Source organism: Roseiflexus sp. RS-1 (assembly GCF_000016665.1).
In the GTDB taxonomy this organism is placed as follows: domain Bacteria; phylum Chloroflexota; class Chloroflexia; order Chloroflexales; family Roseiflexaceae; genus Roseiflexus.
This window is the reverse complement of sequence record NC_009523.1, coordinates 57672-115342: the sequence shown is the minus strand read 5'-3', so window position 1 is coordinate 115342 and position 57671 is coordinate 57672. Positions and strand designations below refer to the sequence as shown.

The 57671-nt window shown below is 60.6% G+C and carries 46 protein-coding genes and 1 riboswitch (2 of these 47 cut by a window edge); of the genes, 24 read left to right on the top strand and 22 right to left on the bottom strand.

Annotation, left to right across the window (positions count from 1 at the left end; all coding sequences use genetic code 11):
- A protein-coding gene (locus ROSERS_RS00475; protein ID WP_011954897.1) for a molybdopterin molybdotransferase MoeA crosses the window boundary here: on the top strand, window positions 1–974 show its 3' portion. The gene continues 280 nt to the left of window position 1, outside the view; only the last 974 of its 1254 coding nucleotides appear in the window; its start codon lies beyond the left edge, outside the window; it ends in the stop codon at window positions 972–974.
- A 123-nt stretch (window positions 975–1097) separates the two neighbouring features.
- Here ROSERS_RS00475 and ROSERS_RS00470 read toward each other — a convergent pair whose 3' ends face one another.
- Both ROSERS_RS00470 and ROSERS_RS00465 read right to left on the bottom strand, forming a co-directional pair.
- On the bottom strand, window positions 1098–2549 hold the full coding sequence (locus tag ROSERS_RS00470) for a protein O-mannosyl-transferase family (RefSeq protein ID WP_232282731.1): 1452 nt from the start codon (window positions 2547–2549) through the stop codon (window positions 1098–1100).
- 89 nt (window positions 2550–2638) lie between these two features.
- A complete protein-coding gene (locus ROSERS_RS00465) occupies window positions 2639–3985 on the bottom strand; it encodes a M20/M25/M40 family metallo-hydrolase (protein ID WP_011954895.1) in 1347 nt (448 codons plus the stop codon).
- 111 nt (window positions 3986–4096) lie between these two features.
- Here ROSERS_RS00465 and ROSERS_RS00460 point away from each other — a divergent pair, with 111 nt between their 5' ends.
- A complete protein-coding gene (locus tag ROSERS_RS00460; protein ID WP_011954894.1) occupies window positions 4097–5911 on the top strand; it encodes a peptide ABC transporter substrate-binding protein in 1815 nt (604 codons plus the stop codon).
- A gap of 16 nt (window positions 5912–5927) precedes the next feature.
- On the opposite strand, the gene ROSERS_RS00455 is transcribed toward ROSERS_RS00460, so the two are convergent.
- The gene (locus tag ROSERS_RS00455) at window positions 5928–6881 is read right to left on the bottom strand and encodes an STAS domain-containing protein (RefSeq protein WP_011954893.1); all 954 of its coding nucleotides are present in this window, start codon (window positions 6879–6881) and stop codon (window positions 5928–5930) included.
- A gap of 388 nt (window positions 6882–7269) precedes the next feature.
- Here ROSERS_RS00455 and dnaE point away from each other — a divergent pair, with 388 nt between their 5' ends.
- From dnaE to ROSERS_RS00430, 5 genes are all read left to right on the top strand, one after another.
- On the top strand, window positions 7270–11109 hold the full coding sequence (gene dnaE, locus ROSERS_RS00450) for a DNA polymerase III subunit alpha (RefSeq protein WP_011954892.1): 3840 nt from the start codon (window positions 7270–7272) through the stop codon (window positions 11107–11109).
- A gap of 373 nt (window positions 11110–11482) precedes the next feature.
- Window positions 11483–12121 (top strand): RNA polymerase sigma factor, encoded by a 639-nt coding sequence (locus tag ROSERS_RS00445; protein WP_011954891.1) that lies wholly within the window; start codon window positions 11483–11485, stop codon window positions 12119–12121.
- 790 nt (window positions 12122–12911) lie between these two features.
- The gene (locus ROSERS_RS00440; protein WP_041334498.1) at window positions 12912–13898 is read left to right on the top strand and encodes a lysylphosphatidylglycerol synthase transmembrane domain-containing protein; all 987 of its coding nucleotides are present in this window, start codon (window positions 12912–12914) and stop codon (window positions 13896–13898) included.
- Entirely contained in the window at window positions 13895–15241 is a 1347-nt protein-coding gene (locus ROSERS_RS00435) for an NAD(P)/FAD-dependent oxidoreductase (RefSeq protein ID WP_011954889.1), read from the top strand. Before ROSERS_RS00440 ends, ROSERS_RS00435 begins: the two co-directional genes overlap by 4 nt.
- Window positions 15242–15246: 5 nt before the next feature.
- Complete coding sequence (locus ROSERS_RS00430) at window positions 15247–15585, top strand: hypothetical protein (protein WP_011954888.1); 339 nt, start codon at window positions 15247–15249, stop codon at window positions 15583–15585.
- 21 nt (window positions 15586–15606) lie between these two features.
- Here the strand turns inward: ROSERS_RS00430 and ROSERS_RS00425 are convergent, their stop codons facing one another.
- From ROSERS_RS00425 to greA, 10 genes are all read right to left on the bottom strand, one after another.
- A complete protein-coding gene (locus ROSERS_RS00425; protein WP_083763237.1) occupies window positions 15607–15966 on the bottom strand; it encodes a nucleotidyltransferase family protein in 360 nt (119 codons plus the stop codon).
- Window positions 15914–16303 (bottom strand): HEPN domain-containing protein, encoded by a 390-nt coding sequence (locus ROSERS_RS00420; RefSeq protein WP_011954886.1) that lies wholly within the window; start codon window positions 16301–16303, stop codon window positions 15914–15916. The genes ROSERS_RS00425 and ROSERS_RS00420 overlap by 53 nt, the downstream gene beginning before the upstream one ends.
- Window positions 16304–16649: 346 nt before the next feature.
- Complete coding sequence (locus ROSERS_RS00415; RefSeq protein WP_011954885.1) at window positions 16650–16973, bottom strand: HEPN domain-containing protein; 324 nt, start codon at window positions 16971–16973, stop codon at window positions 16650–16652.
- Complete coding sequence (locus tag ROSERS_RS00410) at window positions 16960–17295, bottom strand: nucleotidyltransferase domain-containing protein (protein WP_011954884.1); 336 nt, start codon at window positions 17293–17295, stop codon at window positions 16960–16962. The genes ROSERS_RS00415 and ROSERS_RS00410 overlap by 14 nt, the downstream gene beginning before the upstream one ends.
- 427 nt (window positions 17296–17722) lie before the next feature.
- A complete protein-coding gene (locus ROSERS_RS00405) occupies window positions 17723–19018 on the bottom strand; it encodes a lysophospholipid acyltransferase family protein (RefSeq protein WP_011954883.1) in 1296 nt (431 codons plus the stop codon).
- 230 nt (window positions 19019–19248) lie between these two features.
- The gene (locus ROSERS_RS00400; RefSeq protein WP_011954882.1) at window positions 19249–20187 is read right to left on the bottom strand and encodes an NAD-dependent epimerase/dehydratase family protein; all 939 of its coding nucleotides are present in this window, start codon (window positions 20185–20187) and stop codon (window positions 19249–19251) included.
- Window positions 20188–20212: 25 nt separating this feature from the next.
- Window positions 20213–20596 (bottom strand): type II toxin-antitoxin system death-on-curing family toxin, encoded by a 384-nt coding sequence (locus tag ROSERS_RS00395; protein ID WP_011954881.1) that lies wholly within the window; start codon window positions 20594–20596, stop codon window positions 20213–20215.
- A 207-nt stretch (window positions 20597–20803) separates the two neighbouring features.
- Window positions 20804–21019, bottom strand: a complete 216-nt coding sequence (locus ROSERS_RS00390; RefSeq protein WP_041334490.1) for a hypothetical protein — start codon at window positions 21017–21019, stop codon at window positions 20804–20806.
- 67 nt (window positions 21020–21086) lie between these two features.
- Window positions 21087–22556, bottom strand: a complete 1470-nt coding sequence (gene lysS / locus ROSERS_RS00385; RefSeq protein WP_011954879.1) for a lysine--tRNA ligase — start codon at window positions 22554–22556, stop codon at window positions 21087–21089.
- Window positions 22557–22723: 167 nt separating this feature from the next.
- On the bottom strand, window positions 22724–23197 hold the full coding sequence (greA, locus tag ROSERS_RS00380; protein WP_011954878.1) for a transcription elongation factor GreA: 474 nt from the start codon (window positions 23195–23197) through the stop codon (window positions 22724–22726).
- 462 nt (window positions 23198–23659) lie between these two features.
- On the opposite strand from greA, the gene polX reads away from it, so the two are divergent.
- From polX to hepT, 4 genes are all read left to right on the top strand, one after another.
- Window positions 23660–25402, top strand: coding sequence for a DNA polymerase/3'-5' exonuclease PolX (gene polX / locus ROSERS_RS00375; protein WP_011954877.1), 1743 nt, complete (start codon window positions 23660–23662; stop codon window positions 25400–25402).
- A 30-nt stretch (window positions 25403–25432) separates the two neighbouring features.
- Complete coding sequence (locus ROSERS_RS00370) at window positions 25433–25849, top strand: HIT family protein (RefSeq protein ID WP_011954876.1); 417 nt, start codon at window positions 25433–25435, stop codon at window positions 25847–25849.
- A gap of 114 nt (window positions 25850–25963) precedes the next feature.
- On the top strand, window positions 25964–26467 hold the full coding sequence (gene mntA / locus ROSERS_RS00365) for a type VII toxin-antitoxin system MntA family adenylyltransferase antitoxin (protein ID WP_011954875.1): 504 nt from the start codon (window positions 25964–25966) through the stop codon (window positions 26465–26467).
- Window positions 26373–26810, top strand: coding sequence for a type VII toxin-antitoxin system HepT family RNase toxin (gene hepT, locus ROSERS_RS00360; RefSeq protein ID WP_041332611.1), 438 nt, complete (start codon window positions 26373–26375; stop codon window positions 26808–26810). Before mntA ends, hepT begins: the two co-directional genes overlap by 95 nt.
- Window positions 26811–26861: 51 nt before the next feature.
- Here hepT and ROSERS_RS00355 read toward each other — a convergent pair whose 3' ends face one another.
- Window positions 26862–27824, bottom strand: coding sequence for an IS110-like element ISRfsp2 family transposase (locus ROSERS_RS00355; protein WP_011954873.1), 963 nt, complete (start codon window positions 27822–27824; stop codon window positions 26862–26864).
- Window positions 27825–28227: 403 nt separating this feature from the next.
- Between ROSERS_RS00355 and ROSERS_RS00350 the strand changes: the two genes are divergently transcribed.
- Window positions 28228–28425, top strand: a complete 198-nt coding sequence (locus ROSERS_RS00350; protein WP_232282730.1) for a hypothetical protein — start codon at window positions 28228–28230, stop codon at window positions 28423–28425.
- Window positions 28426–28848 carry a hypothetical protein gene (locus ROSERS_RS00345; RefSeq protein WP_011954871.1) on the top strand — a complete coding sequence of 141 codons (423 nt, stop codon included), beginning with the start codon at window positions 28426–28428 and terminating at the stop codon, window positions 28846–28848.
- Between the two features lie 1019 nt (window positions 28849–29867).
- Here ROSERS_RS00345 and ROSERS_RS00340 read toward each other — a convergent pair.
- Window positions 29868–31061, bottom strand: a complete 1194-nt coding sequence (locus ROSERS_RS00340; protein ID WP_011954870.1) for a transposase — start codon at window positions 31059–31061, stop codon at window positions 29868–29870.
- Between the two features lie 176 nt (window positions 31062–31237).
- Here ROSERS_RS00340 and ROSERS_RS25650 point away from each other — a divergent pair, with 176 nt between their 5' ends.
- Window positions 31238–31519 (top strand): hypothetical protein, encoded by a 282-nt coding sequence (locus tag ROSERS_RS25650; RefSeq protein ID WP_157040908.1) that lies wholly within the window; start codon window positions 31238–31240, stop codon window positions 31517–31519.
- Between the two features lie 102 nt (window positions 31520–31621).
- On the opposite strand, the gene ROSERS_RS00335 is transcribed toward ROSERS_RS25650, so the two are convergent.
- The 3 genes from ROSERS_RS00335 to ROSERS_RS00325 form a co-directional block, all read right to left on the bottom strand.
- Window positions 31622–32008, bottom strand: coding sequence for a YbgC/FadM family acyl-CoA thioesterase (locus ROSERS_RS00335; RefSeq protein WP_011954869.1), 387 nt, complete (start codon window positions 32006–32008; stop codon window positions 31622–31624).
- 288 nt (window positions 32009–32296) lie between these two features.
- Complete coding sequence (locus ROSERS_RS00330) at window positions 32297–33427, bottom strand: lipocalin-like domain-containing protein (protein ID WP_011954868.1); 1131 nt, start codon at window positions 33425–33427, stop codon at window positions 32297–32299.
- Between the two features lie 10 nt (window positions 33428–33437).
- Window positions 33438–37070, bottom strand: a complete 3633-nt coding sequence (locus ROSERS_RS00325) for a homocysteine S-methyltransferase family protein (RefSeq protein ID WP_041334485.1) — start codon at window positions 37068–37070, stop codon at window positions 33438–33440.
- A gap of 135 nt (window positions 37071–37205) precedes the next feature.
- Window positions 37206–37354, bottom strand: a riboswitch (SAM riboswitch).
- A gap of 283 nt (window positions 37355–37637) precedes the next feature.
- Between ROSERS_RS00325 and ROSERS_RS00320 the strand changes: the two genes are divergently transcribed.
- The 3 genes from ROSERS_RS00320 (at window position 37638) to ROSERS_RS00310 (ending at window position 42716) form a co-directional block, all read left to right on the top strand.
- Window positions 37638–41210 carry a BTAD domain-containing putative transcriptional regulator gene (locus tag ROSERS_RS00320; protein ID WP_011954866.1) on the top strand — a complete coding sequence of 1191 codons (3573 nt, stop codon included), beginning with the start codon at window positions 37638–37640 and terminating at the stop codon, window positions 41208–41210.
- Window positions 41200–42210, top strand: a complete 1011-nt coding sequence (locus tag ROSERS_RS00315; protein ID WP_011954865.1) for an MBL fold metallo-hydrolase — start codon at window positions 41200–41202, stop codon at window positions 42208–42210. Before ROSERS_RS00320 ends, ROSERS_RS00315 begins: the two co-directional genes overlap by 11 nt.
- A gap of 71 nt (window positions 42211–42281) precedes the next feature.
- Window positions 42282–42716 carry a hypothetical protein gene (locus ROSERS_RS00310; RefSeq protein ID WP_041332606.1) on the top strand — a complete coding sequence of 145 codons (435 nt, stop codon included), beginning with the start codon at window positions 42282–42284 and terminating at the stop codon, window positions 42714–42716.
- A 16-nt stretch (window positions 42717–42732) separates the two neighbouring features.
- Here ROSERS_RS00310 and ROSERS_RS00305 read toward each other — a convergent pair whose 3' ends face one another.
- Genes ROSERS_RS00305 through ROSERS_RS00295 form a run of 3 tightly spaced genes read right to left on the bottom strand, consistent with a single transcriptional unit; the run spans window position 42733 to window position 47512 of the window.
- Complete coding sequence (locus tag ROSERS_RS00305) at window positions 42733–46266, bottom strand: UvrD-helicase domain-containing protein (protein WP_011954863.1); 3534 nt, start codon at window positions 46264–46266, stop codon at window positions 42733–42735.
- Window positions 46263–46868 (bottom strand): helix-turn-helix domain-containing protein, encoded by a 606-nt coding sequence (locus ROSERS_RS00300; RefSeq protein ID WP_011954862.1) that lies wholly within the window; start codon window positions 46866–46868, stop codon window positions 46263–46265. The genes ROSERS_RS00305 and ROSERS_RS00300 overlap by 4 nt, the downstream gene beginning before the upstream one ends.
- Window positions 46865–47512, bottom strand: a complete 648-nt coding sequence (locus tag ROSERS_RS00295) for an RNA polymerase sigma factor (RefSeq protein ID WP_011954861.1) — start codon at window positions 47510–47512, stop codon at window positions 46865–46867. Before ROSERS_RS00295 ends, ROSERS_RS00300 begins: the two co-directional genes overlap by 4 nt.
- Before the next feature lie 246 nt (window positions 47513–47758).
- Between ROSERS_RS00295 and ROSERS_RS00290 the strand changes: the two genes are divergently transcribed.
- From ROSERS_RS00290 to ROSERS_RS00280, 3 genes are all read left to right on the top strand, one after another.
- Window positions 47759–48076 (top strand): DUF4258 domain-containing protein, encoded by a 318-nt coding sequence (locus ROSERS_RS00290; RefSeq protein ID WP_011954860.1) that lies wholly within the window; start codon window positions 47759–47761, stop codon window positions 48074–48076.
- Between the two features lie 634 nt (window positions 48077–48710).
- A complete protein-coding gene (locus ROSERS_RS00285; protein ID WP_011954859.1) occupies window positions 48711–50531 on the top strand; it encodes a DEAD/DEAH box helicase in 1821 nt (606 codons plus the stop codon).
- A gap of 44 nt (window positions 50532–50575) precedes the next feature.
- On the top strand, window positions 50576–52591 hold the full coding sequence (locus ROSERS_RS00280) for a UvrD-helicase domain-containing protein (RefSeq protein WP_011954858.1): 2016 nt from the start codon (window positions 50576–50578) through the stop codon (window positions 52589–52591).
- Here ROSERS_RS00280 and ROSERS_RS00275 read toward each other — a convergent pair.
- Entirely contained in the window at window positions 52554–52772 is a 219-nt protein-coding gene (locus ROSERS_RS00275) for a YgaP family membrane protein (RefSeq protein ID WP_041332603.1), read from the bottom strand. The two genes, ROSERS_RS00280 and ROSERS_RS00275, sit on opposite strands and share 38 nt — an antisense overlap.
- A gap of 352 nt (window positions 52773–53124) precedes the next feature.
- Between ROSERS_RS00275 and ROSERS_RS00270 the strand changes: the two genes are divergently transcribed.
- From ROSERS_RS00270 to ROSERS_RS00255, 4 genes are all read left to right on the top strand, one after another.
- On the top strand, window positions 53125–54246 hold the full coding sequence (locus ROSERS_RS00270) for an STAS domain-containing protein (protein ID WP_157040907.1): 1122 nt from the start codon (window positions 53125–53127) through the stop codon (window positions 54244–54246).
- A 193-nt stretch (window positions 54247–54439) separates the two neighbouring features.
- The gene (locus ROSERS_RS00265) at window positions 54440–55588 is read left to right on the top strand and encodes a M23 family metallopeptidase (protein ID WP_011954855.1); all 1149 of its coding nucleotides are present in this window, start codon (window positions 54440–54442) and stop codon (window positions 55586–55588) included.
- 452 nt (window positions 55589–56040) lie between these two features.
- Window positions 56041–56724: a GntR family transcriptional regulator gene (locus ROSERS_RS00260; protein ID WP_011954854.1), complete on the top strand. Its 684-nt coding sequence runs from the start codon at window positions 56041–56043 to the stop codon at window positions 56722–56724.
- Window positions 56725–56781: 57 nt separating this feature from the next.
- On the top strand, window positions 56782–57671 hold the 5' portion of the coding sequence (locus tag ROSERS_RS00255; RefSeq protein WP_011954853.1) for a CaiB/BaiF CoA transferase family protein. 325 nt of this gene lie beyond the right edge of the window; the window shows 890 of its 1215 coding nt (coding positions 1–890); its start codon is at window positions 56782–56784; its stop codon lies off the right edge, out of view.

Genomic DNA, 57671 nt, shown 5'->3' with positions numbered 1-57671 from the left:
GGACTGCGGTTCGGGTTATGACCGGTGCGCCGGTGCCGGAAGGCGCCGACGCGGTGGTGATGGTAGAGCACACCGAGGAGCAGGATGGTACGCTGACGGTGCGCCATGCGCTCAGTGCTGGCGACAATATTCATACGGTCGGGCAGGATATTGCCGCCGGTCAATGTGTGTTGACGCGCGGCACGACGCTTGGCGCCGCCGAGATCGGGTTGCTGGCGACGGTCGGGCGTGTCCGGGTGCAGGTCTACCGTCGTCCGATTGTTGCGGTACTGGCAACCGGCGATGAGGTATATGAACCCGATGGCGAGGTGTTTCCCGGCGGTGTGCGCGATAGCAATCGCTATGCGCTGATGGCGGCGGCGCGCGAAGCCGGGTGTGTGGCGGTGTCGCTCGGCATCGCGCGTGATGACCTGTCGGTGCAGCGCGCGGCAATCCTCGATGCGGTTGATCGCGCCGATGTGCTGTTGACCAGCGGCGGCGTTTCAATGGGAACGCGCGACCTGATCAAGCCGTTGCTGGCAGAACTCGGTGCGGTGCATTTTGGACGCATTGCTTTCAAGCCCGGCAAGCCGACGACGTTTGCAACCATCGACCGTCCGGGACGCGCCGCTCCGCTCCTCGTCTTTGGGTTGCCCGGATTTCCGGTCTCATCGCTGGTTTCGTTTGAGGTGTTCGTGCGTCCGGCGCTCCGCCGGCTTCAGGGGGACGCGCGCCCTGAACGTCCGCGTGTGCGGGTGACGCTGCGCGATCCCATCTACCCCTCCGCTGATCGCCCGGAGTATCAGCGCGCCATCGTCGGTTGGGCGGAAGGTCGCCTGTTGGCGCGCAGTACGGGTCGCCAGGGAAGCAGTCGCCTGCTGTCAATGCTGGGCGCGAATGCGATGCTCATCGTTCCGCCAGGAACTCAGCCATTCCCGGCTGGCGCCGAACTCGAAGCGCTGCTCACCGGTCCGCTGGCACCGTTCGACGAATAGCCCGGCGTACCTCCGCCAGCGACATTCGCAACCAGGAATGCACCAGACCGGTCGAAGAACTGCGGTCTTTGCGCGTCTCCACGGCGAGCGTCTGGCAGAGTCGCTCACCGGCGCCACTGCTGTTCAGGGCGCCGGTCTGCTCCGTAACCGATACACATTCGCGTATGCTTCGTCGATCACCAGATCGACCGGTATTCCGGCGACGCTGTCTGGTTGCCCGACAAAGTAGACCGGACGATCCGGATACCGTCGTTGCGCCCGCTCGAACCAGGGATCATCGCCTGGCTCGACAACATCGATCCACACATCGGGACGAACGCCTTCCACCAGGCGCAGGTAGAGCAGCGTGGTTCCCTGTTCCCAATGGGTTATGACAACCGCATCCGGCGGCAGCACGGAGAACGTCGCCGTGGCGAACTCGCGGTAGAGCCAGAGATGCTGCTTTGCCGACACCCGATAGCGCGTTGCGCCCCACCCCAGCGTCAATGCAACCAGGATGGCAATCAGCGCCACGGAGCGCCAGGGCGCACGCGGTGACTGCGCCCGGCGGGTGAGCGCATCCGCGCCGACGCCGATCCACAGCGCCCACGGCAGCAGCATCGGCAGGGTAAAAACCGGTGCATCACCAACCGCAGGACCAAGCAGCAAAAGGTACGTCAGCGTCGCAAAGAACACCCAGGCGGAGGCGCGCCAGACCCAGACGGAAGATCGCGCCAGCACAACGCACCCAACGACGCCGGACGCCACGCCGACTGGTCCGAACTCGAACCAGAGCCGCCTTCCGACCATCTGAATGGTGGACAGCGCCGATGCAGCGTCGGGGAACTGAAAGATGCCGCGCCGAACCTCGCCGCCCGTCAGCAGATCCACCACATCCCACCACGACTGTGGCGCTCCCCAGAAATAGTGCCCCGGCAAGCCGTAATCCAGCCCGTCGAACGGACCAAAACGGGCGAACTGCACCAATGGATAGATCAAGGGGGTCGTGCCGATGAGGAACCAGAGCGCGACGGAGACGAGCGTGATCGCCGTCGCGCGTAACGACGGATACGCGCCATCACGACGCATGGCTGCACCACATCCAGCTATGAAGAGCGGAAGCGCAGTCACAACGAATAAGCCGTGGTGCGTACACCCTAACCCGGCGATCAGCGCCGCAGGAGCGAAATATGCCAGCACACGGCGCGCCGGGTTTTCGACCGCGCGATGCAATGCCAGCGCCAGCGCGACGATCAGGAGCGCCAGCAGCGCGTAGATTTCGGCGAGTGTAGCGGCATTCCACAAACCCGGCGCAACCCCCAGCGCCAGCGCTCCGACGCACGCAGGCAACCATTTCCCGATAACACGCCGTGCCAGCAGCGCAAACAGCGCTACCGCCAGCGCAGCGCACAGCGCCGAAACCATGGTGACCCGCCAGGCAGGCGTACCGAACGGAAGGAGACGGGTCGCCAGATGACCCATGATCGTTGCCAGCGGATAGGTCGTCGGATGCGGAACGCCAGACAGCGTGGCGGCAAACTGGAACTCCGCCGAGTCGCCGGAGAGGACGTCGGGTGCTGCGGTGGCGCCATACACGAGAAGAAAAACCACGAACAGGAAGACGGAGAGCGTCGCCGAAAGAACGTGTTCCCGTGGTATCCGAGGGCGTAGACAGGATGGCGCCATCATGTACTGACAGTTGTGGTGGCGCAGGCGTAGAGCACCTCGATCAAATGCTGCCCGTGACGCACCAGGTCGGGGAGGGGGATACATTCGTTCGCGCCGAAGATTGCGCTCGACGGGCGCGCAACGCTAATCGAGGCGACAGGAATACCGAACGCCTCGGCGAAGTAGAACAGGGGCATGGTAAACGGACCGCGTGGCAGGATGGTGAGCGGTTGACCGTGGATATATCTGCCGACATCGCTCACCAGGCGCACGAAGGGATCGTCGATAGGCGATTGGGCGGGCGGGTATCCGCCCGGCAGACGCTCAACCAGGATGTCGGTCAACCCTTTGGCGGCAAGGTGCGCCTGAAGCGCATCGACAACCGCCTGCGGGCGCTGGCGCGGCACCAGTTGAAAGTCCAACCGCGCAACCGCACTGCGCGGGATCACCGGCGGGTCGCTGACCGGCTCGGTGTGCAGCATATTGATATTGCACGTTGGCAGGGTCACTTCCGAACGCACCAGCGGCGCACCTGTCAAGCCGAAGAGAAACTGATCGACCTGCCAGGCGCTGCGACGTCCCGCCTCGTCCGCCAGCACAGTGCGCAGGATGCGATTCTCCTCGGTAGTCGGACCTTCGATGGTATCGTAGAACCCGCCGATCAGAATCTCCTCCTGATCGGTCTTGATCTGATTGAGCGTCCAGATCAGTCGCCAGAGCGGATTGGGCACACTGGCTGCCATACCGGCGGGCAACGCCGTTTGCGCCTCCTGCGACCGCAGCATGATCTGCACCAACCCTTTCACACCACTGTAGCAGAGCGGCAGTCCGCTGGCATCGCGATCCCCCCCGCTCGCCAGGCATGCATCAGCCCTGAACAGTGCACGGCGGTCGGCAAGCAACGGACCAAGGTAAGGACTCCCGGTCAGATAGTCGCCTTCAGCCACCACAACGACGCCGCATGGCAACTCGCCTTCCGCATCGATCAATGCAGCAATTGCGTTAAGATGCGCTGCCAGCGGTCCTTTTCCATCCGCCACGCCGCGCCCGTAAACCATCCCGTCCCGTTCAGCAAGCTGGAATGGATCGTGCAACCAGGCGCGCCATGGACCTGGCGAAGGGGTGTCGTAGTGATGGTAGAGCAAAAGGGTGAACGGTTGACGTCCGCCGCGCCAGCCGATCACGATCGGTGCGCCAGGCGTTGGGCGCACGTCGACTTTCAAGCCGCGATTGCGCATCATTGCTGCAATGCGCGCAGCGACCGTGCGCAACTCATCGGTTTGACCGGTGCTGCCCGCCATGCCAATGAGTTGCTCCAGGTCGCAGATAAGTTGATCGGTTGAGATAACGGCTGGTTCTGTCACAGAAGCGCTCCGTCGATGACGAAACTGTAACCGATTATAGCATGGCGCACAACCTTATTGGTATGCCAGCATTGGACAAATTGGCGCGACCCTGGTACACTCCCAGGGCGTATGATCCGACAACGACTCAGAAGCGCCGCATGGTTGATCGTGCTGCTTGCCGTTGCAGGCATCGCCCTGGCAGGTTGCACAATTGAAGGCGGTGTTCCGACCCCGACCATCGCACCAACACGAGCGCCGATCGGTCCGATCCCCACCAGCGCGGTCATCGCTGAACGCATGGCGGCGCGTAGCGACACATGGATGATCGGGATGGTCGATCTTCCGCCGGACATCTACCCGTATCCCCAATCGGCAGCGACCCAGCGCGCAACGGCGCCGATTACCGAACTGCTGTTTCCGGCGCCGATCCTGACCTACAACTACGGGTACACCGTGACCGGTGTCCTCGAGCGTATTCCGACCCTCGACAATGGTGATGCCGAACTGCGCAAGGTCGATGTGTATCTGGATGCGACCGGCGCGATAACCACGACAGCGACCGATGTTGTTACCCAGGTTGATCAACTGGTCATCACCTTTCGCTGGAACCCGCAATTACGCTGGTCTGACGGCACACCCGTCACCGCTGATGATTCGGTGTTCGCCTACGAACTGGCGAAAGCGGCGCCGCCGGGCGATGCCGCCGCCGAGTTGCTGGCGCGGACAGTTGCATACGAGAAGGTCGATGACCATACGACGCGCGCCGTTCTGCGCCCGGATTACGTTGGTCCAGCGTATTTCATGAGTTACTGGACTCCTCTGCCGCGCCATCTGCTTCGGGGCGTTGATCCAGTGCGGGTGCGCGAGAGTGAGTTCGCGCAACGTCCAGTCGGATACGGTCCTTATGCACTTGTCGAGCGAACTTCCACCGAACTGCGCTTCGAGCGCAATCCGTATTATTTCGGTCCGGCGCCTTCCGCGTCACGCCTGGTGATCCGCGCTTTTGCCGATCTTGAACTGTTGCGCGCCAATCTGCTCAACGGCAATCTTGACCTGGGATTTGCCGATCGCATTCCGCCGGCAATGCTGGATCGTTTCGCCAGCGATGCCAGCGAACAAACCTTGCAGGTAATGACCGTTCCCAACCCTATCTGGGAGCATATTGTGTTCAACCTGGATGTTCCAATCCTTCAGGATATTCGTGTGCGGCGCGCTATCGCATACGGTACGAACCGGCAGGCAATCGCCGATGCGCTGTTCGGCGGGCGGACACCGGTGCTGGACAGTTGGGTGCTGCCGGGGGATCAACTCGCCGCTCCGCCTGACCACTTGACCCGCTACCCCTACGATCCCGATCAGGCGCGACAGTTGCTTGAAGAGGCAGGATATGCCGATCCTGACGGCGATGGCATCCGTGCCACCGCCGAGGGGGTCGCACTGACGCTGCAATTGCTGACCACCCAGGGGAGTGCAGTGCGCAGCGAGATTGCCCGGCGATTCCAGCAGGATATGCACGCCCTCGGTATCGAAATCGAGATCAACGAAGCCCCATCCGAAGAGATGTTCGATGCCGACGGTCCTCTCTACCTGCGACAGTTCGATCTGGCGCTCTTTGGATGGATTGCCGGAGCAGAGCCGGGCGGATTGCAACTCTGGAGTTGCGCTGCGGTTCCCTCTGAGAGCAACGGGTATCGCGGCGAAAACTTCGCCGGTTGGTGCTTCCGCGATGCCGATCGCGCCGTGCGAACCGCCGATACAACCCTTGATCCGGTCGAGCGCGCAGAAGCATATCTGCGTCAGCAGCAACTCTGGACACAGGAACTGCCAGCGCTGCCCCTCTTTCAGCGGTTGAGCATCGTCGCGGCAAACCCCGGCGTCGAGGGGCTTTCGCCCGACGCCCTTGCCCCTGTGACGTGGAATGTATCGGCGTGGAAGCGGAAGTAAACCTTCGTTTCCACGCTCAACCCCCGGCGCTTATCCGTTGCAACGCCTCCTGTGGGCTGCGAACGGTTGCAACATCGCTGATCGCAATGCCCTGCTGCGTCAGAGTGAGCGCCACTTTCGACGAAATACCGCTCAACGTCACGTCGCATCCGAGCAGTTTCAGCGCCTGCGCTGTATCGACGATCGCTTTCGCAACCATCGAATCGACGGTTGTCACCCCCGAAATATCGATGATGATGTGGTGTACACGCTCGCTGTGCGCCGCTTCGAGCAGGCGTTGCATCAGCGCCGACGCGCGCCGACTGTCCACATGCCCGACGATCGGCGCGAACAGGACGCCATCGGCAAGCGCGATGGCGGGTGTTTCGAGCGTGGCGACCAGTGCGAGCAGGCGACGCTGTTCTTCAAGTTGGGTCTGCTGCGCAGCATTGGCTTCCGCCAGCGATTCCACCAGCGTCTCTGCCCGCATCCGGGCTTCTTCCGCCTGCCGCCGCGCTTCTTCCGCCTGCCGCGCGGTTGTGCTCAGAATGGCGCGCGCCAGCAGCATCAGACCGACCACAACCGTGTAGACGATAAGATTGAGCACGTCGAGATACGGTCCGCTCCATCCCGTGCGCATCCCCATCAGAAGAACGCCAGCGATAGCAACCCCAATCACCCAGGGCGGGGAGAGCAGTACCAGCGCCAGCGCTGGCGGAACAAGGAGATTGGGTCGGTACACTGTTTCAACATCGACCGAGCCAACAACGATGAGCAAAACGAACACAATCACCAGCACGTGCCGCGCCTGCTCCCAACCGCGCAGATACGCCGCCAGCAGAAGCACTGTGATCAGCAAACTGATCAGACTGACGACAACCCGTGACCATTCGCCAGCAAACGCCGATAGTGCGCCATAGATCAGCGCGCTCGCGCCGATCAGGGCGCAGATGGCGATGAAACTCTGTCGCTGGGTGATAGTGATAGACATACCACGCTTCCTTTCGGTTGAGGAGGGACGCGGGGCGGATAGCACTATTTTGTTAAGTATCGCAAAAAAGCAACTGTTTCGCAATCATGAAACCACCTCTCTGCGTCCATGGCATCCTGATACTATCCACAATAATCTCTTACACATCCACAGGTTATCCACTTCACCGATCTCGCATGGGTGTGCTATACTTGCACTGTTGACGCCGACAATACCGGCTGTGCATTTGTTGTTATGTTGAGCCGCCGCATTCTGATGCGCTCTGACTGACACCTGCCCGAAACGGGATCGGCATATGCTGCTTTGCAGGGTATTATTTGATTGAATTGTCAATTCCAGGTGTAAAGCATTTCAATCTGTATATCGCCAGGCTTTGCGGAGCACTCCTATGAACGATTTTGTCCATCTGCATGTTCACTCCGAATACAGTCTGCTCGATGGCTACGCTGCCACAAGCGCCATCGCTGCGCGCGCCGTCGAATTGGGGATGGACAGCATCGCCCTGACCGACCATGGCGTGATGTATGGCGTCATGGAGTTCTATGCCAGCGCAAAAAAAGCGGGCATCAAGCCGATCATCGGGCTGGAAGCGTACATGGCGCCCGGATCGCGCCGCGATGCAACGAGCCGTGGCGCGAAGAACTACTACCATCTGCTCCTGCTGGCGAAGGACGAGGTCGGCTACCGCAACCTGGTGCGCCTGACGACGCGCGCCCACCTCGATGGCATGGGGAAGGGAGTCTTTGCCCGACCGCGCATTGACCGGGAACTGCTGGAGCAGTATCACGACGGCTTGATCGTCACATCCGCATGCATCGCTGGCGAAGTCATCCAGCGACTGACCGAAAAGCAAAAGGATCAGGCGCGTGAAATCGCCGCCTGGTACCGCGACCTGCTTGGACCCGACAACTATTTCCTCGAACTGCAACTGCACGAGAACACGCCGGAGCTTGAAGAGATCAACGATGAACTGGTGCGTATCGGGAAGGAACTGGGGATTCCGCTGGTGGTCACCAACGACACGCACTTTGTCCGTCCGGAAGACCTCGAAGCCCACAAGATGATCCTGGCGCTCGGCTACAACATGACCCTCAAGGAGTTGTGTGCGAAGAACTATCAGATGGACGCCACCTACCACATCATGTCGGGCGAAGAGATGTGGCGCCGGTTTAAGAAATACGGTACGACGCCGCTCGAAAATACACGCCGCATTGCCGAGCGCTGCAACCTGACCCTGGAGTTCGGGCGCGTCCAGCTGCCGACGATTGATATCCCCGAAGGACACGATGCCGCCTCCTATCTTCGCCTGGTGTGCGAGGAAGGATTGATGCGCCGCTTCAATGGTCATCCGCCGGAAGAGTACGTCAAACGCCTGGCGTATGAGCTCGATGTGATTAACCAAACCGGCTTCCCCGACTATATGCTGATTGTCTGGGACTACGTCAAGTTTGCGCGGGCGCGTGGCATTCCCTGCCTGCCGCGCGGGTCGGCGGGCGCATCGTTGATCCTCTACTGCCTGGGCATTACCGATGTCGATCCGGTGAAGAACAAACTCCTCTTTGAGCGCTTCCTCAGCCCGGAACGCCTGGAGATGCCGGATATCGACATCGATTTCGCCGATAGCCGCCGCCACGAGGTGCTGGAGTACATCGCGGCGAAGTATGGGCGCGAGAACACGGCGCAGATCATCACCTACGGTACGCTCGGCGCCAAAGCCGCCCTGCGCGACATCGGGCGCGTCCTGGAGATTCCGTTGAATGAGGTGGATCGCGTTGCCAGACTCATCCCGGCGCTGCCGGTCGGAACCACGATTGCGCAGGCGCTTGAACGGGTGCCGGAGTTGAAACAGATCTACACGACGAACCCGGACCTGGCGCGGCTGATCGATTGGGCGCAGAAAGTCGAAGGGCGCATGAAAAGCGTCGGCACGCATGCCTGCGGTGTGGTCGTCAGTCGCACGCCGCTCGAAGACATTGTGCCGCTGCAACGCACCACAAAGGACGAGAACGCGCTCATGGCGGCGTTCGAGGGTCCAACGTTGCAGAAGATGGGTCTGCTGAAGATGGACGTGCTCGGATTGACCAATCTCTCGGTCGTCGCCGAGGCGCTGGAGTATATCGCGCAGACGACCGGCAGAAAAATGGAACTCGCCGATATTCCGCTTGATGACCCGAAGGTGTTCGAGGCGCTCAGCCGCGGTGAAACAACGAACGTGTTCCAGCTCGAAAGTCCGGGCATGACACGCTATCTGATGCAACTCAAGCCGACCCGCGTCGAAGACCTGTACGCGATGGTCGCCCTCTATCGCCCCGGTCCGCTCGAGCAGATCCCGGTCTATATTCATAATAAGAATAACCCGCAGGATATTAAGTACCTCCATCCCATCCTGAAACCGATCCTCGAAGACACCTATGGCGTGATCGTCTACCAGGAACAGATCATGCGCCTGCTCCAGGAGGTCGCCGACTATACCCTCGGTCAGGCGTACATCGTCATCAAAGCCATCAGCAAAAAAGACAAAAAGTTGATGGCGGAGAACGAGGTGAAGTTCAAACAGGGGTGTCTCCGCAAAGGATTGACCCAGGAGCAGGCGGATCAGTTGTGGGACCTGATCCTGCCGTTCGCCGGGTACTCGTTCAATCGACCGCACTCGACTCTCTACGGTCTGCTCAGTTATCAGACCGCCTGGCTCAAGGTGAACTATCCGGTCGAGTACATGGCGGCGGTGTTGAAGGGCGCCGGCGGTGTGACGGAAGATATTGCCAAGGCGGTCAATGAATGCCGTCAGCGCGGCGTTCCGGTGCTCGGTCCCGACATTAATGCCAGCGCACTCGATTTCACCATCCGCGAATTTCGCGATCCGTCCGATGGTCAGATCCGGCGCGGCATCCTGTTCGGGCTGGCAGCGATCAAGAATGTGGGCGCCGGACCGATCGAGGCGATCCTGCGCGAGCGCGACGCGAACGGTCCGTTCCGCTCGCTGGACGATCTGTGCGAACGGGTGGACCGTCACGCCTTGAACAAACGGGTGCTCGAAAGCCTGATCAAAGCCGGTGCGCTCGACCCGCTCCCCGGCACGCGCCGGCAGAAGCTGGCGATCCTCGACACGGCGCTGGAGGCGGGCGCACGCGCTCAGAAGAACCGTGAAACTGGACAGATTGACATGTTCGGCAATATCGTCGCCGATACGGACGCCTCGATCAGTGCGATCCCGCTGCCGACGATCAACGAGACCCCTGATGATCGGAAAGAGCAACTGGCATGGGAAAAAGAATTGCTTGGCGTCGTCTTTTCAAGCGACCCGCGTAAAGTGGCGCTGGCGGATGCCGCCATCGACAATCGCGTGCCGCTTGCCGCGCTCCGCGACCCGGAAGGGTTGCAGGAATATATGGGCAAGGTGCATACCTTTGCTGGCATGCTGACGCGCGTTCGCGCAATTTCGACAAAAAAGGGCGACTCAATGCTGGTTGCGGCGCTCGAAGACGAACATGAAGATGTTGTCGAACTCGTCGCCTTTCCCAAAGCCTGCGAAAAATACCGCGATCTGCTCCGTCAGGACGCGCTGCTCGTTGTGCAGGCAAAAGTCGATGAGCGTAATGGCGTCGTGCAACTGGTGCTCGAACAGGCGGCGCACCTCGACCTGTCAGCAGCTGCGCTGCCGCCAGATGCGCCTGAAATGGATCTCGAAGGACTGGCGGAGGAGGATGACGGCGTTGTTCCCCCGGAGATCGTTCCATATGCGACAGCGCCAGATGAAACGGCGCGCCCTGTCGCGCCATCCGTTCCTGCAACCGCAGCGGCGACACCGCCAGAGTCTCCCTCTGCAGAGGTGGGGTCTACATCCCCATCGCCAACTCCGGCTGCGCCGCCGGTAACCACCCCTATTTCGATCATCAAACCGCATGCTACATCCCGCCCACGACCATCTGCAGCGCCGAACGGGAACGGGCACGACCATCATCCGCCGCAGACCAACGGCGGATCTGCGCAGGGACGTACCATGCGCCTGCGTTTTCGTCGCACCGGCGATCACGACTCAGACATCCGCCTGATGCAGCACATCTACGATCTGCTGCGTGGACGCGACGGCTCGGATCAGGTTGTGATACAACTGGACACTGCCGATCGTCGGGTGCTGCTGCGCATGCGTCGGACGATCACGTGCGATGAGGGATTGATCGGCGCGCTGCGCGATACGCTCGGACCGGAGTGCGTTTCGGTGGAATAGCAGGGGCGTAGCCGCGCTGCGCCCATACAGGCGAAGCGAGCGCGTCCGGCGTCGAGGGGCGCATCAGCGCTGCGGGGGCGCGGTAGGGGCGCTGCGCTGCGCCCGGACAGGCGGCATTGTTCCCCAGATCTGCCCGAAACCTGTGCAGGCACAGTACAAAACTGTGCAACCAAAATACAACCTCCTCAGGTTGGAAGGTTGTTTTATGGCTTTCTTATGCTATAGAACCCTGTCTCGGGAAAAGATGAAAGGAGGATGAGAAATCTTTTCAAAATCTGTTCAAAACATTGACAAAGGGTTGTGAACGATATATAATCATCGTGAAACAAGGGCGAGGTAAACAGCCTCACGGGAAGAGAAAAGAGGTTCTTCCATGGTCAACCAATCCTCTGATGAGTACATTCGCACAACAGCCGCCATCCCCCGCACCGACACTCCAGACGACCATGTTCTGATCGCGGCAATCGCACAGGGAGACAGCAGCGCGCTCGAGACGCTTTACGACCGCTATTCGTCTGTGGTCTACCGCATGGCGCTGCGTATGTTGAAAAATCGCGAACTCGCAGAAGAGGTTGTCCAGGAAGTTTTCTGGCGCGTCTGGCGCCGTAGCGCAAGTTTTGACATCGAGCGCGGGCGTGTGGCGCAGTGGTTGTTCGGCATTGCGCATAACCTGTGCATCGATGAGTTGCGCCGCATGCGCGCCCGCCCGACTCAGGTCTATGAGGATGTTGATCATCCTGTGATCCAGCAACTCGCCGATGATCAGATTGATGTGCCGGAAGCAGCGTGGGCGTTTGAACAGCGGCGCGTTATCCGTGACGCACTCGATCACCTTCCCGATACGCAACGCGAGGCAGTTGAACTGGCATACTTCGGCGGGTTGTCGCACCAGGAAATCGCCACGAAACTGAATCGACCGCTCGGAACGATCAAGACGCGTGTGCGCCTGGGGCTGCAGAAACTCGGTGCGCTGTTAACAGCGCGCGGTCTCCAACCAGGAGATGCGTCGTAAGAGCAACTGGTTCTCTCTCTGACCTGCACCATAGATGACTTCACTGCAAAAACGCACCGCTGAGACGCCGAGCGCACAGAGAACTTCGAAAACGAAGTGTATGCGCGGCGAAGCATGGTGCGCTGGAGTGGCTCGCTCTGGCATCTTCCTCTGCGAACGCTGCGTCTCAGCGGTGAAATAGCCTTTTTGCAATGGACCCATATATGCATAGTCTGGTGTCCTGCACGCAACCAGCCTGGCGGCTAAAGTGGAAGCCAGTATTCGCCCGATAGCCCGGCAGATCATTGAAAGTATGCGGCTCTGTCTGCGAATCTGACGGGCTTTGAAGAAACGTTCCGCTCTTGTAGCTTCCGTTCGCGTCGTGCCTTTCTCGGGAGGGTGTAGCGTCTGTTCGCCGCACCCTTCCGTTGTGTGTGGCAGAACGGCAGTCCCTCGAAGATTTGCGCGATCACGCGCCATCCCCCCGAACCCTCCACTCGCGGGCGGAAAGGAAGGCTTTGACTCCGATTGTGTCCAGGTCGGCGGGGCGGCATGGACGGTGGAACAGGATGGAGCGTCGGATTCAGTCCACGTAAGCGTTTTCGAGGCGAATGGTGTTTGAGGTGCAGCGCATCCCAGACCTGGTCTGACAGTTTCCTGAGTTTTTGGTTCTACTAGTACAGCTCTCTGCCGTTGACAGACCTGCGCACGCGAAGTATCATGCCCCTTCGACGCCGGGTGTGTAGTGCCGCGGCATCGCTGCAAGCAACATTGCGCGCGGCTGACCCGCGCTTCTGGAGAGGCTCCCTTGGTGCGCAATTGGAAGTTGTGGCTGGGAATCGTCGTGAGCGCCGTTTGTCTCTGGATTGCGCTTCGCGGTCTCGATTTCCAGACGTTCTGGCAGGTTATGCGTCAGGCGAACTACTGGTGGCTTGCGCCTGGCGTCGGTGTGTATTTCCTCGCGGTCTGGGCGCGCACCTGGCGCTGGCACTACATGCTGCGTCACCTCGCGCCGATTCCTGTATCCCGCCTGTTCCCCATCGTCGTTATCGGGTATATGGGCAATAATGTGTATCCGGCGCGCGCAGGCGAGGTGTTGCGGTCGTATGTCCTGAGGCGTAAGGAGCGCGTGCCGATCAGTGCATCCCTGGCGACTGTGGTGCTCGAACGCCTCTTCGATGGTCTGGTGATGCTCCTGTTCGTCTTCGTGACGCTGCCGTTCGCCCCTCTACCTCCAGTGTACTCATCGCTGGTCACCGTCCTCAGTGTCGTCTTTCTGGCGGCGCTGGCAGCATTTCTGGTCATCGCCGCGCGCCCAGAACGCATGAGCCGGACGTATGCCTGGATAGTCGAGCGGTTCGTGCCGGTGCGTTTCCGTTCTCTTGTTCACGGGTTGTTCGACCGCTTTGTCGAAGGGTTGCAGTCGCTGCGCAGTCCGCGCGACCTGGCGTTGATCTTTGTGTCATCAACGCTTATCTGGTTGACCGAAACCGGTAAGTATTGGTTCGTGATGCATGCCTTTCCGTTCGAGACATCGTTCCTGGTGCTGATGCTGATGACGGCAGTGGTGAATCTGTTTACGACCCTCCCTTCGACTCCCGGATACATCGGTACGTTCCATGTGCCCGGTATTGCTGTGTTGATGGCGTTCAATGTCGATCAGGCAATCGCAACCAGTTATACCGTCGTGTTGCACGTGGCGCTCTGGCTGCCGATCACTGCGCTTGGCGCCTGGTATATGATCAGTGAGCACCTGGGGTGGGGCGATTTCGGCAGGGCGACGGAGGCGGTGCAGTGAAGGTTGCGATTATTGGCGCGGGGGTTGCAGGATTGACCGCCGCCTACGATCTGGCGCGTCGCGGCCACGCGGTCGTGGTTTATGAAGCAGCGTCGGTTGCGGGCGGACTTGCTTCGGGGTTCCGCGATGAACTCTGGGAATGGCCCCTCGAACGCTTCTACCATCACCTGTTCGAGAGTGATACTGCCATCAGGTCGCTGGTGCAGGAGATAGGGTTCGCCGACCGTCTCTTCTTCCGCCGACCGATCACGGCGCAGTGGTGGAATGGTCGCGCGTATGCGCTCGATGGCGTGCTGCCGGTGCTGCGTTTCCCGGCCGTGCCGTTCATCGACCGCCTCCGTTTTGGAGTGGTCGCTGCGTACCTGAAGTATGTCACCAACGACTGGCAGAATCTTGAAAAGGTGACAGCTGCGGAATGGACGTCGCGCTGGTGCGGGCCGCGTGTGTACCGCGAAATCTGGCGTCCGCTGCTGGAGGGCAAGTTCGGTCCGCATGCCGATGACGTCAACATGGCATGGCTGTGGGCGCGTCTCAAGGCGCGCAGTTTCCGTCTTGGCTACTTCGTCGGGGGGTTCCAGGCGTTCTGTGATGCGCTGCTCGAACAGGTGCGCCGGCTTGGGGCGGTGGTGCATCTCGATGCGCCGGTGGCGGCGCTCACGCCGCTCGACGATGACGTCTGGCAGGTGACTGCTGGCGGCGCTCTGTCCGGTGCGGCAGAGGACGTCGATGCGGTGATTGTCACCGGTTCACCAACGTTGCTGGCGCGTCTGGCGCCACACCTGCCCGCTGCGTATCTCAGCAATTTGCGCACGCTGCGCTCGATGGGGGCGGTGGTGCTGACGATCGCGCTGCGGCAACAGTTGCTGACCGATGGAACATACTGGTTGATGCCACCCAAACGTGAGTTCCCCTTCCTGGCGCTGGTCGAACACACGAATTTCATCGAACCATCGCACTACGGCGGCGATCATCTGATCTACTGCGGCGATTATCTTGACCCTCATCACGAGTATTTCCGCCTGACCGCCGAAGAACTATTGCAACGATTTCTCCCGGCGCTGGCGCGGGTCAACCCGCACTTCGATCCGTCGTGGGTGCGGGGATACTGGCTCCACCGCGAACCCTACGCACAACCGATCGTTCCGGTCAACCATGCGCGGAACATCCCTCCACTGGCGACGCCGCTCCGCGGCCTGTTCTGGGCAAGCATGAGTCAGGTGTACCCCTGGGATCGCGGGACGAATTATGCAGTCGAGTTGGGGCGTCGTGTGGCAGCGGAATGCCACCGGTACGCCGGGATGATCCGGTTGCGCGGCGGCGGTGTGGCGCTGCGCACGCAGTGAACGGCATGGCAGACGCAACCACAGCATGGATTACAGCCGCTGGCGGCGCTTTGATGATCGTGCTGGCGGTTTTGATGCCCCGGCTTCGCCTGCGCCTCGGTGGACGACCGTGGGACGAGACGTTCCGCGATCCGCGCCTGCGCCGCATTGCGCGCATCCAGGAGCGCCTGGCGCAGGGTTCGCTGGGAGCGATGGGCGCAGGGTTCCTGGTGTCCGGCGCCGGTGTTCTGTTGCGCCTTCCCCCTGTGCCGGCGCAACTCGTTGTGTCGATCTGCTACGGACTGGCGCTCGCCGGACTCGTGGCGCAGGTGGCGTTGATCATTCGCTCGCGGCGGATCGAGTGATGCGCGTTCTGGATGCCGGTATCAGAGCGGCAGACTCTCGCGCCAGATGCGGTGCAGGAAGGGGTTCTGCGCTGCAAGTTGCTGTTCCAGTTCTGCCCGGGTATAGACCAGCAGGTCGGTTCCGCGATCGAGATCAAAATAAGGCAGGAAGGAAAGAATCCGTCGTACCATGTCCGGTTCAGCGGAATGCCGCACGATAATCAGCACATCCACATCGCTTGTTCCGGTTGCATCGCCACGCGCAAGCGAGCCAAAAACGCGGATATCTTCCACATCGCGCTCCCGACGGATCTGCGCCGCAATAGCGCGTAACCGCGCCAGCAACGCCTCACGATCGAGGGAGATGATCCTGACAGTACTGGATGATGGCGGTTGCTGCATCGAGCGCCTCTTGCGCTTTGGTCGCGCTGAAATAGTCCGCAGGTTTACCGACGGAAAATCCATTTGGGTAGCGAGTGGGAATGTACAAAACATCGAGCAGTTGAGCGTATTCGATCAGGTGCAGCGGCACATCGAGGTCCTTTAATGCGCGTAGCATTGGGGTTATTGCGTGCCCCCACGCATCCATGCCGCGCGACATCAAGAGCGCCTTTACTGCTTTTTCTGCGGCTTGCTGTGCTGTAAAGCATGCCCACTCCCAGTATTCGTGCTGAAGATCGAGGTGCGCCTTTTCCAGATCACGGAGCGCCTGCGCAAACCAGTCGGCGTAACGACTCATCGCATCACCTCTCTGAGTTTCGCATCATTGTACACCGTTTTGGTCGTTGAAGCGAGACCCGGATACCTGGTTCAGGGCTTTGCGTCAACAGGTAATCCAACATCAGGACGGGCAGCCAGACGGCGCCGGGCATGCGGGATAGAGGGATCATCCCAACCGATGCACCAGATGCAACACTGCACTGCAAATACGAACGCTGATGACGCGAACGAGGGGCAGGAATGGTTGGGCATTACTGTGGGCACAGAGGTGCGAGAGATCATTCTGCCGATTGGGCAGACGATACCTTGCGGCGAATCAGTGTACACAACGTGTGGACGATATTCAAATCGGCCTCAAGAACGTCTTACTGAAACGATGTATGGATACCGATAGGATACCGGGTTTCGATGTAGTACTCCGTGATTCGTTGACACGGCGCCAGGAAAGAAGCAAAATCATAATCGCGAGCCGTGGCTTCCAGGATCAGGACTTCCAGGTCGTGAATGCGACGCAGTTTCCAACCAGCAGAGAGTAGAAAGCCCTTGAGATACTTCTCTGCCGCTTGCTGGAGGTGAAAGGCAACAACAGGAAGAGGCCCATCTTGGGTCAGCAGAATCTCTGCAGCTTGAAGGTCCAGGTCACCCTGGGCGAACCAATCTGATGGCAGGGCGGACTCAGTTGCCTGCATAGAGCACCTTTCCCCGCCGCATGATTTCCAGATAAAAGGGATCTCCCAGTGTCAGTCGGTGAGCCAGTTCCTCAGGGGTCAGCACAAGCGGCGAGAAGGGCACTCGCCGCTCTGGATCCGCAACCAACTGGCGCACGCGGACACGGCGCGCCAGAGGTGACTCGTCGGTTTCTTTGATAATCAGCAGATCAATGTCGCTGTCTTCATCCGGCGCCCCACACGCCAGGGAGCCGAACAGCACGATTTGTTGAGGCCGGTAGGCCTCGATGAGCGACTGGACAATCTTTTGAAGCGTATCCTGAATCTCTTTGACCGAATACATTGCACAACCATTGCAAAGATGACTTCACTGCAAAAACGCACCGCTGAGACGCTGAGCGCCCAGAGAACGCCAAAAACGCAACGTAGTTCGATGCGCAGCGAAGCAAACGTCTGAGCCAGACAATAGAATTTCCTCTGTGAGCGCTGCGCCTCTGCAGTAATGTACCCTTCTTGCAGTGGACTCAAAGATACTGACATGAACTCCCGCGTTCCACATCATTGTACACCGTTTTGGTCGTTGAAGCGAGACCCGCATACCTCGTTCACACGAAACTCCCGGCGCAGCGTGTCGTGCAGTGCACACAACACGCTGCGCTGCAAGCGGATAGCCCCCTTCGCTGCAGCAACGTGCAGAAAAGACTGCCGGGATCGCGCGCAGCGAGTGCGTATGCGGGCGCTCTGCCCACGCTCCTCACAGAGGAAGAAGGTCACCCGAAAAAGATCGACCGACGCGCGGCGGTGCGCTCGTCGAGCAGCGCCTGAATGCGGCGCTGAACGAGATCGTTGATCTGCGCAATAGTTGTCGGATCGTCGGCAGCCTCCGGTCCATAGGCGGATGGGTCAATCGGCGTATCGAAAATGATCGACCATTTGCTCGGCAGCGGTGCAATGCCCAGCAACCCAAACCACGGGAAGAGCGGCGTCAACGGGAAGTAGGGCAGGTTCAACAGTTGAGCCACCGGGCGGACGTTGATGAGCATCGGGTAGATCTCTTCTGCGCCAATGACCGCGACCGGAATGATCGGCGCGCCAACGCGCAATGCTGCCCGGATATACTCACGCGCATCGAAACCGGTCAGCCGGTAGCGATTCCAGAAGAGTTTTCCGGCGCCCTGCGCACCTTCGGGAAATGCACAGACCAGATGCCCATCCTCCAGCAGGCGCACGGCATTTTCCGGCAGCGCTGGCGCCTGACCGAACGCCGCAAGCGCCGGTGCGAGTCCCGGTACGTTCGTCATCCAGGGATCGTGGAGCGAACGCACCAACCGCTGCGACGGATGATCTTCGAGCACGGCAGTCGCAATCATCGCGCTATCCCACGGCAGCACGCCGGAATGGTTCGCCAGCAGGAGCGCCGCGCCCTCCTCGGGCACGCCATCGAGACCCTCGCTGGTGACCCGCCACCAGGAACGGTAGAGGAACCCCGCGACCGGACGCACCAGTTCGATCAGTTCGGAGTCCATGCCATACGCATCGACGGCGAACTCGCCACGCAATCGACGCTGGATCAGCGCCGTCAGTTCGGTGACCTGGTACTGCAACACCATCGCAATACCACGCCAGAAGTCCGGGTCGAGGTAGTCGCTGTTGAACACATTCTGGCGCAACGCGGTCACGACATTGTCGAGCGCAGGCGGACGCAGGCGTTCCAGGTTCTCGCGGATCAGACGCAACAGGTCGGCAGCCAGGTCGCGGGTTTCCACTGATCCTTCGGTCTGATTGCGGATTTCGACTTCGAGTTCCTGAACGGCGGCAGCGGTTTCAGCGCGCAGGGTTTCGACTGCATCAATCGGCGCGACCGGTTCGGCGGTTGAGGCGACGCTGATCTCTTCCTCCGGCGCAGGCGCAGCGTCGTCGGCAGTTTCGACCGGCGCATCGACCTGGTTCTGGCCAGCGGGCTGATCTTCAACAACGGGAACGGCGCTTGTCTCCTGAACGTTGTCGGCAGCCTGAACGCCATTGATGGGAAGATCACCTGTATGTGCTTCTGGCGATTCTGACATATCCGCCTCCTGTGAGATTATTCGTGCGGTTATTTCGGGATGCTCGTCCGTTGATTCGCGCTTTCTGACCGAAGCGGTTCGTTTTCTGCTCTTCGGGGGTTTCGGTTCGCCGGAAGAAGGCGCTCTGCGTCTCCGGGAGCGCTCTGCCGACGAGTCGGCGTCGGGTGAACTATCATCGTGTGGTTCTGCCATCGATGTACTCTCTTCGATACGCGAAGGGTCCGGGCGGATCACGCGGTGACCGCAGCGATTTCGCGCAGTGTTTCATCGGGTTGGTGTTGCGGCGCCCAGTGGAGTTCGCACGCAGCACGGCGGATGTCACCCACGCATGCGTAGTTCAAGTACTCAACCGGGAACGGCAGTGCGCCGATCAGCGAACGGATCGGCGCCAGAAATGATGCTGCCTGAAACGCGAACGCGGGCAACGGCAGCGGTTGCCCGCCAGCGAGAAGAATCGCCTGCGACAGGATCAGGGGAGGATGCGCTGCGATATTGAACGCGCCTTCCACCTGATCGTTCAGTGTCGCCAGCGCCAGCGCCACTGCTGCATCGTGGATATGCAGCACCTGGATCCGGGGGTCGAAACCCGCCAGCACCGGCGCGGGGCGGCGACTGAGGAACTGCACGACAGGTGAGCGGACGCCGTTGCCGGCGACAGGTGCGCAGCGAATCATAACAATGCGCATATCGGGATGGCGCACCTTGAAATCGCCGACCAACCGCTCGATCTCGATATAATCCTGGAGCAAGCCAGCCGGTGCGCCGCTCGACAGCGGCGCAGATTCGGGGATGAAGACGGGTGCATCGGGGCGCGCACCGTACACCAGCAAGCTGCTGCGCATCACAACGCGCGGCACTCCTGCGGCGTGACATGCTCCCAGCACCTCGATGGCGCGATACACATTGCCGCGACCCGTGATCTCGTAGGGAGGCGCCTCCTCCTCACCGGCGATGTCAAGATGCACCACGACATCCACCCGCGCGGCGCGCATCATCGTGAGCAGCGTTTCGCCGCTCATATCGCACACGCGCACCTCGACATCGGTGGGTGTATACTCAGGGGCAACACGCCCGACGCCAACAACACGCATATGGGGTTGTGATGCCAGAATACCGGCAACCAGGCTCCCCAACACACTGCCAACGCCGGTGACCAGCACTGTTGTCATGCTCACCTCTGCCAGGCTATGCCGGTTATGCCAGGCGCTGACGCAACCAGTGCTCAACTCCGCTGCGATCAAGATCGGAATTGGAAACGGAGCGCACCAGCCAGAGCAGTTCCGCCTCAGCCACGTCGTGACGCAGCGATGCATTGTTGAGGGTCAGGAAACGCAGCATGCAGAGCAGCGCCGTCGCTTCATTGGCGCTGACAAAGGGGCGGCTTTTGATCATCAGGAACATCAGCGCTGCGGCTTTACTCGGCAGATCAGGGTACAACTCCGCCTCGAAGAGCACCTGGCGCGGCGCCGTCACCACCGACATCAACCGGTCGTGACTGGCGATCCCCAGGCGCCCGCCATATCGTAAGACCGCATATGTATGCAAGTCCAGCACGTCGTCTTTCGTCAGATAGTGCATCACTCCACACGTACTGCCCGTAGAAATATCTCCCAACACCTGCAGGCGCCCGATCCCCGGTTCCCGGTTCCTGGCTCCCGGTTCCCAGTTCTTCGGTTCCCAGTCCTCAGTTCCCGGTTCCCGGTTCTCAGTTCTTGGTTCTTAGTTCTTGGCTCCCGGTTCTCAGTTCTTGGTTCTTAGTTCTTGGTTCTTAGTTCTGGATGTCCCTCACAGTCCTGCCAGTTCACGGAACATTTTATCGTACCGATCGCTCACACCACGCGCCCATTCGCGCAACTGCGGACTCATTGGGCGACGCAGCAGCACCTCATTCTCGGTGAAGATCAGTTCAACCAGTTCCTCATCGCCGAGTCCGACAGCGCGCAGCCATCCCTGGACCGTTTCCGGCAGGTTCTCACGTTCGATAGTAAACGATCGTGGCAATGCTTCCTCCCCGTTTCCCATAGTGTGCACAACTTTCTTCTGCCCGCCGTACAGCGCCGGTCATCCTTCAATCACGCGGACGCATGTGCGGGAACAGGATGACTTCGCGGATGCTCGGTTGATCGGTGAACAGCATCACCGTCCGGTCGATACCGATGCCTAACCCGCCGGTTGGCGGCATACCATACATCAGCGCATTGAGGAAGTCAATGTCCATCTGTTGCGCTTCATCGTCGCCAGCATCATACGCGCGCCCCTGTTCCAGAAAACGCTGCTCCTGGTCGAGCGGATCGTTCAATTCGGTAAACGCATTGCCGACTTCCATGCCAGCCACGATTGGCTCGAAGCGTTCCACCAGCAGCGGTTGATCGGGACGACGTTTCGCCAGCGGCGACAGCGCCACCGGATGATCGATAACGAACGTTGGCTGGATCAATTCTGGTTGCACATAAACGCTAAAGATCTCGTCAACCTGTTTGCCCCAACTGGGTTTGAGATCGACCTTCAGCCCGACTGCGCGGATCGCTCGTTGCAACGGTTCGAGTTCGGTGAGTTCGAGAATGTCGATGCCGGTGCGCGCGGCAATCGCCGTCGGGATCGAAACACGCTGCCACGCAGGACCGAAATCGATAGTGTGTCCCTGAAAGACAATGGTTGTGCTGCCAGCGACTTCCAGCGCCAGGGTCCGGTACAGGTCTTCGACCAGGCGCATCATATCGTTGTAATCGGCATACGCCTGGTAACATTCCATCATCGTGAACTCAGGGTTGTGGGTACGATCAACCCCTTCGTTGCGAAAAACCTTGCTGATCTCATAGACGCGCTCAAAGCCGCCGACGATCAGGCGCTTCAGGTAGAGTTCGACGGCGATGCGCAGATAGAGATCCTGCTTCAACTGGTTATGGTGCGTGATGAACGGGCGGGCCGAAGCGCCGCCGTAGATCGGTTGCAGGGTTGGCGTCTCCACCTCAAGAAAGCCGCGTTCGTCAAGGAAGCGCCGCATTGTGCTGACGATCTTCGCGCGTGTGCGAAACACGTCGCGCACTTCAGGGTTGACGATCAGGTCGAGGTAGCGTTGACGATGACGCTCTTCGATGTCCGAAAGACCATGCCACTTTTCCGGCGGCGGGTTGAGCGATTTTGCCAGCACCCCCAGGCGCTCGACGAACACCGAAGGCTCGCCGCGTTGCGTGCGGCGCAACGTTCCCGTGGCTTCGACAATGTCGAACGTATCGAGGTCATCGCGAAACCGGTCGAACCATTCGTCGCCGATGTCGCCGCGACTGAGCCAGATCTGGATGCGGCCCGACTCGTCTTCGATGTGGGCAAATGCCAGTTTGCCCAGAATCCGACGGGCGCCCACAATTCTCCCGGCGACGGTGACCTGTTCTCCGCGTTCCATCAACTGGTCGAAACTGGCAAGCACGAAGCCAATCGTATGGGTGCGCCGGGTACGCGGCGGATACGGGTCGATGCCGGCTGCGCGCAAGCGTTCCAGTTTTGCCAGGCGCTGTTGTTGAAGTTCGTTGAGTTCCATAGCGCCTATGATACGCGATTATGGTTAAAACGCAAACAGGGTAAGTGCTGTCCCCTGCCTGCGACTGACATAGAACAAAGAATCCGTCCTGGCAAAATGCGCGTGGATATCACCGCTTCCGGGTGACATCCACGCGCGGTCGGTGCATAAAATTGAACAACGTCGAACTACTGGATATCGACGATGGTAAGTTTCATGGTGCCAGAAGGGGTCTCTACCGTTACTTTCTGACGCGGGCGTTTGCCGAGGAGCGCCGAACCGATCGGCGACTCATTCGATATCTTGCCTTCGCTCGGTTTGGCTTCAGTGCTGCCGACAATCGTCCAGGTTTCTTCGCCGTCTTCGCCGTCGATACGTACTGTGACGCGCGAACCAATGCGAACCTCGTGATTGTCGCCGTTCTCTTCGTCGATTATCTGAGCACGGGCGAGAATGCTCTTGATCTCGCGGATACGACCTTCGAGATGAGCCTGCTGGTTTTTGGCATCCTCGTATTCGCCGCTTTCGGAGATGTCGCCAAGTTCTTTTGCGGCGTTGATACGCTCGGCAATCTCTTTGCGGCCCTTGGTGACAAGCTCTTCCAACTCGGCTTCGAGCCTGGCGCGCCCATCACGGGTGAGGTATGCTGGTTTGTCGCTCATCGTTCGTGCCTTCTTCCGATTTCCTGCTCTGTCCGCTTGCGTTGCGGCTTCCGCCGCCGTCGTGGAGCGGCATACCCGATACTACGGGGCATAACCCGAACGGTTGCGTCTCCACACACGCCTGGCTGCGACACTCAAGAGAATGACGCCACCAACCCGACGCACATGCGCGTCCGGTCGCCTCGTCGCCCGTTCTCCTGGTGGGGGAGATACCAGGGTGTGTGGTCACCCGTCGCATCGTGTGCGTAAATGAAACGACTGAGAGCATGCTCTCAGCCTGCCTGTCGGGTTTGCCCCAACCCAACGTTATCTATTGCATAACGTTGGCGATTTGTATTATATGCGATTGCACACCGTTTGTAAAGCCTGTTCAATCTTTTGATCGCGGGCAGAACATGCGGGAACGCTGCGCGGCGTGATGAACCTGGCATGCTATAATGCAGCCTGAAACCCGGAAACCGTATGATGTCGCGCCTGACGAACCACGAAGTCGCTGAGATGTTCAGCGCTATTGCTGACCTGATGGAGATCCTGGACGAGGATCGGTTCCGCGTTCAGGCGTATCGTCGCGCCAGCGACGCCATCCGCGATCTGCCAGCGCCACTGGCGACATACCGCGACCGCGGTGAACTGGAGGCAATTCCCGGAGTCGGCAAGGCGATTGCCGGGAAGATCAGCGAGTTGCTCGACACAGGTGAGTTGCAGTACTACAACCGCCTTCAGGAGAAGGCGCCGCCCGGTGTGCGCGAGTTGCTGCGCGTCCCCGGCGTCGGTCCGCGTACTGCCGGGCGTCTCTACCGCGAACTTGGGATTACCAGCCTGGCGGAACTGAAACGTGCTGCTGAGGAAGGACGCCTGGCGACGCTCAAGGGTTTCGGCGCAAAGATGATCGAAGGCATTCTCCAGGGTATCAGTGTTGCGGAGCGACAGGAGCGACGGATGCTGCTGGCGCACGCGCTCGAAACCGCTGAGGAGTTGATCCTGGCGCTGCGCACCGCTGCCCCCACACTGCGCCAGGCGACATACGCTGGAAGTTTGCGTCGTGGACGCCCGACCGTCGGTGATCTCGACATCCTGGTAGCCGCCGATGATGCTCCTGCTGTCGTCCGTGCCTTTACAACGCTGCCACTCGTGGCGCGGGTCGAGTCGGCGGGTGACGAAAAAGCCAGCATTCTGCTCCATAACGGCACACAGGCGGATCTGATCGCTGTGCCCCCGGCGCTGTGGGGATCAGCGTTGCAACACTTCACCGGCAGCAAGGCGCATAATATCCGCTTTCGTGAACTGGCGCTGGCGCGTGGCTCGAGTTTCAGCGAGCATGGATTCCGCCGCGCCGATGGAACCGTGTTGACCTGCGCTACTGAAGAAGAGGTGTATGCCGCCGTCGATCTTCCCTGGATTCCGCCGGAACTGCGCGAGGACGAGGGAGAGTTCGAGGCGGCGCGCGCCGGTGCGCTGCCGCGCCTGGTCGAACTGAGCGATATTCGCGCCGATCTCCACATGCACAGCACCTGGAGCGATGGACGCGCCGATATTCGTACCATGGCGGAAGCGGCGCGCGCCCGTGGCTATTCCCACATCGCTATAACCGACCACAGCGCATATATCGGGCTGACCCACGGATTGGATGCGGAACGGTTGCGCGCGCAACGCCGGGAGATCGCAGCGCTGAATGCGGCGTATGCCGCGCAAGGCATTCCATTTCGCATTCTGTGCGGCGTCGAAGTCGATATGACGCCCGAAGGATCTCTGGCGCTTCCCGACGATGTGCTGGCAGAACTCGATATCGTTGTGGCGTCGGCGCACATCCAGTTGCGCCAGTCGCCTGAAGCCGCCACCGAACGCTTGCTGCGCGCGGTGCGCAATCCGCACGTCGATATAATCGGTCATCCGGTGGGGCGGATGCTCGGATCGCGCGAGGGAGCGCCGGTCGATATCGATGCCCTGGCGCGTGCAGCAGCCGAACATGGGGTGCTGCTCGAAGTGAACAGTGGACCAACCCGCCTCGACCTGGAGGGTCCGGCGGTCCGGCGCGCGCTGGAACTGGGTGCGACCATTGCGATCAACAGTGATGCGCACCATCCCGACAATCTGGACTGGATCCGGTTCGGGGTCATCACCGCACGGCGGGGTTGGGCGGGCGCTGCGCAGGTAGCGAACACCTGGAGTTTCGAGGCGCTTCAGGAGTGGTTGCGCCGACATTGAGCGTTGTTCTGTTTATCGAGAGGAGGAAGCATGCCATCCGTCTTTTCGCGCATTGTGAGCGGTGAATTGCCGTCAGCCAAAGTGTACGAGGATGACGAGACGCTGGCGTTTATGGATATTAATCCCGCCAGTCGGGGGCATACGCTGGTGATTTGTAAGGAAGAGCACCCCGATATTTTTACCACGCCCCCTCATCTGGTTGCAGCCGTTGCGCGGACGGCGCAGAAAGTGGCGCTGGCGCTCCGTGATGCGCTCGATATCGACGGACTGAATATTGTTCAGAATAACGGCGCGGCGGCCGGGCAGGTGGTATTCCATTACCATGTGCACCTGATACCGCGCTGGAAGGGTGACCACGTGCTGCGACCCTGGACGCCGCACCCGGCTGATCCGTCTGAATTGCGCACAATAGCAGAACGGATCCGGGCAGCGATAAAGGAAGGTTGAAGGTTCAGCGTTACCCTGAACGGCGAGAGTGGTTCAATGGCAGCGCGAAGATGAAGGGGCGGCGCCTGCAGTTGCCTGCACAAAGACGATCGCGTTTGCGCAAATGAGATTCCAATGCCAGAGATCGATATCCAGCGGTTGCAACACCAGATTGAAACGGTCGTTCACACGCAACCTGACGTGCGCCTTGTCTACCTCTTCGGGTCGCAGGTGAGCGGAGTGACTGGTCCGCTCAGCGATATCGATCTGGCAGTGTTGCTGGCGCACAAGGCGTCAGCAATGCACGTCTTCGCGCAGTTGGAACACCTCTTTTCTCTGGCGCTGGAAGGGCAGGCTGTGGACGTTGTCATCCTCAACCATGCGCCAATCGAACTGGCATATGCGGTCATTGCTCAGGGCAGGATCATCTACCAGCGTTCAATTGCCGAACGGGTCGAGTACGAAGCGGATGTCATGAGTCGCTACGGGGATTTTCTGCCCTTTCTGCGCGCACAACGTCAGGACATTGTGAAGGGAGCGGGCAATGAGCGTCGAGTTCAGCGGTATCGAGAGGCGCTTAGACGAACTCAGCGAGCGCCTGGCGCGTCTGGCGCCGCTCCGCGCCCGACCGAAGACTGAGTTCATGAGCGATCCGTATCTGCGCGACATTGTGGAGCGTAATCTGGAAGTGGCGGCGCAGTGTTGCATCGACATCTGCCACCGGATTATCGCGCTGGAAGGCGCTCAGAAACCGCGAAGCTACTATGAAGCGATTCTGCGCATGGGAGAACTGGGCGTGTTGCCGCCGGACTTCGCCGGACGCCTTGCTCCGATTGACGGTCTGCGAAATATTCTGACTCACGAATATTTGACTGTGGATTGGGACGAGGTGTACACGAACCTGGCGAAACTGGATGACCTGTCGCGCTTCGCTGACCTGATCCGCAGGTGGTTGGATGATCGCCGGTCAATCAGCCCATGAATGCGTCCACTGTAAAAAGGGTATGTCACCGCAGAGTAACTGTGTTGCTTGTCAAGGGGCGCTCGTATGCACAGCCGGATCCCAGGGCTTTTGCTGACGCAATATTGCGCCGAGAATAGTCAGCAGCTTGCGCATCGCAGCGACGATGGCGACCTTGCGCGGCTTGCCAGCTTGACACAGGCGCTGATCGAAGGCGCGCCTGACCAGACGGCGCCGCGTGGCCGCCAGGGTCGCCATGTACAACACGCTGCGCACATCCCTCCTGCCGCCGGAGATATGCCGGGGTTTGTGCTGTGCGCCGCTCTGATTGGCATACGGCGCAACGCCCACAAAGGCCGCCGCTTCCTTGCGATTGATGGTCCCCAGTTCGGGCAGGCGGAGCAGCAGGTTCAGTGCGGTGATCGCGCCGATGCCGGGCACGCTTTCGAGCAGCTCCCGTTTCCGGCGCACCTCGTCGGTGCGCTCCGCCTCGTTGTCGCGTTCCTGCTCAAGCGCACGGATCTCCTGATCCAGCCAATCAATATGCTGCTGGATGCCCGGGCGGAGGTTCGGCGCGGCAGCCGTCAACCGATTGATCTCAGCCGTCCGCATCTGAATCACCTGCTCCCGCCGGACCAGCAGGTCGCGCAAGGATGCGCGCTGCTCGTCCGTCGCTTGGTGGTGCGGCGGGCGCACCCGTTCGGCAAAGCGGGCGAGCAACCGGGCATCCAGGCGGTCGGTCTTCGCCTGGCGTCCTTCCGCGTGCGCCAGGGCGCGCACGCGGCGTGGCTGCACCCGCGCCGTCGGCAAGCCAGCCTGGAGCAGTTGGGCGAACACCATGCGCTCCAGCCCGCCGGTCGCCTCCAGCACAATCAGGGTCGGCTGCAGGCGCTGGAGTCGCGTGACCAGGAGCTGGACACCTTCGTCGGTAGACGGTATCGTCTCGCGTGGCGCGTGCGGGTCGGCGCCAAACGCCACATCCAGCGTCTGTTTGGAGACATCAATGCCGATAAAGAGCGACTCACGGGAAGCCATACACAGAACCTCCTGAGGAAAACGGCGCCAGCCTTGCTAGCATATGCGGGTTTGAGGGCCCAGATAACTGTTCGGCTTGGTCGCGTTGAAGGACACGGCTACCCAACACTCCGCGGCGATCTCGTGAACCTGGCGCAGAACGGTATACCGTGTCCCGTTAGATTATACTAGGCGCAGCGTTCGCAGAGGAGGATTCTCTATCGCGTCACTCAGACGCAGTTTTCGTTTTCAGGGTTCTCTGCACCCTCGGCGTCTCTGCGGTGCGTTTTTGCAGCGTATTGTATCCGCCTGTCTGGATCGTGCACGTTTCCGTGGACGGGGAACCCTGCCTCAGTCCACGGCAGACCTCCGGGCTGTTGCCGGGGCGGGGATGGTCTTCAAACAAAAGGTACAGAGGTTGCTCATGAACAACGACACCGGTACGACGCAATCAAACGCGACCGAAGAACTGACCGACAATGGTGTGAGCGCGCGGCGCAAAGCCCTTTCGGCGATTTTGCTGCTCGTGCTGTTGCTGCTGATCCTGCTGCTGTTCGCCGCAGCCGTCGAGCGTACCGATATTATCAATTTCACATCTGCGCACCTGGCGCTGCTTACGTGAGTGGAAGACGACGTTTACACACTTGCCGCCGAGCAGGGGCTTGATCTCGAAACCCTGCGCGCTGCATTGATCGCCCTGCGCATGCACGCGGGAGGTGATGCGTTTTATGTCTTCTGGACGCCTCGTGGGAGTGCTTCTTCCACGCCGACGGACAAACGCGCCCGTGTATTGCTTGCTTTTCCTTCTCCCGACGCTGCACTGGGTTTTGCGCAACGCAATCGTTTGACCCAACCGCCAACCGTGCCGCGTCTGCGTCGCCTCTCGCTCGTGCAACTGTTGCGCGCTGTGTTGCGTGAACCGGCGATCACCGCGTTGCACCTGGTGTTCGACGCCGATGATCTGCAGACATATCCGCCGGGGCATCTTCCCCCCGGTTTGCACCTGACCCGTGATGATCTGCTGCGCCTGGTCGGGGGGCGATAATCTCGTGATTCAATGTCACAGCACCCGAAGCCGCGACATGTGCACGCTTCGCTGCTGCATGTCTGCGCCGATAGCGGCAGGCTTGCAAGCGCCTGAAGAATACGCTCGCCAGAGTACAGGCTTCCCCCGCCCGCCAGCGCCTTTTTCTCTCCTGGCAACGTGCGAAGGATAGCGCTGCCAACAGTTCTCACAGAGGTAGTGCCACGTTAGGTTGAATTTTACACTTTTTGCGACCTGTCTTTTACGCGCAAACACGGGTTTGGTCTGGTGTAAAATTCGCCCTAACACGATACTGTTGACGCCCACCGACACCTCTGGCGTGATCGCGGTTGCCAGACCAACATAACATCATCGCCAGGAAGAGCCGACGGTCGCTCGCCACATAATAGCCGCTTTTGTCGTGATTGACACGCTGATGGAACAACTGAGGCATTGCAGTGATGTGCGGGCGCGGGGCCCCGACTCGGAAATTCTGACGATTGCGGTCGTCGCCGCTGGAGAAGAGAAGTGAGCGAAGAGGAAAGAGGAGTGAGAGTCGCTCGTCACGCACGTCCGTCTCGCTTCTCTTTTCTCTTCCCTCACTTTTTGTCGTGCATGGGTGCCGCTGTCGGTCCGAGCGAATCGGCGTCGTGCGCTTCAATCGTCGCTTGCATCAGCTCGCCGATTGGATGGCCTGGATTCCGGAGGTGTTGGGGGAGGTGTTCAGGTCAGGGCGCAGCGGTGCTGCGCCCATACGTCATCATCGCTAGCCTTCCCCTGCCAGTCTGCTGCCGGGCGCGCGCCCGGCGCTGTCGGAAGGCGCGCGGACGCGAATGCTGCGGGTATTGTGCGGCGAAACGGGAGAAGTTCTTTGGATAGCGTTTGCATCTGGTCTGCCGACCGGATGGCGTGCCCCTGCGCGTTCAGATGCTGCCCGCAGGGGTGCACGACCTGACCACCCCCCCCACCCCTCTTTTAGGGGCGGACAGAACAGGCGTGTCACATGCATGCTGTTTCCTTAGACTGCGACCCGCAGGTGCTCACGCTTGCCGACCCGGCCGGTGCGGTGCACCGGGGTGGCGGCGGGTCGGGCGGACTGCCAACACTCGGTCGACCAATGTGGTGCATCGAAGCGGACCAACTCCCAGGTGATGGCTGGCGGCTCGTCCTGCCAGAGCCGCTGCCAGAGCCGGTCGCGCCCCACGAAACAGGCTGTCGCGGGCGTGCCAGGGACGCCGCCGCCCCGCGCGGGGCGGCTGATTCAGGATGGTCTGGGCGGCCTCCTCCCCCAGACAGCGCGTGATCAGCGTCGCCAGCGCCAGCACCAACACCAGCACCGACTGATGGGCCACGTCCCGCACCTGGCTGGCCTCCCATTGCCAGCCGCTGGTCTTCCAGTCGCGGAACAAGGCCGCGATTGCCGCCCGTCGCCGATACGGACGCACCAGATCCCAGGCGGGCGGCAGATTACTCACCAGCAGGAGCGGTTCTGGACAGCCGACCCGCCAGGAGGCCACCACGCTGACGGGGCGCCAGCCCTGCTTCTTGAAGGCCTGGCCACGCCCGCACCAGCGCGTGCCGGCCTGTGGGATCAGGGTGCTGAAGGCCTGCATCCGGCCGTCGTCGTGGCGCAGACAGGTCTGGCGCTGGGCGCGCACCAGATCCTGCCAGCCGTGAGCCGCCACCAGGTCCGTGAAGGCCGGGCAGCCGAAGGCACGGTCGGCCAGCACCGTCACGGACGGTCCCGCCGGCAGGATGGCCGCCACCTGCGCCAGCAGGGTCTGGCAATCGGTCCAAGAGGCCTGCGGATGCGGCTGCTGGGCGGGCCAGCGCACCCAGGCCAACGGCAGCGCCCGGCCGCGATACCACAGCGCCGCCACCAACGTGCGCACCACATCGCTGTGCCCGCTTTCGTCGACGATCAGCCAGACCCGCTGGTCGGGACGCAACCGCTGCAGCACCCGGCGCACAACCCGCCCGTCCATCGGCGCCGCTGCCCCCAACTGGGGATCATTCACGATGCGGCGCAGTCGGCGTTCGTGACTGGCCGCCTGGGCGGCGCCCAGCGCGATGTGGGTCTGGGTCGTGGCGACCCGCCGCAGGACGACCGTCCCGGCCAGCAAGACGCCGACCACGAACAGCGCCAGCCGCTGGCGGGTGGCGCGCGGCAACGGGTCGTCGCCAGCGCGCAGCAGCGTCTCGACAGCATCGGTCAGGTGCGGTATGCTGGACATGAGTCTGGCTCCTTCTGCGATAGTTGGTGGTACATCTATCATAGAAGGTTCCAGGCTCACGGTCATGTCCGACCAGGGCCAAGGCCGCAAGCGCTCATCCGTTCTGTCCGCCCCTAAACCCCGCGCGCGGAGGGGACTGGGGGGGTGCGTATGGACTGCCCGCCGGGGCGCGGCTGTTGGGCGGAGCGACCGTAAGGGCGAATAATTATTCGCCCTTACCGCCTTACGGTCGCCCTTACGGTCGCCGCACCAGCGCCGCTGATGCGGCGAACATCCTGGCGGAAACGGGAGTGCGCCTGGTCCCGGTGCGCCGGGCGAAGATGCGTCCGCACGCCTGGTTTATGGATGCCATTGAATTGCGCGCGTATCGTCGTGGCGTCGAGATGACGAACGGTCAACCGTCAACTGGAGAAGATGGGCGCTGGACGCTGGACGGCAGGCGCCAATGCCGGGTTTGAACTGAAGGCGCCTTGATACGCGCTCATTGCACGCATCTGTACGAACATGAACGAGCAATCAAGGTAATAACTATATAGCACACCTCTGGGTAAAATACAAATTCAGGCGCGCCCGGAACGAAACTCCGGCGGAAACTCACGCAGGTTGCGTTGTGGATCGAGACAGGTCAGTTCCACGTCGGCTTCCACGCACACCTGTCCATCGCGCTCGACGCGCTGCTTGAACAGCCCACGGTACGGCGATTGCAGGCTGAAAGCGGAAACAACTTCGAGCGTGTCGCCGAGTTGTGCAGCGCGCTTGAAACGAATGTTCATCGCATAGACGACGATGTAGTATCCCAACCGATTCCACTCCCAGATCGGCTTGCCGAACCGTTCGACATACTCGCTGCGCGCTCGCTCCATGTATTTTAGATAGTTGGCATGATAAACGACGCCCAGGGCGTCGGTGTCTTCGTAGTAGACTTTGCAGATCAGACGGTGCTCCACGCAGACTCCTGTTCGCTTCAATCACGGTACAGCATACCCATGACTCTACCGCAAAAACGCACCACCAGGACGCAGAGTGCGCAGCGCCATCTATTGCCCGCTGCGTCCGCTGCGCCTCTGCAGGAGAATAACCTATTCAGGAGACGCAAACATACAACAACGCATTCCGATGCGCCATCAGCACAAAACAGATTTCCGTCCTCCGATGTGCGCTCTCCGAGATCAAACAGGCGCTATGTCGCCGACACGTATGGTGTGTTTCCGTCCGGTTCGGGATCGCTCGTTACTTTACCGGTCTTGCGGCGTATACCCGGTCATCTCAATATACCCGCTGCCTGCGGCGCTGCCACTGATTGCAACCGCTCCTTCCCAGTAGACGACGGTGACTGGCAGTTCCTGATCCGCCAGCAGCGGCGTCAGTGTCAGGTCAATCGCCTCATCGGGCACGCGCAGCCGCCAGCGCGCCGGGTAGGTTGCCCCGCTGCGCGGGCTTGTCCAGTAATCGAGGGGTTCTGCCAGCACCTCATCGTGATTCAGACGCCGCGCGTTCCCGGCGACATCAACCAGCACTCCTTTGCTGTATGGATCGATGCCTCCATTGCGCAGACGCAGGCGGTAGAACATCAGGTCGCGTCCATCGTCCAGGTGCAACGCGAACCAGTCCCAGCCAACCTGATCCTCGCCAAGCGCGCTGGTGCTCCACTCGCGATCCATCCAACCCAATCCGCTGACCTGATACAGCGTTTCGCCGATGCGCACCGTTCCGCTGATCGGCATGCGGGTGAAGGAATAGTAGTACGATGCGTTGCCGATCTCGGCGCTCTTCTGGCTCAAACCGCGGTCTCCCTGCAATACCGGAGGTTTGCCGGCTGTCAGGGTCAGGTCGAGCGCCACACCATCTTCAGCAGCGCGCAGGCGCATCGGCGTCCCATCGGCGCCGAGACCTTCGGCGCTCCAGTCTTCGAGCCAGACGCGGAACGGTTCGCTCTGCGCCCCTGCAAGCCCGGCTGCGCCGCGACTAAACCGTTCGAAGGCATAGAACCTGCCGCCGCTGATGTCGCTGAGGGCGAAATGCGCCATGTAGATGCTGCTGGAAGCCCACGCCGACGATCGCTCCGCTTCACCAGGCATCAGTCCGGTGCGAAAGATGGTGAACTGAAAGCCGAAGCGTCGCCCCTCGACTGACTGGAGGTTGCCGGTGTAGTACCACCATTCGATGGCGTACTCCGGGTGTGGTCCGTGGTCGCGGGGGAAGGTGAAGGGACGCGGCACCGTCGCGCGGGCGAAGCCGTCGGCGTTGCCGCCTGCCATTGCTTCGGCGACGGCGAGCCGGGCGCGGGGTTCAACGACCGTCGCCGGTGCACTGCATGCCGCCAGGATTGTCAGCGCCGCGATGAGCGCGAAGATTCGAATAATCATCAGACACCCGTTACGCCAGCGTTTCGGCGACATCCTCTTCAGCGCGTTCGCGGGCAGAGCCGATCGAGAAGTATTTCGCCTCAGGATGGTGGATCACAATCGCCGCCGTGCTCTGCTCCGGCACCAGTTGCCAGGCTTCGGTGAGCGTCACGCCGATCTCAGCCGCTGGAAGCACCCTGAACAACTTCTCGTGCTCTTCCAGGTCGGGGCAGGCGGGATACCCCCAGGAGTAACGCTTGCCCTGGGTTCCTTTCAGCCCCAGTTGCCGGCGGATGAGACGGTTCGTATACTCGGCGAGCGCCTCCGCCAGCGATACCCCCAGCCCATGGATGAAGTACGCACGCGAATAATCGCCGGATTGCTGCAACGTCTCGGTCAGGTCGTCGACTTTGCGCCCCATGGTTACGATCTGCAACCCAACCACATCGTACTCGCCGCTCTCGCGTGAACGGAAATAGTCAGCCAGGCAGAGACGTTCACGCTCCGGTTGACGCGGGAAGACGAAGCGCGTGAGTTCGCGCGGCTGGGCGCCGTTGAGCACCGATGGCGGATCGTAGACAATAACCTCGTGCCCGTCACTCTGGCAGGGGTAGTAGCCATAGACCACTTTCGGCTCGAGCCAGCCATCGCGTTCGGCTTCGCGGATCAGATCGCGCACTTTTGCATCAAAATCCGCCTTCAGGTGTTCCCACTCTTCGCCTTTCGCATTCTTTGCTCCCCACTGAAGCCGGTAGAGCGCATTGCGATCCAGGCATTCGACCACATCCGCCAGTTTGATGCGCGTCAACACGCGCGCACCCCAGAACGGCGGCGTCGGAACCGGCACATCGGTTCGCACCGCCGAGCGCACCTTCGCCGTATCGCTCAATGTTGCGCGCCCCAGTTCCGCCAGCGCCACGCGACCGCGTTGCTTCTTGCCGAGCGCCTCAGCTGCTTCCGCTTTCGTGCGTTCGATGAATGTTGCGCGGGTGGACGGATCCACCAGAGCGTCGACCGTTTCCAGACCCTCGAATGCGTCTTTACAGTAGAAGACGCCAGGTTCGTAAGGAGTGTGGTCATCAACGAACAGAATGCGCTGCCCGTACTGTTTGTTGATCGCCGCACCGCCGACCAGCACCGGGAACTTGAGACCACGCCGGTGCAATTCCTGCACGCAGAGCGGCATCTGCTTCGAGGTGCTCACCAGAAGCGCCGACAGACCAATCGCGTCGGCGTTGACTTCGACCGCCTTCTCGATAATGGTGTTGATCGGCACCTGCTTCCCCAGGTCGTACACCGTATACCCGTTGTTGGCAAGGATCGTATGAACCAGATTTTTGCCGATGTCGTGAACATCGCCGTACACCGTCGCCAGGACGATCTTGCCTTTGGTGACCCCTTCGAGTTTTTCCAGATACTGCTCCAGGTGCGCAACCGCTTTCTTCATCACCTCGGCGCTCTGCAATACGAAGGGAAGGATCAACTGACCCGCGCCGAACAGGTCGCCGACCTCCTTCATCGCAGGGAGCAGCACAGTGTTGAGCACATCAACCGCAGCACTATTGCGGAAGGGCGAGGCGAAGATCGCCTCCCGCGAGGGATGCGCCGGATCGAGGGCGCTATCGTGGATGCCTGCACGCATCTCCGCCTCGCGGATGCGTTCAGCGATGACCGTATCGATATCCTGCTCGATGCCCTCTTTCTTGCGGTGCACGATCTTCCAGTGGACGCGCTGCGCCGCTGTCATCCCCTCCGTCGGATCGACGCGCTCGGTTTTTGCTGCCGATCCGTGCTCCTCGAAGAACTGAATGAACCGCGCCAGCGCCTGCTCGTCGCGGTCGAAGATCAGGTCTTCGCAGACCCTGATCTGCTCCGGCGGAATCTCGGCATACGGCATCACATGCGCCGGATTGATGATCGCCGTATCGAGACCGGCATCGACTGCATGTTTCAGAAACACCGAGTTGAGCGCTGCACGCGCGTACGGTGCGACGCCGAAACTCAGGTTGCTGACGCCGAGGGTGGTGAAACAGCCGGGAATATGCTGCTTCACCAGGCGAATACCCTCGATTGTTTCGATCGCTGCGCGGCGCAACTCGGGTTGACCGGTCGTGATAGGGAAAGTCAACACATCGAAGATCAGCGCTTCGGGCGGCACGCCGTACTCGTCCTGCGCAATCTGAGCGATACGCCGGGCGATTGCCAGTTTACGTTCGGCAGTGTGCGCCATACCTTCTTCATCGATGGTCATGGCGATCGTTGCCGCACCATAGCGCGCCACCAGCGGCATGGTGCGGTCAATCTTATCGCCACGACCGCCTTCGAGCGACACCGAGTTGACAATCGCGCGACCGGGGTAGATCGCCAGCGCCGCATTGAGCACATCGGCTTCGGTCGTATCGATCGCCAGCGGCAGTTCGATGTTCATGGTCAACTTCTTCAACAGTCTGACCATCATCTCACGCTCGTCGGATCGCTCGGTCATTGCCACGCACACATCGAGAATATGTGATCCTGAATCGACCTGCTCGCGCGCGACTTCAAGCACGCCGTCGTAGTCATCGTTCAGCAGCAGGCGCTTGACTTTACGCGAACCGAGGGTGTTGACCCGTTCGCCGATAATGGTCAACGTCCCTTCCTGGCGCAATGCAGCCGCGCGCACCCCCGACGAGACGCTGGGGATGTACTCGATGTCACGCACTTTCGGCGGCGTCGCCGCGCCGACTACCTGGCGCAAACGGCGAATGTGCGCCGGGCGGGTGCCGCAGCATCCTCCAACGACCGCCACTCCATACTCGTGGACATACTCCCCCAGAATGCGGGCGAACGGCTCCGGCTCCATCGGATAGACCGTCTCGCCATTCACCTCGATCGGCAGACCGGCGTTGGGAATGCAGGAGATCGGCTTGCGCGAGTGGCGGGTCATATACCGGATCGCCTCGCGCATATGTTCAGGACCGGTTGAACAGTTCAGCCCGATGACATCGACCGGCATCGCTTCCAGGGTGGCAACGAGCGCTGGCACCTCGGTGCCAAGCAGCATCTTGCCGGAGAGATCGAGGAACACCTGCGCCTGCACGGCGACATCAGGACGGTTAAGATCCGCTTTCGCGCGACGAATGCCGTCGAGTGCTGCTTTCACTTCAAGAATGTCAACGCTCGTCTCGACCAGCAGCACATCGACCCCGCCTTCGATCAGCGCCACCGCCTGTTCGTAGAAGATATCGGAGAGTTGATCGAACGTTATATCAGAGAGCGACGGATCATCGGAAGAGGGCAACTTGCCGGTCGGTCCCATCGAGCCGGCGACGTAACGCGGACGACCATCACGCGCCTCGAACGCATCAGCAACGCGCCGCGCCAGGCGCGCAGCGGCGACATTGATCGCATGCGTCTGATCGGCAAGCCCCCATTCCTCAAGCCGGATGCGGGTCGATTGGAACGTGCATGTTTCGAGCACATCTGCGCCTGCTTCCAGAAACGAGGTGTGGATCTGTTCGATGACATCCGGGCGAGTCATCACCAGATAATCGCGGGCGCCGAAAGTGTTTTCACCGCCATAGTCCGCAGCCGTGAGATGGAATGTATCGATGCTGGTGCCCATAGCGCCGTCGTAGATCAGGACGCGCTCGCGCAGGGCTTCAAGGTAGGTTGGCTTCTTCAAGGAAACACCTCGTGATACTTCATATCCGAACTGTCTGCACGTGATGATCGGGCTGGCGGGTGCGATGATTGCGCTTTCTCGCTTGTGCAGCAAAAAACCCCACGCGCCCGCGTGAGGTTCCGGAAGCCTCATCACCACTCATCTTCCAGCCTGCGCTGCCGGAATTGCCACCCTATAGCCTGCCAGTGTCGAGAAGCGGCGCGTATCGCACCGGCTGCTCGATCCAGTGGCTACGGGTTGGCGGAGCTTCATCGGGCCGGTCCCTCCACTCCTCTGGATGAGCAAATTTGTCTGATAGTATAGCATGGGGAAAGAAACAGCGTCAATGTCAATTGATTCATCGGGTGTGGCATAAATCGTGTACGCACTGGCAGCAGGGGTACATCTATCGCTTCCCTGCGTCACATCCCGCCACCCCGCCACCCTGCCGCAGCCGATGCCTTGCGCTGCGTCTTCCGGTGCGTTATACTCCGCCTGCATCCCGCGTCTGTCATTCTCTGCGAACGCACGACGGGCGTGGTATACTCATAATGCGCTGCATTATGACATTGCGGTAGGGAGACGGGCATGGATGCGCCGCTCAGGATTGCGTTATTCGGCGCGCTGACCGTACAGATCGGTGATCGCACGCTACCCGACTCCGTCTGGCGTTCCCGGCAGGAGCAGCGTCTGCTTGCCATTCTCGCTGCAACCCGGGGGCGGGTTATTGCTGCCGGGCGATTGTGCGAATGGCTGTGGCCTGATTCGGACAGCGCCAGCGCATCGGTAAACCTGCGGAGCGCAATCAGCAACCTGCGTCGTGTGCTGGAACCAGAGGCTGACCGCGCTTCACGCCGGTATATTCTGACCCGCTCCGGCGGGTATGCCTGGAACAGAGAGAGCGGCGCGTGGATCGATGTCGATGAGTTTCTAACGCTGACCGAATCACTCGCCGGTGGTCAGACGACCGGTTCGATGGAGCAGGGTGAGGCGGACCTGGAGCGGGCGATTACGCTCTATCGCGGCGACTTTCTCGAAGATGAGCAGGAACTGGCGTGGGCGGCGATGGAGCGTGAGCGGTTGCGTGCACGCTACCTCGACGCGCTCCGTCGTGTGGCGGAGATCAAACTCGACCGCGGCGACCCGATGGCTGCGGCGGCGCTTGCCGGTCGCGGCATTGCCATTGCGCCTCTCACCGAACCGCTCTGGCGCATCCTGATGCTGGCACAGGCGCGGTCAGGCGACACGGCCGGCGCGCTTCAGAGTTACGAGCGCTACCGTCATCTGCTGGACCACGAGTTGGGCGCTGCGCCGTCGCCTCAGACACAGGCGCTGCATATGGCGATCCTGCGCGGCGATCCTGGTTCCTATGCGCCTGCTGCGGTCTCCTCATCGCACGAAAACCGTCATGATCGACAGCGGATCGAACCGCGCAGTCCACGTGCCGGACAACGTTCTCCGGGATCGGCAGCAACGCCGATTGTCGGACGTCAGGAGGAACTGGCGTTATTGCACCGCTGGCTCGCCGATCTTGATCGGCGTAGCGGCGGAATGGTCACCATCGTCGGTGAAGCGGGGATTGGGAAGACGCGCCTGATAGCAGAAACGCTGCGCACTGCCGCCGACCGGGGCGCATTTACGCTTGAACTGCGCGCCACGCCGCTGGATCAGGGGTTGCCCTTTGCTGCGGTCGGAGAGATGCTGCGCCCCTTGCTGCGCAATGTACCGGAGTATCGTCTTCGTCAACTGCCGCAGTTTGCACTGGCGCAGATCGCCGATCTTTTTCCGGTGTTGCGGGAACGGTTGCCGGATCTGCCTGAACTGTCGGATGTGCCGCCTGAGGAACGGCGTAACCGACAGATCGACGGTCTGTGTGAACTGGCGCTTGCGCTGGCGCGCACACTCCCGCTGGTCGTTGCGCTCGATGATGCGCAGTGGGCGGACGATGCAACGCTGGCGACGGTCGGGCGCCTCGCCCGTCAGGCGTCGCGCCGGGCGTTGTTGCTCATCCTGGCATACCGCGCCGATGAACTGAGTGATAACCCGGCGCTCCACAATCTGTTGCGCACCCTGGGACGCGATATGATCCTGCGTCCGCTGGTGCTGGGTCGCCTCGATGCATCGGCAGTTGCTGAACTTCTCGCCGGACTTGCCGGAGTTGAGATCGGGCGGGTCGCACATCTGGCGCCCCAACTGGTCGCCAGCACCGGCGGCAATCCTCTGGCATTGATGGTGACAGTCCAGGCATTACTGGAGAGTCGCGGGGCGCCATCGCTCGCTGCGTTGCTGCCCGACCTCGAAGCAGGTATGCCGTTTCCCGATCCGACCGAAGCGCCGCAGATGCGTGAACTGGTGCGGGCGCGCATTGATCGATTGCCGCCGCACGCACGCGATCTGGCAGAGCATCTGGCGCTGATCAGTCGTCCGGCGTCACTCGACCTGATCGAACGTCTGGGGGGCGCGGATGCGCTCGAAGCCGCGCAGATCCTGCTTGAGCGTCAGATACTTATTGAGAATGACGATACGCACCTTGCGTTCAACCATGACCTGGTGCGCTCGATCATCGCGGCCACCCTCTCTGCGCCGCAGCGTCGGCGGTTGCACCATCGGATCGGCGCCGCGATGGCAGCGCTTGAAGGGCATCGACCGGAGCGTGCTGCCGAGATCACCTATCATTTTTGCCAGGCTGGGCGTTCTGCCGATCGCGACGTGCTGCGCTATGCGATTGATGCTGGCGATCATGCGCGGCGCGCGTTCGGGTATCGTCATGCGTTGCACCACTATGATGCCGCTATTGAAGCGGGCGAACGTCTCGGCGCTGAGGCGCCGGTCGAGATGATGCAACGCGCCTTTGCCGGACGGTTGCTGACGTGCGAGACGCTGCTGGACTGGAACGGGTTGGAAGAAACCTCTGCGCGCTATGAGCGCTGGGCGACGCAGCGTGGTGTAACGCCGCCAACGCTCGTTGCGCCGCGTCGGTTGGTGCTGCTGCGTGCGCTGATGGGCGATCTGGCGGGCGCCGCTGCAATCAGCGCCGCGCATGCAGCGCGCACACAAAAAGGCGGTTGTGTCGAACCGCTCCCCTCGATTGCTGATATGCTCTGGCGCACGGCGTTGATCCTGCAGCCCGATCCGCTTCCTGCCGCTGCCGAGCGCTCACGCGCTTCCCTGCGCGACCGTCGCAGCAGGGTCGATGATCCGCTTTTCGTCCAGGCGGATACTGTTTCACGTGAAACAGATGAACAGGGCGTCCAGCACGCCGATGTGCTTCCTTCGAATGATGTTGATGCGTCCTGGCGGACATTCCCGTCATTCACTCCGGCCCCTCCTGTTCCAGGCAATCCAGCGGAAGAACTGCCGGAACTGCTCGGACCGGACGAAGCGGCAGCGGCGCTGTTCCAGATCGGATGGGCGGCGTTGATGCAGGGATTGCTGCGCGACGCACGCCCTTGTCTGACACAATCATATACGCTGGCGGTTGAAACCGGTCAGGCGCCGGCCGCCGTCGTCTCGGCGTTGCAACTGGCGCACCTGAACGCGCTCGCTGGCAAGCCTGACGAAACGACTATCTGGCTGGAGCGCAGCCTGGAAACCGCCGCGCGAGCATCCGAAGCGGCATGGGCCTCGATCTGGCCCCGCATCCATCAGGGCTTCCTCTGGTTGATCGATGATCGCCTGGCGCTGGCGGAACAACGCTTTGTTGAAATGGCAGCGCGTCTCGCTGGCGTAGCGGCATTTCAGTCGCACCGCGCCAGTGTGGTCGTGGGGATGGGCATGGTAGCGCTGGCGCGCGGCGACCTGACCGGCGCCGATGCGTATTTTCACGAGGCGTTGCGAGCGCCGCATCAACTGTACGGTTTCATCTATGTCAGCGCGCACCTTGGTATAGCACGCCTCGCAGCGTTGCGCAACGACCTGCCGGGGGCGCGGACGATGCTGCTGCACACCCTCCACTACACGGTGCAACGGGCGCTCCTGCCGGAGTATGTCCGCACCGTCATCGAAGTTGCCCGCATCGAACGTGACTTCGGCGATCCTGCACCGGTACTGGCGCATCTGCGCAGTGCCGCTCGTCTTGCACGCAGCGCCGGACTTGCGCCGCTCGCCGCAGCGGCATCTGCTCTGTCTACCCGTCTGGAGGAGAGTCATCGTGTCCCCTGAGACCATTACCCGTCACGAAGCGCCTGGCGGCGTCCGTATCTATCGCCTGCCGATCCGTGTCTTTCCGAACCTGACAGCAAATGTATATGTGGTCATTGCAGGCGATTATGCAGCACTCGTCGATACCGGCAGCGGATTAGGCGACAGTGATGCCGATCTGCGCACCGCCTTCGCTGCACTGCGTTCCGATTGGAATGAACGTCTGACCTGGACCGATCTGCGTCGGGTCATTATCACCCACGCCCATATCGACCACTACGGCGGTTTGACGGCGCTGCGCAGCCTGACCGACGCGCCGATCGCCGTTCATGAACTCGACCGACGCGTTCTGACACATCACGAGGAGCGGTTCGTTCTGGCGCGCCGCGCTCTTGCCGCATTCCTTCGCCGCGCCGGAGTGTCATCCGCAAAGCAGACGATCCTGCTGCACCTGTACGGTTGGAGCAAGAACCTGTTCCGTTCGGTCGATGTCGCCACGACGTTTCGTGAAGGAGATGTGATTGATGACCTCTTCCGAGTCTACCACGCCCCCGGTCACTGTCCGGGACAGGTCTGCCTTCAGATTGGCGATGTGCTCCTCAGCGCCGACCACGTCCTGCCGCAGACGTCGATCTTCCTGCCGCCGGAGAGTATTACCCTCTCTACCGGTCTTGACCACTACCTCAGGGCATTGCGTCTGATCGATGCGCTGCCCGACATTCGCCTGGCGCTTGGCGGGCATGGCGCCCCAATGGATCACATCCACGACTGGATTGTGCGCATTATCGATGCGCAGGAGCAGCGACTTGAGCAGGTGCGCGCCCTGTGCCGCGAACCGCGCACGATCGCAGAACTCACCGCCGCACTCTACCCGGGCGTCAACGGGTATGAGGAACTGCTGGCGTTGCAGAAAGCCGGAGCGTATGTCGAGTATCTCGATATGCGCGGTGAACTGACCATCGCCAATCTGGCCGATGTTGACCTGGATGAAGGGGTTGCGCCGCGCTACTGGAGGGGGTGAAGAGAGGTGAGAGGTGAGAGGGTTGAAGGTTGAAGGTTGAAGTGGGATGCGGCAATCCAGGTGCACACACCTTGCAGCGCTCAGGTCAGTATACCCTGGTGGTCGGCAGCGAACGGGATGCCGCGACCGGCGCATACGAACTGGGCGTCTATGACCTGCCGCCGCCACGAGAGTTCACCATCGACATCGATGCCGTGATCGATGGTGACCAGCCGGCGCCAGGCGCCGGACGCATCGAAACCCCCGGCGCTAAAAATGTGTATCTTTTCGAGGCGCAGGCCGGTCAGAAAATTATCGTAACGGTCTCCAGACGCGATCCGGCAGTGGGGCAGTTGACGATGACGCTGCGCGCACCTTCCGGGGCGGAGGTGTTCAGCACCTGTCTGGGGTGCGGCGATCCTGGAGAGCAGACCCTTCCAGAAACCGGCGTCTACCGCTTGATCGTCGGCAGCGATAAAAATGAGGGCGTCGGCGCGTTCGCACTGCGGATCGCACCGGCGCCATAATGGAAGCGTTGAACGTTTATACCGGACAGATCAGGTTGAAAGGGCAGGTGTCGCACTGTGAACCAAACGACGGTTCCCAGCGCCGCTCGTGCATCGCTTCGAGCAGACGGTCGATCTTTGCCGTGTGGTTCGCCAGTACCCGCTCAGCGTGCGTGACCCGCACTGTCTCGCCTGTTCCCGTAAAGGCAATCGCAAGTTCATCAGGAGGATGACCCACCTCCTGACGCGCCAGCGCATACAGGATCATACGCTCCGAGAGATGATCATTGCCACGCGGCGCACCGGGCCGCACCCATACCCACCGCGTCACTCCGTCCTGCGTCTCCTCTCGATCAATCCGCACTTCGATCACCCCAGCCGGTCGCCGCACCAGCACGCGCCGGTCTACCCGCTCAGGCGCGATTCGCCCGCTTCGCAGGTCATTCCACACCACCTGAACGTGCTGTAACGTCTCGGTGGCATAGTCTTCGGCGTAGAGCACCGTGTCGAGTTCGTACCGCTGCAACTGACCGAATACCAGCGATCGTACTGCATCGTCATCGGCAGGCAGAACACCCGCACGCGCCTGTTCCGTCAGCGTCCTGACGCATTCGCGGATTGCCTGATGCATACGTAAAAACGGCGAAAGATCGTCGTACAACTGATATACGTACTGATACAGAAAGCGCCGTTTGCAACCGTCGAGATCGATACTCGAAGCCGGTAACGGCATACGCGGCGCTGGTGTGTCGTGCAGCCGCATCGCAGGCGCTGGATTCGGACAGGTTGCCCCGCCGATGACTGATCGAACGATCCAGGGTGCGCCATTCCCGTCACCATCGCCGGGTAACAACGAAGAACGTTCCGCTGCTCTCTCGCCATTGCCCCGCGTCAGTGCGCGACTGAGCACCAACCGGTCACGTGCGCGAGTCATCGCCACGTAGAGAAGGTAGCGCTCCTCCTGGTCTTCAGGCTCGATCGAACCGCGAATAAGACCGGCAGGCAATGACAATCCACGCTGATTGCCCCGCGCCGGGAAGCGTCCCTCCTGCAATCCTGGTACATACACAATTGGAAACTCCAGCCCCTTTGCAGCGTGGACGGTCATGACCCGCACGGCATCCGCCTGCCCGCCGATCAACGGTCGTGGTTGCACACCGGCAGCGCGCAATGCGCGAATGTAGGCGATGAAGTGCGGCGCACCGCTCTCCTCCGGTGTTGCAAGACGCACAAAGTTGCGCGCAATCGCAATCAACTGACCGAGTGTGGCAAGTTCCCGTTGTGCGGCATACTCACCCCGTGCAGCGCGGTTCAACCGTTGCCGCATCGCCTGACTCTGCTCGAATAGATAGGTCGTCAGCGCGTGCCAGACATCCGCTTCTCTCTCCAGCGTTTCGACGATAGTCTGAAGCCGTGTGAGCGTCTGTCGGGCGGTTTCACTCAACTGCGCAAGAACCGCCGGATCGCGAGCGGCGCGTGGAAGCGCCTGTTGCGTCTGTCGCGCCAGACTGACAAGCAGGTTGAGGTCGTTGGGATCAAGACGGTGATCGGGCATCGTCAACGCTCGCAGCAGACCGGCGCTGTTCGTCGATCCAATCTGGGCGCAGATTGCCAGGACATCCTTCACCTCTGACGCCTCGAACACGTTGCCCGGATGATCGACCGGAATGCCGTGCGCTTCGAGCACAGCAGCAATTGCGCTCGCCTGTTCGTGGGTGCGGCAGAGCACTGCATGGTCGTGGAAACGCCAGCGACGAATGAACAGGGGTGGACGACGCAGTGCACGTCGCATCTTCCGGCAGTGCAGCATCCACGGTTGCACGGCGCAGCGCGGCAATCCCCTGCCTCGACCGGATCGCGCCCGGCGCAGAATGTCGTGCGCAATTGCTGTATGTTCATCCTGACTGTGCGGTGCAACTAGTTCGATAACTGCGTGACCGCCGCCGGTGCGTTGCGCCTGCAGCAACGGACGGGTTGCAGCGCGAGGATCGCTGACCATCACTGCGGCGCTGGCATCGAGGATCGGTTGCAACGAGCGGTAGTTGCGCGTCAGATAGCGAACCTGCGCCGTCGGGTAATGGTGCAGGAACTCATCGAGATTGGCCGCCGATGCGCCGCGAAAGCGATAGATGCTCTGCCAGGCATCGCCGACCGCCCACACCCGTCCGCGTCCACCATCGAGCAGCCGGATCAACTCGCCCGAAGCGTAGTTGATATCCTGAAATTCATCGACCAGAAGGTAGTGGTAACGCCGACGGAGATCGGCAGCGATTGCCGGATCGTGCAGCGCCCTCACCGGTAACACAATCAGATCGCCATAGTCCAGTGCGCCCGCCTCGCGCAGGATCGCTTCGTAGCGCGGGTAGATCTGTGCCAGTTCGCGTAACGCGGTCGCCCGTCGCACCGCGCGCTCGCGCGCTTCGGTGGCTTTGCGCGAAGCGCCAGGATGATCCTGCTCCGCCTGTCCGATCAGACGCTCCGCTTCCTGCTCCGCCGCACGCGCGAACTCTTCCGGCGACCACAGTTCATCCTTGATCCGGCTGATCGCCTGAATAATCGTCACCAGATGACGGGTCGGTTCGCGCAGGTCTTTGAAATACGCCAGGCGCAGATCGTCCAGGCGCTTCGAGAGCAGAAGAAAGAGATCGGCAGTATCGAGAAGCCGCACATCCGCCGGCAACCCCAGTCGCGCCCCGTAGATGCGCAGGATATTCAGTCCCCACGAGTGAAACGTACTGATCTCCACACGTCCGGCAAGGCGTGGCGCTGCCTGACGCAGTGCAGCAATGATCCGCTCGCGCATCTCCTCCGCCGCCCTGTTCGAAAACGTCAGCGCCAGGATCGATGCCGGATCGACCCCCTGATGCACCAGTGACACATACTTCGCCACAATGCTGCGCGTCTTCCCGGTACCCGGTCCAGCCGCAAGCAGCAGCGGCAGCGGCGCATCGACTGCCGCCTGTTGCTCCGGGTCCGGCGTGAACGACGTATGTCGGGTAACGGTCGATCCGTCGGGTGGTGTCAGCGGATCGAGACAGCAGACATTCACCAGTTGCGCGCGGATGGCATCGGTTGAGACGGCAAACTGCGCTGCAAGCGACTCAATGCTCCAGTCCGCCTGCTGAACCGCCTGCCAGAGTTCCTCCGCCGGCACGAGCAATTCAAGCGCAAACAGGTTCGCCTCCTGTTCGCGGCGCTCGCGCCGGTTGTACGAACGAACCGCCGTCTCATCGTCGGCGCCTGCGGCACACTCATCGAGCGTTTCGTCGGTATCGCGGAACGGGCCGGCATCCAACCCTTCGAGGTGCACATGACCAATCTCGTGGGCAATCACGAAGCGCTGACGGGTCGGTGAAAGATCGCGCTGCACCCGGATGACGTCGTGTTCCGGCTCGACCTTCCCCTGAATACCGGCGGCGAGCACATCCCGGATGACCGTCAATCCCCAGATTTCCTCTACAAGGGTATCAAGCGACAGCGGATGGTTGAGATCATCACTGCCGACGCGCTCATAGTAGGAGCGGCGCACATCACAAGCCGCAGCGCGGATCTGTTGTCGGCGAACGCTCATAGCACATCAGACCAGGCGGCGCGCTCTTCCTCAGTTGGCGCACTGTCAACAAATGCCTGCGCAAAACTGACCGTCGGCTCTTCCGGCTCGATGATGCCATCATCGGCGTGCAACCGGGCTGAAGCGCTGACCGGCGGCGGCGCCAGCAGCGCTGCCCGGATTGTAGCGACCGGTGTGTGCAACGCATCGGCAAGACGCTCGATCAACCGCTCTGGAATGGTGGTTGCGCGCACCTTGCCGCGCTCCAGACGCGCCAGCAAACTGACCGGCAGAGTCAGTTGTCGCGCCAGACGCCCGACGCTCAACTGTCGCTCCCGGCGGAGATCGGTCAGATTTCGCGTCGGTTCGCCGCGGAGTTCACGCTCCCAGGCAGCGTGCGCCAGCGCCAGCGCGCGATCGGCAAGCGCTTCCTCCGTCGCCGTCGGCGCCACCGGCTCATCCGGTTCACCGAGCGTCAGATTGAATTCGAGAAACGCGCGCAACTCCTCGCGCACTTCCGGCGGTTCCTGCGCCACAAACGCATCGAGACTGATGATCTGGCCAGACTCAAGCAGTTCCTCATAGCGCAGCGCCGCCTCGATAAAATACGAACGGTCTTTCATAACGCCCCCTCGCCGGTCAGAATCTGTTTCAGTCTTTTGACCGCGCGATGATGAATGTGCGTGACATTTGCAGGCGACATGCCGAACTGCCGGGCGATATCCACGCTCGCAACACCATCAAGACGCAGGGTGACAACCTGACGTTCGATCACGGGCAGTCTGGCGATAGCCGCATCGAGTCGGGCGCGGATCTGTTCTTCCTGGTATGCATCAGCGTGCTGTTCCAGCGTTTTGTCTTCAATCATGCGATGAAGCGGCAGACCATCATCGCCCGTCGGTGCATCCAGACTAAGAAAAGATAAGGGGTTGGTTTGATCTGTTTTTCTTCGCTCGAAGAGAATGCGGTTGACCGTCGAAGTGATATACGCGCCGAACTTGCGCTCCATACTGCCGAAGCCTGGACTGCGCAGATCGCGGTGAAGTTGCTCGATAACCGCGAGCAAAACATCGCCGAACGCATCCTCAGTCAATCCATACTGCCGTACGCGACCAATGAGCCAGTTGCGCATCGCAAGAATGACGGCATCAAGGTCGGACTGAAGTTCAGGCGTCAGCGTGCCGCCTGTCGTCAACACCGCGCGGATGCGGACGACGCGCGCCTGACACTCCTGAACCACCTCATACCAGGAACGTTCCTGTGCCATCGCATCAACCGCCTTTGTCAGACCGCCAGAGCCTCAACTGCACCATCCCCCTCGGCGCCCGTCGGTTCTCAGTTCTCAGTTCTTAACACACGCTGCTGCAATTGTCAACCGCTGAAGATGAAAAAACGGGCGCGCCTCTGTCTTATCGTGTTCATAAACGAGCGCTATGCTGAGCGCAACACGCGGTGCAGACGCTGCGTATCTCAAGACAAAGCGAGCGCCGCATCCGGACAGGAGGAGGCAGCAATGATCGCCAAAAGCAATCACGCGCGCGTGCGACAGGCGCAACGCAACCTGACGGACGACGAGGTGGCTTTCATTATGCGACATGGTCGTCGCATTCGCAGCGGCGGCGCGCTGCACATTTTCCTGGGGCGGCGGGACATCCCGGACGACCGGGCGATATTTCAAAAATATCATCATCTGGAAGGCGCCACCCTCGTCATCAATGACAAGGGGTACACCCCGGTCCTCATCACCGTCTACCGCAACCGGCGCGCCCTGCGCGACATTCGCCGCAAACAGAAGTATAATCGGACGGTGTCGGTAGAGATGTTGGGTTAAGGATCGAAGGCTTGAGCAGGACACCCTCCCGTCGGCTGTCGGCTGGCGGGAGGGTCAGAATCTGCCAGATCATGACTTCAATGCAAAAACGCACCGCTGAGACGCCGAGAACGCAGAGAATGCCAAAAACGAAACGTGGTTTGATGCGTAGCGAAGCACACGTCTGAGCCAGACTGGAACACGGATTGAGAGGCCCTCGTGAGTCGTCGTGAATTTCTCTAACTTTTGCTGGCCACACTGACAAACATACCACTTTCAGCATGCGCTGACATCCTCGATCTGCAACCTCCACTCTGGCAAGCGCGCCGCTGACGAGATTTTACCCTTGCTCAAGCAGGTCTTCGCCTGATAATGTGCGTTGTCGGCGTATGCAGGACGAATCCTCGTCAGTCCTTCGCTACCCCAATGCGCGCCAGTGTTTGACGTTGCTGGCGTTCGTTTCGTTACAGATATCAGCGAATCTCTCAGAAAAGGCGCAGTCGTGACCGGTTGCACATATGGTGCATCAGCGACCGACGCCTGCAATTACCCTGCAACGGCGCAGCAACTCAAGAAATACTTGACATCATGCCTGTACTCACAGTACACTGATGCAGTGCGGCTGCACATTTTGTAATGACACGCGCGACCCGGCATGACAACAGCACAAGGCGTGCAGCATCCTGTGACCGCATCAGAGCGTTCTGTATCATCATCCGCCGATTTCCTGCGCCGCCTGCGTCGTCTGGTGCTCGACGAAGCCGACAGTCAGCGCCAGCAGATCGTGCAAACCTGGTCGAAGCCGATCTCCGAGCGCGTAGCCCAGGGAGACGCCATTGAAGGGGTGCAGGTCGTTTCTGTGACGCCGGAAGGGATCGTCGAACTTGCCTGCAACCGCAACGTCTCTCGTTTCCGTGAAGGTGATATCCTGCTGCTGAACCGCGGCAATCCCTTCGAGGAGCCGCGCGTCCCCTGTACGCTCGAAGTCGATGACGAAACGCGCCTCCTGGTCTCGACCGACGATCCCGGCGTCAATTGGGGACGAATCCTGCACCAGCGCACCGGATGGGTGCTGGATTACGGCTATGTCGACTTCAGTCCGTACATCCTCGACGCACTTGATCAGACTGCCGGGACAGCAGTCGGTCAGCAGCGCATCCTGCCCCTTCTGATGGGTCAGGTGAACCCGACGCTCGACTATGCTCGCTATGAGCGTGCATATGAGCGCGCAGAGCAGTGGGGGTTGAACGCGACGCAGTGTGAGGCGCTGGCAAATGCTTATGCCACCAACCTGACCTGGCTGATCCAGGGACCTCCCGGAACAGGCAAGACGCTTGTGCTTGCGCGTCTTGTGCAACTGCTCGTCGAGGATGGCGAGCGTGTGTTCGTAACCGCGTTCACGCACCGGGCGATCAACAACGCGCTGGAAAAGCTGGCTGAACTGGATCGTCTCGGTGATGCAGCGCCGGCGTCGTTCTGCAAAATCGGGCGTCAGGCAAGCGCCAGCGAAGGTGCAGATGTTCGGAACTACGAGACGTTCGAAGGGTCGCCGCTTGCTGAGTTAAGCGGCGGGTACGCAATTGGCGCCACGCCATTCGCAACGCGCACACAGCGTCTCAACGGTGTTGAGTTCGATACGGTGATCTTCGATGAAGCCAGTCAGATTACCATGCCTCTCGCCATTATGGGAATGCTGGTCGCAAAACGGTATATTTTCATCGGCGATCACAAACAGTTGCCGCCGGTGCTGACCGCGCGACACAGGGAGGCATGGCTCCGCGCCTCGGTGTTTGGCGCGCTTGTCGGGCGACGGTTCGACACGATGCTCGACGAAACCTATCGCATGAACGCTGAACTGACCGAATGGCCCAGCCAGCAGTACTACGACGGTCAACTCCGGTGTGCGTCGAAAGAGATTGCTCAACGTAGGGTTGCGTATATGCGACAGCCAACGCGCTTCGAGACTATTCTTGACCCGGAAGCGCCAAAAGTGTTTGTCGATCTGCACCATCGCAATGCCACTACAAGCAGCATGGCGGAGGCGAGCCTGATCTGTGATCTGATCGCTGAACTGCTGGCATGCGGCGTCAAACCCGACGAAATTGGCGTCGTCACGCCGTACCGGGCGCAGGCGCGCACCATTCGCAATCTGCTTCACTCCATGCCTCCCGACAGCGAACAACGGCGGAAGATTATTGTTGATACCGTCGAACGGATGCAAGGGCAGGAGCGCGATGTCATCTTGCTGTCGCTGACAACCTCGAATCCGGCATTTGCCGCCGGGATCGCCGATTTCTTCCTGCAACCGGAACGGTTGAACGTCGCCATCACCCGCGCCCGGGTGAAACTCATTATCGTGGGAAGCAGCCATCTGCTGTCCCTGGTCTCAGAGGATCCGGATATCCAGGTGTTGGTGGAACAGTTGAAAGAATGTATCGCCTCATGCGCGTATCGTACCTCCCCGTATGTGCGGTAATTTCGTTGTGAGACGCGCGTTGATGTGGAAGGGATCGTTCCGATATGGCTGTCATGTTTCCCAACACGCCGCCGAGCGCGCTCCCGCCTGAGACGGCGAAAGTCTTCCGGATGCTGAAGCGTCTGCTGCCAGATAGCGATTATGCCGTCTGGTTGCGGCTTGCCAGCGGAAGTACGCCCGGTCCCGATTTTCTGGTGTGCCACCGCTCTGCACGATACCTGCTGATTAAGGTATCACCAGCGACGCCGCAGGATGCTCGAACTGCCTTGCAGGGTCAGTTGTTCGGCGGTGGCGCGGCATTCGGGAGCGTCGCGCAGGAAGCCCTCCGTCAGTTCTGGTCGATGCTCAGCGCTTCCGCACAGGCGCTGGCGCCTGAACAGGTTCCGGGTGTCATCCTGTTCCCGAACATTTCCAACAACGATCTGCGTCAGGCGCTGCCGCCGGACATTCCGGCGACCGGGCGTGACGATCTGAGTCCGGAACGATTGCCCGCCTGGATCGAGTCGCACCTCGGCGCGCCGTTGACGGTCGGACAGACGATGGCGTTACGATCGATCTTTTCGCCCGAAGTTGTCGTTCCTGCATCCATGACTATTCGCGGGTCGCCGTTTCGGAACACATCAGCCGGACTAACCGACTGCCTCCTCAGCCCGGTGCAGGAATGGGCGCTCAAAGTTGATCTGGAACTTTCGGACGAAGCCGGGAGCGTGAGCCGTGATATGGGAGTGCGGCAGGTCAGCGGTGTGGCTGGCAGCGGCAAATCGCTGCTGGTCGTGTATCGTGCCCGTTTGTTGCGGCAGTATTTTCCACAGAAGCGCATTCTCGTGTTGACGTTCAATCGTCCACTGATCCGCGACCTCGAAGCGCGCTACTGGCGTCTCACCAACAACGACACAGGCGTCGAGTGGCAGACCTTTCACCAGTGGTGCTGGCGCCACAGGCCGTCGGATGAACGCTGGAACATCATCAGTGAACGTAAACGCGCCTCGGTGATTGCCGATGTGTGGCGTCAGCACCTGGCGGACACGTCGATATCCGAGCGGATGTTGCAGGAAGAGATCGACTGGTTCAAGGATCGGCTGTTGAACACCCGCGAGGAATACCTTGACGCCAAACGGTCTGGACGCGGTTTTGGCTTGAACGAATCGATGCGCAACCGTATGTTCGATGCGATAACCACGTATCGACGTTTAATGACTGCGCGAGGACTGCTCGATTGGGGTGATGTCCCGCGCCGTATCTGGCGCGCCCTTGTGGAAGGACGACTCCTGGTTGAGCCGTATGATTTTATTCTGATCGACGAAGCGCAGTTCTTTGCACCAATCTGGTTCGCAATCATCAAACGGATCCTCAAGCCTGCCGGTCATCTGTTCCTTGTCGCCGACCCGACCCAGGGATTTTTGCGGCGCGGGCAATCATGGAAAGAGATGGGATTGGAGGTGCGCGGGCATTCCGTGCGTCTCGACCGATCGTACCGCACCGCTCCCGCGATTCTCGATTTTGCTTCCCGCATGTATCAGATGCGTTTGCCCGATGATGATGAAGCGATCATCGCACAAGCCGCGCCTCAAGCGCACAATGAACCGCCGCAGGTCGTCGTGCTCGACAGCGAGCAGGACGAAATGACGCGTGTCGTCAATGAGATTCGTGCACTCCGCGAACGTGGCGTCGCGCTGGAGCACATCCTGGTGATCCATCCCGACTGGCAGGGCGTTGATCGGATGCTGGAACGCCTGCGACGGGAGTTTGGCAGTGCAGCGGTAGCCGATCCGAAGAAGATACCGCCAGGGAAGCATCTCCGGGTGTGCACCATGAATGCCGCAACCGGTCTCGAAAGCCCGATCGTCTTTGTGATGGGCGTACACCGCCTGTATCAGGCGGAACAGAACCCGATTCTGTCCGATGAAGAACGCGCTGCCCTGATCCGCGACAACACCCGCCGGTTGTACATGGCGTTGACGCGCGCCGGGCAGCGCCTGGCGATCACATGCGTCGGCGAACCACCGCCGTTCTTCGCGCAACTCAACGCCGTTCGGCAGGCTTCACCGGGCAGGTGTTGATGCCCAACACCGAGTAGAGCGGGCAGATGCCGATTGCCGCTGTAGCGAGCAGCACAAGCCCCACCACACCGGCAACGATCTGCCACACGCCGCTCAGCATCGTGAATCCGGCAATAAGCGCCAGCACGCCTACCACGGCGCGAATACCGCGATCCAGAGAACCTTCATTCTTCGTGAACATGGGTGATCTCCTTTCTGTTTCCAATGACAGGGTTGTGTCACTCTTGAAATGCAACACTCTGCGAAAGGTTACACACCCTGCCTGCCGGTCTGGTGCGTGTGTAACATTCGACGAAACTATCTTGACAACAGGAGCAGCGTTGCATCATACTGGTATCCCGAATTGCCCATTGATGCGCGTCCGTGCAGCACTGGGCAATTTTGATAGAGGCGCATATCCTCGGTTCTGCCTCTCCATTGAGTGATGTATCCAGACAGAATCAGGATATGGTGCTGGAACCGAACCATAACGATGATGCCCGGCAGCGTCGGGACGCTCAACATTGTGCAGCGGAGATAGTATGCAGACGGATATGCGCCAGTTTCTCATTGCATCAACCGATCCTATCGAACGCCGGCAGGCGCCAGCGCTCCAGATGATCCTGATCGCAATCAGCGTCGCAGCGCTGGTTGCGTTGATCGTCTTTCTCGCCGTGCTCGGCGTTAACCCAACCAGCGGAGTTCCTGCCGGTGGCGCCGTGCTGGTCATGCTGGCCAGTCTGGCAGGGGTGGCGGCGCTGCGTCGCGGCTACTTTCGCCTGGCAGTCCTGGTTCCATCCGCCGGTTTAATCGTGGCGGTGTTTTTCGTGACGGTCATCTACGGTTACCCGGCGGCGACGCCTTTCTTGCCGGTGATGTTCATACCGGTCATTCTGACCGGTTTGCTGATCGAAACGCGCCCGTTGCTTCTGATCGCGGCGGCGAGCGCCCTGATCACGGCGGCGATCTTCCTGGTCAATCCGGTGATCGCCCCGTTCACAACAATGGTTCAACCGCCGGGCGATCTGACCATCGTTGCAGTTGCTCTGTTTCTGCTCGTCCTCTTTGTGGTAACGACCATCATTGCACTGTTCGGTCCGGTATTGCGTCAATCGCTCATAGCAGCGCTGGCGCGTGAGCGAGAACTCGAACAGTTGCGCGATTCGCTCGAAGCAACGGTCAGCGAACGCACTGCCGGGCTTCAGGAAGCGCTGCGCACGGTTGAGCAGCGCGAGGCGCAGTTACAGCAGGCGCTCGCCGATCTCCAGGCAAGTCAGGTGACGATTCGTGAGTTAAGCGCGCCGGTTTTGCCGGTGCTGCCAGGGGTGCTGATTGCCCCCCTGGTGGGCGCGATCGATGAATCGCGCGCAACCGTATTTGTCGCCAATGTGTTGCGCGCGGTCGAGCGCGAGCGGGCGCAGCAGGTGATCTTCGATGTGACCGGCGTCCCGCTGATCGACACGCAGGTCGCCCGCATGATCCTCCAGGCGGCGGATGCGGTGCGTTTGCTCGGCGCACAGGTCATCCTGGTCGGGATCCGTCCCGAAGTCGCGCAGACGGTTGTGGGGCTGGGGGTCGCACTCGACATGAAAACCTACGCCGATCTGCAACAGGCGATCCATGCGTTGTCTGCCGCCTTCCCCGCCAGCGTGAACCGGTTGTCGCGCCCGCAGTAAGTGTTTCCATTTCTCCTGGGAGTAAGGGCATCTTGCCCTCGTAGACGCGACGAGGGCTTTCAGGCGCGGTTCCTCTGGATGTGAACAGTCGCCTCCTGCCTCCTGCGGTCGATTTGACGCCTCCGCTGTTCTATGGTATGCTCGCCCCATCGTGCAAAACGTTAAAGAAAAGTAAACAGTCCACGACGACTGCATGGAAGCATATTCAGTACGCCCCTTGTGGCGCTGGCTGGCGCTTGTGCTTCTTTTTGTTGCATGCGTGCCCGCCGCACCGCTTGGGGCAGCAGAACACGCTGGCGTCGCCCCTGAACTCTGGTTGCCGACGCCTCCAGGCGAGCCATGGCGCATCATTCAAGGGTACGCCTGTGGCACGCACAACGGTTGGGATCGCTACTCACTCGACCTGGTACGCGCCGACGGTCCCAGTGCCGGTGCGCCGGTGCGCGCCGCTGCCGATGGGGTTATCTTCGTCTGGGCGCCGCGCAGCGGGACCCTCATTCTGCGTCACGAAGGCAATCTCTACACCATGTACACCCACATGCAACGCGCCGAGAACCCGCAGGTCGGGCGGATCGTGGCGCGCGGCGAGGTGATCGGCGCCGTCGGTGATCGCGGATCGCCGGGCATCGTTCACCTGCACTTCACCGCGTTTACGGCAGAAGGTCCCTGGGCGCGCAATCGACGATCAGTGCCGCTGCGCTTTGCTGAAGGGTACGATCTGCCGGAAGTTGGCGGGTGCAGTCAGCATGGCGGGAAGGTGCTGGTCGCCGGGATCACGCCATTGTCGCATGTCGAAGGGATCGGATTTGCCGGAGCGGAAGTCGGGCGCTGGTACAGCGGCGATGTGCGAATCGAGTTCAGCGGGACGGCGATGGCATCCGGGTATCAGGTGGCATGGGAGCGCGATCCAGGCGGGAGTGCGCCAGACATTGCGGCGCCGAATGGCAGTGTACGTCTTTCTGACGCTGGCGAAGGGTTGCATACCCTTTTTGTGCGCGGGTGGGACCGGAATGGGCAACAAACGCTCGCCACATTCGGTCCGATCGGGTATGATCGAACGCCGCCTGAGCCGCCCCCTGCGCTTGCACCGGTCAACATCAAGGCTGAACGTCCGTCGTCGATCTCCTGGGCGCCAGCCGGCGATGCGGCGTCGGGTGTCGCTGGCTACCGCATCTATATCGGGAATGATCCTGCGGGTGCGTCGGAATGGTTTACCCCTCTGCCGGAGATCGAAACCCCGTCGCTCGCACCGGGTGAATACTTCCTGCGCGTGCAACCGATTGACTATGCCGGTAATGCCGGCGAATGGGTAACGGTGACCATGCTGCTGGTTCAGCCGTAACTCTGAAATCCCACAGCGCCTTTTACCGGGGATCAGGGATCACCCACAGCACGGTTGTCTATTGGGAGACGAGGGTGTCGGCGTCTGTGGGCGCCACTCCGCCTTTCGCATGCAGCCGGCGCGCCGGTGCTGGAACGGCATCCCCTGTCACAGACGATCTTGAGCGTTTCTCGAACCTTCGCCCAGGTAGCCACTGTATCTCTCCAATAAGAACGCGCAAGCTTTTCCTTCCAGCATCTTGACAGGTTTCTTAAGTCCTGGTATATTTGTATACAATCTCCGCAGTAATGTTCAAGGGCGTCCATCATTATCACTGCAACCGAAACACAGGTTGTTTTTGAGGCTTCAGAACCAGAAAGATCGAGGATTCTGGCGAGCTGCGTTCAGATGGCGACAGGCTCTTCGTCGTGTAAGGAATGGAGCGCACAGGATTGTATACAATCTGATCTGATATGCCTGAACGTCCACACGTTGACCAGGTGTACTCCCGCTTACGCTGGTTAATTATCGAAGGGCGTTATCCACCCGGTACACGCCTCATCGAAGAGCGTCTCGCCAGCGATCTGGGGGTCAGTCGCACGCCTGTGCGGCAGGCGCTTGCCCGGGTTGCCGCTGAGGGATTGGTGCACATTTTCCCCAATCGTGGCGCAGTTGTGCGGCGTTTTACAACGGCAGACCTGCTCGAAATCTACGATCTGCGCGCCTTACTCGAAGGGCATGCGGCATACCTGGCAGCATCCCGGATTGCGCCTGAACAACTGACAATTCTGAAAGATGCTGCGGACGCACTGGAACAATCGCTCACCCAGACGTTCGACTCGCACACCGAAGAGGTGCGTTTTCTGGTCGAACAGAATGCTATCTTTCACGACACGGTTCTGTTTGCAGCCGGCAATGAACGGCTGACGTCCATCGTCCATACCGTGGTCGATATTCCGTTGCAATTTCGCTCATTCTACTGGTACACGCCGGAAGAGCGTCAGATCTCGAATTTCTTTCACCGCGCCATTCTCAAGGCGCTTCAACAGGGTGATGGTGAACGAGCGCGCGCAATGATGCGCGAACATATTTATCACGGTCGAGATGTATTGCTGCAACACTTTAACGATGATCAGACGACCGATATTGAGCAGTAAGCGCCGTTCACCGGTTTGGTGATGCCTTCTTTATATGCAAACCAGCGGAGTACTCGAATGACATCTTCTCCTGATCGCCCGCGACGCCCGCTTGATGATATTCGTGTGCTGGAACTGGGGGCATTTCTTGCGGGACCGTTCTGCGGGCAGTTACTGGCTGATTTTGGCGCAGACGTCATCAAAGTCGAACCGCCGGGCAAAGGCGACCCGATGCGCGAATGGGGGCGTCAGCGCCACAACGGACGTTCACTCTGGTGGCCAATTCTGGCGCGCAATAAGCGTTCGGTCACCATTGATCTGAGGACTGCAGCAGGGCAGGAACTGGTGCGACGCCTTGTTCCTCTGTGCGACATCGTTGTCGAAAACTTTCGCCCTGGAACGTTGGAGGAATGGGGGCTTGGCTGGGAAACGCTGAACGCGCTGAACCCGCGCCTCATCATGGTGCGGGTCAGCGGATTTGGTCAGACGGGACCGTACCGTGACAAGGCGGGGTTTGGCAGCATCGGCGAAGCAATGGGTGGAATCCGCGCCGTCACCGGTTTTCCTGATCGTCCTCCTGCGCGAATCGGTATCAGCATTGGCGACTCGCTCGCTGCGGTCTTTGCGACAGTTGGTGCATTGACTGCTCTCCATGAGCGTCAACGCTCCGGGCGCGGGCAGGTCGTTGATATCGGGATCTACGAAGGAGTGCTTGCGGTTATGGAAAGTATGCTCCCCGAATATCAGTTGACCGGTCATATCCGCGAGCGCACCGGCACGATTTTGCCAAATGTCGCCCCTTCGAACATCTACCCGACGAAAGAGGGTCTCTGGTTTGCGATTGGCGCAAATGCAGATGCGGTTTTTCGTCGTCTGACTGAAGCGATGGGGCAACCTGAACTGGCGACCGATCCGCGGTACGCCACCCACAGCGCACGTGGCAATCATCAGGCGGAACTTGATGAGGT

What these genes read in the sequence shown, in the direction of transcription:
- ROSERS_RS00425 (WP_083763237.1), bottom strand. Translation starts at nt 15,966, where the DNA reads ATGCAGCAACCGCCATCATCCAGTACTGTCAGGATCATCTCCCTCGAT.
- ROSERS_RS00460 (WP_011954894.1), top strand. Translation starts at nt 4,097, where the DNA reads ATGATCCGACAACGACTCAGAAGCGCCGCATGGTTGATCGTGCTGCTT.
- ROSERS_RS00415 (WP_011954885.1), bottom strand. Translation starts at nt 16,973, where the DNA reads ATGCAGGCAACTGAGTCCGCCCTGCCATCAGATTGGTTCGCCCAGGGT.
- ROSERS_RS00370 (WP_011954876.1), top strand. Translation starts at nt 25,433, where the DNA reads ATGCCATCCGTCTTTTCGCGCATTGTGAGCGGTGAATTGCCGTCAGCC.
- ROSERS_RS00395 (WP_011954881.1), bottom strand. Translation starts at nt 20,596, where the DNA reads ATGCACTATCTGACGAAAGACGACGTGCTGGACTTGCATACATATGCG.
- ROSERS_RS00280 (WP_011954858.1), top strand. Translation starts at nt 50,576, where the DNA reads ATGGCTGTCATGTTTCCCAACACGCCGCCGAGCGCGCTCCCGCCTGAG.
- greA (WP_011954878.1), bottom strand. Translation starts at nt 23,197, where the DNA reads ATGAGCGACAAACCAGCATACCTCACCCGTGATGGGCGCGCCAGGCTC.
- ROSERS_RS00340 (WP_011954870.1), bottom strand. Translation starts at nt 31,061, where the DNA reads ATGTCCAGCATACCGCACCTGACCGATGCTGTCGAGACGCTGCTGCGC.
- ROSERS_RS00270 (WP_157040907.1), top strand. Translation starts at nt 53,125, where the DNA reads ATGCGCCAGTTTCTCATTGCATCAACCGATCCTATCGAACGCCGGCAG.
- ROSERS_RS00305 (WP_011954863.1), bottom strand. Translation starts at nt 46,266, where the DNA reads ATGAGCGTTCGCCGACAACAGATCCGCGCTGCGGCTTGTGATGTGCGC.
- ROSERS_RS00290 (WP_011954860.1), top strand. Translation starts at nt 47,759, where the DNA reads ATGATCGCCAAAAGCAATCACGCGCGCGTGCGACAGGCGCAACGCAAC.
- ROSERS_RS00400 (WP_011954882.1), bottom strand. Translation starts at nt 20,187, where the DNA reads ATGACAACAGTGCTGGTCACCGGCGTTGGCAGTGTGTTGGGGAGCCTG.
- ROSERS_RS00330 (WP_011954868.1), bottom strand. Translation starts at nt 33,427, where the DNA reads ATGATTATTCGAATCTTCGCGCTCATCGCGGCGCTGACAATCCTGGCG.
- ROSERS_RS00355 (WP_011954873.1), bottom strand. Translation starts at nt 27,824, where the DNA reads ATGGCTTCCCGTGAGTCGCTCTTTATCGGCATTGATGTCTCCAAACAG.
- ROSERS_RS00295 (WP_011954861.1), bottom strand. Translation starts at nt 47,512, where the DNA reads ATGGCACAGGAACGTTCCTGGTATGAGGTGGTTCAGGAGTGTCAGGCG.
- ROSERS_RS00455 (WP_011954893.1), bottom strand. Translation starts at nt 6,881, where the DNA reads ATGTCTATCACTATCACCCAGCGACAGAGTTTCATCGCCATCTGCGCC.
- dnaE (WP_011954892.1), top strand. Translation starts at nt 7,270, where the DNA reads ATGAACGATTTTGTCCATCTGCATGTTCACTCCGAATACAGTCTGCTC.
- ROSERS_RS00405 (WP_011954883.1), bottom strand. Translation starts at nt 19,018, where the DNA reads ATGTCAGAATCGCCAGAAGCACATACAGGTGATCTTCCCATCAATGGC.
- ROSERS_RS00265 (WP_011954855.1), top strand. Translation starts at nt 54,440, where the DNA reads ATGGAAGCATATTCAGTACGCCCCTTGTGGCGCTGGCTGGCGCTTGTG.
- ROSERS_RS00285 (WP_011954859.1), top strand. Translation starts at nt 48,711, where the DNA reads ATGACAACAGCACAAGGCGTGCAGCATCCTGTGACCGCATCAGAGCGT.
- ROSERS_RS00350 (WP_232282730.1), top strand. Translation starts at nt 28,228, where the DNA reads ATGAACAACGACACCGGTACGACGCAATCAAACGCGACCGAAGAACTG.
- hepT (WP_041332611.1), top strand. Translation starts at nt 26,373, where the DNA reads ATGAGCGTCGAGTTCAGCGGTATCGAGAGGCGCTTAGACGAACTCAGC.
- ROSERS_RS00275 (WP_041332603.1), bottom strand. Translation starts at nt 52,772, where the DNA reads ATGTTCACGAAGAATGAAGGTTCTCTGGATCGCGGTATTCGCGCCGTG.
- ROSERS_RS00260 (WP_011954854.1), top strand. Translation starts at nt 56,041, where the DNA reads ATGCCTGAACGTCCACACGTTGACCAGGTGTACTCCCGCTTACGCTGG.
- ROSERS_RS00445 (WP_011954891.1), top strand. Translation starts at nt 11,483, where the DNA reads ATGGTCAACCAATCCTCTGATGAGTACATTCGCACAACAGCCGCCATC.
- mntA (WP_011954875.1), top strand. Translation starts at nt 25,964, where the DNA reads ATGCCAGAGATCGATATCCAGCGGTTGCAACACCAGATTGAAACGGTC.
- ROSERS_RS00300 (WP_011954862.1), bottom strand. Translation starts at nt 46,868, where the DNA reads ATGAAAGACCGTTCGTATTTTATCGAGGCGGCGCTGCGCTATGAGGAA.
- ROSERS_RS00410 (WP_011954884.1), bottom strand. Translation starts at nt 17,295, where the DNA reads ATGTATTCGGTCAAAGAGATTCAGGATACGCTTCAAAAGATTGTCCAG.
- polX (WP_011954877.1), top strand. Translation starts at nt 23,660, where the DNA reads ATGATGTCGCGCCTGACGAACCACGAAGTCGCTGAGATGTTCAGCGCT.
- ROSERS_RS00320 (WP_011954866.1), top strand. Translation starts at nt 37,638, where the DNA reads ATGGATGCGCCGCTCAGGATTGCGTTATTCGGCGCGCTGACCGTACAG.
- lysS (WP_011954879.1), bottom strand. Translation starts at nt 22,556, where the DNA reads ATGGAACTCAACGAACTTCAACAACAGCGCCTGGCAAAACTGGAACGC.
- ROSERS_RS00430 (WP_011954888.1), top strand. Translation starts at nt 15,247, where the DNA reads ATGGCAGACGCAACCACAGCATGGATTACAGCCGCTGGCGGCGCTTTG.
- ROSERS_RS00420 (WP_011954886.1), bottom strand. Translation starts at nt 16,303, where the DNA reads ATGAGTCGTTACGCCGACTGGTTTGCGCAGGCGCTCCGTGATCTGGAA.